This window comes from Streptomyces sp. TRM68367 (assembly GCF_014495685.1).
GTDB lineage: Bacteria > Actinomycetota > Actinomycetes > Streptomycetales > Streptomycetaceae > Streptomyces.
In genome coordinates this window covers 57,672-113,098 of record NZ_JACTVI010000017.1, presented here as the reverse complement: position 1 = coordinate 113,098, position 55,427 = coordinate 57,672, and the positions used below count along the sequence as shown (strand labels likewise).

The window sequence follows — 55,427 nt, the reverse complement described above, 5'->3', positions numbered from 1 at the left end:
GCGCGGCGAGGTCAAGGCGACGGCCGTGAAGGAGGCCAGGGAGCGGTACGGCCTGTAAAGGGGAGTGACCGACGAGAAGAGGGTGCCGACAGCCCAAGGCCGTCGGCACCCTTCGCTGCCGGCATCCGCTTCGCTGCCGCAGCCGCACCGCCCGGCGCTACTCCGCCGGAGGAACCCCCGCCTCCTCCGGCTCGGGCCCCGGGTCGGGGTGGCGGCGGAGTTGGATGATGGACAGGGCCAGACCGCCCCAGACGATGAGAATTGCGATGATCATCATAGCGATGGCGCCACCGGACATCAGCGGTCCTCCTCTCCGTGCTCGCCGCGCCCGCGATGCGCCTCGTGCTCCTCGGCCGTCGCCATGTCCAGGTCGATCAGCCCGCCCTGCGCCGCCTTCCACGGGATCAGGGACAACAGCACGCCGACCACCAGCGCGCCGATCGCCACGCTCCAGCCCGCTCCCAGCAGGAACTCGGTGGAGTAGCCCTCGTAGTTCTCGTCGAGCTCGTCCCGCAGGCTGTCGACCATCATCCAGCCCAGCACGACGGGGGTGATGAGACCGAGGCAAATGCGCCACCACAGGCGGAGGCGCACGGCGGAGGTGGCGTCGGCGTCCCGTTGGAGCTCGGGCAGTTTCCGCAGCAGCCAGGCCACCACGATCACGGCCACCAGCGCGGCCAGCGCGATGCCGTACTGGTTGACGAAGTGGTCGGAGGCGTCGAGGAGGAAGACGCCCTCGTTGGTCGGGAACAGCAGGATGGAGACGAGGGCAACGGCCCCGCCGACGCCGAAGACGGCGGGGATGCGGTGCAGGCCGGTGCGGTCCTGCACGGCGGCGACGACCACCTGCACGATGGAGATCAGCGAGGACAGCCCGGCGATCACCAGCGAAACGAAGAAGATCACTCCGAACACGCCGCCCAGCCACATCTCGGAGATGATCGTCGGGAAGGCCACGAAGGCCAGCCCGAGCCCCGCGCTCGCCACGTCCCCGACCGGCACACCCGCGGACTGCGCCATGAAGCCCAGCGTGGCGAACACGCCGATGCCGGCCAGGATCTCGAAGGAGCTGTTGGAGAGACCGGCGACCAGGGCGGAGCCGGTGAGGTCGGCACGGCGCCGCAGATAGGACGCGTAGGTGACCATGATGCCGAAGCCGATCGACAGCGAGAAGAAGATCTGGCCGTAGGCGGCCACCCAGACGCTGCCGTTGCCGAGTTCGGACCAGTCGGGCGTGAAGAAGGCGTCCAGTCCTTCCGCTGCCCCGTTCAGGGTGACGGCCCGGATCACCAGGGCGACGAAGAAGATCACGAGCAGCGGGATGAAGACCTTGTTGGCCTTCTCGATGCCGCGCCGGATACCGAACGCCAGGATGACCAGCACCACCACCCAGACGGCGATGAGCGGCCACAGCACTCCGGAGACGTACCCGGAGACGAAACCGGGCTCTTCGGAGGCGCGGAGGAAGGTGCCGAAGAGGAAGCCCTCCGGGTCGTCTCCCCACGCCTGGTCGGCGGAGAACCCGACGTAGCGGATCGCCCAGGCGATGATGACCGCGTAATAGGTGGCGATCACGAAGGAGATCGCCACCTGCCACCAGCCGATCGCTTCCGCCGGGCGGGCCATCTGCCGCAGCGCGGCGGGGGGCGAGGTCCGGTATCTGCGCCCGATCGTGTATTCCATGATGAGCAGGGGGATACCGGCCGTGAGCAGCGCGATGAGATAGGGCAGGAGGAAGGCGCCGCCGCCGTTCTCGTAGGCGACAGCGGGAAAGCGCCAGATGTTGCCGAGACCGATGGCGGAGCCGATCGCCGCCAAGAGGAATCCGGTGCGGGTGGCCCACTGTTCGCGGGGCAGTTTCTGCCCGCTGGTCTGATTCGCCATGTATAAGCCCTCGTTCAGGGACGTCTCGAGTGAACCGCTGAACCTCCGGTGAGTTGACCGTTTCCTGACGTTAACAGCGGTTCCGGGATCGCCACAGGGTGCAGGCAGCCAGGCAGGTGACCGACGCGGCAGAATGGCGGTCGTGCGTGCCGCACGGCTGATCAAGATGGTGCTGCTCCTCCAGTCCCGGCCGTCCATGACGGCCGCCGAACTGGCGCGGGAGCTCGAGGTGTCCGAGCGGACGGTGACGCGGGACGCACAGGCGCTGTCGGAGGCGGGGGTGCCGGTGTACGCGGACCGGGGGCGGGCCGGCGGGTATCGGCTGATCGGGGGCTACCGCACCCGGCTCACGGGGCTCCACCGCGGTGAGGCCGAGGCACTGTTCCTGAGCGGCGTACCGGGGGCGCTCAGGGAAATGGGGCTGGAGGACGCCGCGTCGGCGGCCCGGCTGAAGGTGTCCGCGGCGCTGCTGCCCTCCCTCCGCGACGCCTCCCGCACCGCGGCGCAGCGCTTCCACCTTGACGCGCCGAACTGGTTCAAGGACCCGAAGACCCCCGGACTGCTGCCCGCGGTGGCCGACGCCGTGTGGGACGACCGCCGGGTCACCGTGCGCTACCGGCGCGAGGACAGCGAGGTCGACCGGGACCTGGAGCCGTACGGGCTCGTGCTGAAGGCGGGGGTCTGGTACCTGTGCGCGCGAGTCGTGGGGCGCGAGTCCTTCCGGGTGTACCGGATCGACCGGTTCACCGCGGTCGACGCCGGGGACGGGCGCTTCGAGCGCGACGAGGAGTTCGATCTGCCGGCCTTCTGGGACGAGCGGGCGGAGCAGTTCGCACGGTCCATCCTGCGGGCCGAGGTCGTGGTGCGGCTGTCCGCCGACGGGGTACGGCGGCTGCCGTACGCCGTCGATCCGCAGTCGGCGCGGGAGGCCCTGTCGGACGCGGACGAGCCGGGCGACGACGGCTGGCTGACGCTGACGCTGCCGGTGGAGTCCGATGATGTCGCCCACACGCAGCTGTCGATCCTCGGACCCGAGGTCGAGGTGCTGGCCCCGGCGAGCCTGCGCGCCCGCTTCACGGACGACGCCCGCCGCCTCGCCGGGCTGTACGGCACACAGCGCCGTACAGGACACGGCGTCGGCCCCGGCGCCCTACGAGGACCGCTGTACGGGACATAACAATCCGTCTCACTCCACGTGCGTCCCACCCGTTCAGGGCCGATGCTGGACCCGTGATGGATGAGACGGAGTTCTGGGAGCTCGTGGACGCGACCCGCGAGGCCGCCGAGGGCGACCCCGAGGAGCAGGCGGAGCTGCTCGTGGAGCGGCTCGGGCAGCTCGACCCGGAGCAGGTCCTGGACTTCGCCCGTCACTTCGAGTCCCGCTACAACCGGGCGTACACCTGGGACCTGTGGGGCGCCGCCTGGCTGCTGCTCGACGGGGCGAGCGACGACGCCTTCGACTTCTTCCGGTGCTGGCTGATCGGCCAGGGCCGCGAGGTCTTCGAGGGCGCCCTGCACGACCCGGACACGCTCGCCGACCTGCTGGACGACTTCGACGAGGAGATCGACGGCGACGGCGAGGAGCTCGGCTACGCGGCGGATGAGGCCTACGAGCAGCTCACCGGGGTCGTCGCCCCCGATCTGGAGATCCCGCCCGCGCCCCCGGAGCCGGAGGGCACGCCGCTGAACTTCGAGAACGAGCGGGCCCTCGCCGAGCGGTATCCCCGGCTGTGGGAGCGCTTCAGGGGCTGACGCTCACGCGACGCCCCGGCGCCTGCTCGTGTCCGACGGGATGTACGCGTGCGTCTGGTCGGCCCGGATGACCGCCTGGTGCAGCGGTGCCGCGTCGGCCTGGTCGAGGGCGGACGCGGTGACCGCGGCCGGGCCCAGGACGACGGTCACCGCCGCGCAGAGCGCCGCCCAGGGACCGCGCATGCCCCTCCGGGTCCTCCCGGCCGTCTCGCCACGCCTGCTGTTGCCCATGTTCCCCACCTCCGGTCGACTGATGGACAGGACGGCAGGGAGCGGGGATCTGAGGACCCTGCGAGCGGGCTGTGCCGTACCTGTGAGTCTCACGGGCGGCCCTGGAGGCGGGCCGCGTGTTCCCTGATCTCCGGCAGGCGGGCGCTGAGGGCGGCACCGGGGCAGCTGGTCATGTAGCCGTCGTCGTGGCCTGCGACGGCGGGCAGTGCGGCGGTGGTGCCGGCGGCGTACCGGCTGAGACCGTTGCTGGAGACCAGGCGGACCCGCGCGCGCGGGTCGGTGTCGCTCGGGCCGAGCTTCCAGGCGGCCAGCGCCGCGATCGCGTCGGTCATCGCCCGCGGCACCGGTACGCCCGCGGTGAACGTGCCGAGGGCGGCGATGCCGGTGGTGCGGTGGTTGAAGCCCTGGGTGTGGGCGCCGGTGACGGGGCGGCCGACGCCGCCGGCACGGCCCTCGTAGACGGTGCCGCAGCGGTCGACGAGGAAGTTGTAGCCGATGTCGTCCCACTGCCTGGAGCCGGTCTGGCCCGTGTACAGGTCGCGGATGATGCGGGGCGCCTGAGCGCAGTCGTAGCCGTTGGGTGTGTCGGTGTGGTGGATGAACACGGCGACCACCTGGTCGTCGTAGCGCGGCGGGGGCTGCGGGCGGGCGGCGTCGCGCAGCCAGGCCGACCGGGGCACGATGTGCGGCCGGGCGGCGCGGTGCCGGTCGTCGGTGCGGGCCGTGGCGGACCGGTCGGGGGTGGTGGCGGCGCGTTCGGCGCCGTACGCGCACAGCAGCAGCGCGGCACCGACCGCCAGGCCCGGCAGACAGCCGAGCAGCGCCGGGGCCGCGCCCGCTATCCGTGCCGTGCGCCGGTTCCGCGCTCCGCGCGGTCTTCGGCCGGCACGCGTGCTTCTCAGGACACGCATGCTTCCACTGTCGGCCGGAAACCGTCCGCCCGCGATGTGTGCTGTGCCACCCGGTGGAACCATCGTCCAGGTCCGCGACGTTTTTCCGAGTGCACGCGCGCGTGGCTGGTTCCGGCGGGCACGCGCGCGCGTGGTTGATCATCGGGCCCGTCCCCCACGTACTAAGGGGTCTGAGAGAAAGGCGGCTCCGTGGACCTGCTCGACATCCTGCTGTTGCTGGTCATCCTGGCCTATGCGGCGTCCGGCTACCGGCGTGGGCTGGTGGCCGGCTGCGTCTCGCTGGCCGGCTTCGTGGGCGGTGCGGTGGTGGGCGTGTGGATCCTCCCCTGGGTGATGGATCTGGTCACGCCGGGGACGACAAGAGCGACGCTGACCGCGGTGTTCACGGTGCTGCTCCCGGCCGTGGTGGGCCACGAGCTGATGGGCCGGCTGGCGCTGCGGCTGCGGCGGGAGCTGGACCGCGGGCTGCTCAGGGTGGCCGACGGGATCGGCGGAGCGGTGGCCAACTCGGCGGCGGTGCTGATCGTGGCGTGGGTGGCGGCGAGCGTGCTGGCGGCCACCTCGTCGCCGATGCTGACGACGGCGATCCGGGACTCGCGGCTGCTCGGCGCCGTGCAGGGGGCGATGCCGGACACCACACCGGCGTGGTTCTCACGTGCCACGTCCGCGCTGACGGAGGCGGGTTTCCCGCAGGTCTTCAACCCGTTCGAGAACGAGTCGACCGCCGAGGTCGCCCGCCCCTCCGGCGACAGCGTCACGGCGGCGGCCACGAACGCGGCGAAGATGAGCACGGTCAAGGTCGAGGGCATCGCGGGCACGCAGGGCCGCGAGGGCAGCGGGTTCGTGTACAGCCCGCAGCACGTGATGACCAACGCCCACGTGGTGGCGGGCATCGACGAGCCGACCGTGCGGGTTGGCGGGGTGGGGCGGTCGTACGAGGCACGGGTGGTGCTCTTCGACCCGCAGCGCGACGTGGCCGTGCTGTACGTGCCGGACCTGAACGCCCCCGTGCTGCGCTTCGACGACAGTGCCGAGCGGGGCGACGCCGCGGTCGTGGCCGGTTATCCGGAGGACGGCGCCCTGAACCTGCAGGCGGCGACGGTCGCGAACCGGGTGCGGGCGACGGGCCAGAACATCTACAACGACGCGTCGGTCACCCGTGAGATCTACTCGATCCGCTCCACGGTCCGCCCCGGCAACTCCGGCGGCCCGCTGCTGACCACCGAAGGCCGGGTGTTCGGCGTGGTCTTCGCCCGCTCCACCTCGGACGCCGAGACCGGGTACGTCCTGACGGCGGACGAGGTCTCCGGCGACGCCGAGCGGGCGGCGGACGCGACGGCGCCGGTGGACACGGGGAGTCTGGTCACGTCCTGAGGTGCAGGGCGCGGAGGTCTACAGGGCGCGGCCCATGAGGACGTCGTCGACGTAGACGCCGTCGAGGTGGAACTCCTCGGGCAGGACGCCCTCCACCACGAAGCCCTCGGACTCGTACAGCTTGCGGGCCAGGGTGTTGTGCCCGAGGACGCGCAGGGTGAGGCGCCGCGCCCCCTGCCTGCGCGCCTCGTCCTGCGCGGCCCGCAGCAGTGCGCGCCCGACACCAGCGCCGCGCGCCTCCTCCGCGACGGCGAGCCCCCGGATCATCCGCACGTGCGCGTTGCACGCGAGCTCGGTCGCGAGCCCCAGCCGGAGGTAGCCGACGACGGCGCCGTCGAGTTCGGCGACGAGATGGTCCTGTGGCCCCGACTGCTCGGTGAAGAACGGCCCGTACGGCGGTTCGGGTCGGGCCTGGACGGCGTGCAGCGGCGACCAGGTGTCGCGGTCGAGGCGCGCCAGGGACTCCTCGTCCTCGCGCCGCGCGGGTCGTATGTACGGGGTCGGCATGGCGGTCACCCTACGTCGGCGGCGCGGCATGCCGACGGGGGTTTCATCAGGCCGACCGGCAGGATGGGGGCATGGAACGTTCCCGAATCGCGGTGGCCGGCGCGTCCGGTCTGATCGGCGGTGCTCTGGTGCGGTCCCTGACCGCGGACGGGCACGAGGTGGTGCGTCTGGTGCGGCGCGCGCCCCGGACGGCGGACGAGGTCCGCTGGGAGCCGGAGGCCGGGCGGGTGGATCCGGCCGGGCTCGCCGGGTGCGACGCCGTGGTCAACCTGGCCGGGGCCGGGGTGGGCGACCGCCGCTGGACCGAGGCGTACAAGACCCGGATCCGGTGCAGCCGGGTGCTGGGCACGGCCGCGCTCGCGAAGGCCGTCGCCGCACTGGAAGCCGGCGAACGGCCGCGGGTCTTCGTCAACGGCAGCGCGATCGGCTACTACGGCGGCACCGGCGAGCGGGCCGTCGACGAGAACGCGCCGGCCGGAGAGGGCTTCCTGCCGGAGCTGTGCGTGGAGTGGGAGGGGGCCACGGCGCCGGCCCGGGAGGCGGGCGTACGGACGGTGTTCCTCCGCACCGGTCTTGTGGTGGCGCGCGGGGGCGGTGCCTGGGGGAAGCTGTTCCCGCTGTTCAAGGCGGGGCTCGGCGGGCGGATGGGCGACGGCCGGCAGTACTGGTCGTACGTCGCGCTGTACGACGAGGTGGCCGCGATCCGGCACCTGCTCGACCGCGACGACCTGTCCGGGCCGTTCAACCTGACCGCCCCGCAGCCGCTGACGAACCGTGAGATCACGGCGGCGATGGGCCGTGTGCTGCGCCGGCCGACACTGTTCGCGGTGCCGGCGCCGGTGCTGCGGGCCGTGCTGGGCGAGTTGGCCGGGGATGTGCTGGGCAGTAAGCGGGTGCTGCCGACGCGGCTGCTGGAGTCCGGGTTCACGTTCGCCTTCCCGGGGATCGACGACGCGATCCGGGCGGCACTGCGACCGGAGCGGTGACCGCGCTCTGACCGGCGCGGCGATCGTGCCGTGACCGCCAGCGTGACCCCGTGTCATAACGCGACCGTATGCGACCGTTGTGCGCCCGTGCCCTGTTCATGCGCGACTCCCGTTGACCGATCACGGCCCTAACCTCGACCCGAACTCGGGCATCCCTGAGGCTCGTTGGGGGCATGACGTTCCCAGCGGCCGCACAACCGCGAGGAGGGGCACGTGCTTGAGCCCGCATACCAGGCGGACGTCGTCGTGGTCGGAGCGGGGGTCGCAGGACTCTCGGCGGCACATCGGCTGACCAGCGCAGGAGTGACGACCGCGGTCCTGGAGGCCGCCCACGGGGTGGGCGGCCGCATGGCGACGGAGCAGGTCGACGGCTTCCGGCTCGACAGAATCGGCCAGTTGCTCTCCACGGCGAATCCGGACCTACGGCGCACCCCCGGCCTCGACGGGCTGGTGCTGCGCCCGTTCGCGCCGGGCGTGCTGCTGCACAGCGGCGGACGCCTGCACCGCGCGAGTGCTCCCGCGGGCGCCGGGGGCACACGGGGTGCACTCCACGCGGTGCGCGCCCTGGCGGGCGTCCCCCGGCCGGCGCCGCTGTCCCGGACCCGCGTGAGCGCCCGAATACCGCCGTACGGCCGCCCGGCCGCCGTGCCGCGCGGCTGGGCGGGTGCCCCGCTGGGCAGCGCCGTCGACCAGGCCCGCCTCGGCGCCGCGCTGACCCGGCTCGCGGGGACGCCGGTCGAACGCCTGCTGGCCCGGCCGGAGTTGCCCGCCCTTCAGGCCCTGGCCGCGCGCGGACTGCCCGCCCGCACGGTCGATGGTTTTCTGCGCCCGCTGCTCGCCGCACTGCTGTGCGACCCGGACCTGACCACGTCGAGCAGGTGCGCGGACCTCGCGCTGCGCGCCTTCGCGGGCGGGCGGCTGTGCCTGCCGGAGGGCGGCGCCGAGGCGCTGCCGGAGCTGCTGGCGCGCACGCTGCCCCCGGGCACGGTGCACACCGAGGTCCGGGTCACCGCCGTCTCCACGACTTCGGTGACCACCGCCGAGCACGGTGAGATCCGCTGCCGGGCCGTGCTGATCGCGACCGACGCGCGGGCCGCCGCCGAGCTGCTGCCCGGCCTGCGCGTGCCGGACTTCCACCCGGTGACGGTCGTCCACCACACCGCCGACGAGCCGCCGGCGACCGGTGCTGCGCTGGTGCTCGACGCCGACCGGGGCGGGCCGGTGGCGCACACGGCGGTCGTCAGCGGCGTCGACCCGTCCCGTGCCCCGGCGGGCCGTACGCTCGTCTCCTCCACGGTCCTCGGGCCGCCGCCGTCCGACGTGGACACGGCCGTACGAATGCACCTGGCGCGCCTGTACGGCACCTCGACCGCCCGCTGGGAGACCCTCGCCGTCCACCACACCGCCGAGGCGGTCCCGGCGATGCGGCCACCGCACGATCTGCGCCGGCCGGTGCGGTTGCTGGCGGGGCTGTACGTGTGCGGGGACCACCGGGACACCAGCACGGTGCAGGGGGCGCTGCACTCCGGGCAGCGGGCCTCCTCGGCGATTCTGGCGGATCTGGGGGCCGGGGGTTCGATGCACGTGGCGGAGCCCTTGCGGAGAGTGCCGAGAGCCGCGTGAGTTGTTCCGTTACCCAAGTACAGCCACCTTGTCCCGGTAGTTCCGTACCGGTGTCGCGTCCCTGTACGGCTCCAACCTGCGTTCGAAGTCCCTGACGTACTCCACCGCCCGTACCGACCGCATCTCCGCGGCCTGGCCGGCGGCCTCCGCGGCGAGTTGGCAGGCCTGGTCGAGTTCGCCGAGGCCGAGGCGGGCGGTGGCGAGGACGACGCGGCAGAACAGGCGGCTGCGGGCGTAGGAGGGCGCGCGCAGGTGCAGTGAGCGCTCCGCGTGCTGGGCGGCGGCGCGGAACTGCTGGAGGTCCCGGTGGCAGTGGCCGAACTCGTCGGCGAGCTGCGCCTCGTCGAAGGACCGCGCCCAGTGCGGGACGTCGTCCCCGGCCCGCACGGTCTCCAGCGCGCGCTCGGCCCGCACCAGCGCCGCCGTGCAGGCCCGCACCTCGCCGAGCACCCCGTGCCCCCGCGCCTCGGCGGCGTGCAGCAGCGCCTGCACGACCGGCGGGGCGTTCGTGCCGACCCCCTGCTGAGCGACCCGCGCCAGTTGCACGGCCTCCCGCCCGTGGCCGAGATAGACGGCCTGGCGACTCATCGTGACCAGCACATACGCGCCGTACGTCCGCTCCCCGGCGGCCTGCGCGAGCCGCAGCGCCTGCACGAAGTAGCGCTGGGCGAGCCCGTGCGCGGCGATGTCGTACGACGTCCAGCCCGCGAGCCGGGTCAGGTCGGCGGCGGCGGCGAACAGCCGGCGGCCGGTCTGCTCGCCGTAGGTGCCGCGCAGCATCGGCTCGCACTCGTGCTCCAGGTAGCGCACGAGGGCCTGACGGGCGTGCCCGCCGCCGTAGGCGTCGTCGAGGGTGCGGAACAGCTCGCCGACCGAGCGGAGCGCGGCGATGTCGCCGCCGGTGACCCTCTGGCCGGGGCCGCGCTCGGCCTGGCCGCGCGGGCGCGGGATGCCCGGGCGGCCCTGCGCCGGGATGCGGACGGCGGGTTCGCTGCCGCGAGCCACCTTCTCGTCGGGGCGGCCGATCAGCCAGTCCCGGCTGGGCACGACGAGCCCCGCCGGGGTGAACGCGATCTTGCGCAGCTCGGCGTGGCTGCCGGAGTCCTTGCGCCACAGCCCGCTGACGATGTCGACGGCCTCTTCGGGCGTCGCGGCGAACTCCAGCCCCGCGTAGACGGGCGCGCAGGCGTCCAGCCCCAGGTCCTGGGCGGTGAGGCGGCGGCCGAGGCGCCGGGTGAAGACCTCGGCGATGAGCGCCGGCGTGGTACCCCTGGGCTGCTGCCCGCGCAGCCAGCGGGTGACGGATGTCTTGTCGTATCTGAGGTCGAGCCCGTGTTCGAGACCGAGCTGGTCCACGCGACGGGCGAGACCCGCGTTGGAGAACCCCGCTTCTGCGATGAGCGCGGCGAGCTGGCGGTTGGGGGTGCGCTGCGCGGGTCGTTCCGTCATCTGCGGTGCGGTCTCCTGCCTTCCGTGGCGTTGCGATCTGACCGGATTGCCGGTGAGCAGCCCTTATGGCCTCGCGGACGGCGCGAATGTAGCGGAGAGTAAGCACGTGATCGCACACTTCGACAGGCATTCATCCGATCGTGTGAGGAAAGCCCGCAGAGCTGACGTGTGACGGGCGGACGTACAGTGACTTGGGCGCGCTTCATGCCTGACACACCCGTCCGAGGAGGCTTGCCGTGAGTGAGTTGCGGTTCATCCGCATGGGGTTCGGCGCCGAGGCCGTCGAGTACCAGGAGGCCTGGGCCGAGCAGCGCCGGGTGCACGCGGCGCGGTTCGCCGACGAGACCCCCGACACCGTCCTGCTCCTGGAGCATCCCGCGGTCTACACGGCGGGCCGGCGCACGGCCGACAGCGAGCGCCCCCTCGACGGCACGCCCGTCATCGACGTCGACCGCGGCGGCAAGATCACCTGGCACGGCCCCGGCCAGCTGGTGGGCTACCCGATCCAGAAGCTGCCCCGCCCGGTGGACGTGGTGGCGCACGTACGGCGCCTTGAGGAGGCCCTGATCCGCACCTGCGCGGAGTTCGGCCTGGAGACCACGCGGGTCGAGGGGCGCAGTGGCGTATGGGTGCTGGGCGATCCGGTGGAGCGGCGCTCGGCGCTCGGCGGGCTGAGCCTGGACTTCGACCCCCGCCTCCAGGACGAGGAGTTCGACCCGCGCCTGAACGGCCCGGAGTACGCCCCGTCGAACGCGGGCCAGCGCCGCGAGGACCGCAAGATCGCACAGATCGGCATCCGCGTTGCCAAGGGCGTCACGATGCACGGCTTCTCGTTCAACGTGAGCCCGGACATGAAGTGGTTCGACCGGATCATCCCGTGCGGCATCCGGGACGCAGGCGTCGCCTCCCTCGCGAGCGAGCTCGGCCGGAACGTGACGATCGACGAGGTGCTGCCGATCGTGGAGCGGCACCTGAGGGACGTACTGGAGAACGCGGAGCTGAAGCCACGGGAGATCGAGAAGGCGGCCGTCTGACCGGGGAATGGCACCCCAACCCCTGAGGTTGGCCTGACAGAAGGGCCCATCAAACACGGGCGTACCCTGGTGTACGCCGAAGAATCGAAGCTAGGGAGCCGACGTGTCCGCAGTCGCACCCGACGGACGCAAGTTGCTGCGCCTGGAGGTCCGCAACAGCCAGACCCCCATCGAGCGCAAGCCCGAGTGGATCAAGACCCGGGCGAAGATGGGTCCCGAGTACACGAAGATGCAGAACCTCGTCAAGAGCGAGGGCCTGCACACGGTCTGCCAGGAAGCCGGCTGCCCGAACATCTACGAGTGCTGGGAGGACCGCGAGGCCACCTTCCTCATCGGCGGCGACCAGTGCACCCGGCGCTGCGACTTCTGCCAGATCGACACCGGCAAGCCCGAGGCCCTGGACCGCGACGAGCCGCGCCGAGTGGGCGAGTCCGTGGTCACCATGGACCTGAACTACGCCACGATCACCGGTGTCGCCCGCGACGACCTGGCGGACGGCGGCGCCTGGCTGTACGCCGAGACGGTCCGCCAGATCCACGCGCAGACCGCGGACCGCGAGGGCGGCCGTACGAAGGTCGAGCTGCTGGCCCCCGACTTCAACGCGGTCCCGGAGCAGCTGGCGGAGGTCTTCTCCGCGCGCCCCGAGGTCTTCGCGCACAACGTCGAGACGGTGCCGCGGATCTTCAAGCGGATCCGCCCCGGCTTCCGCTACGACCGCTCGCTGAAGGTCCTCACGGCCGCCCGCGACTACGGCCTGGTGACCAAGTCGAACCTGATCCTCGGCATGGGCGAGACCCGCGAGGAGGTCAGCGAGGCGCTGCGGCAGCTGCACGACGCCGGGTGCGAGCTGGTCACCATCACGCAGTACCTGCGCCCGTCCGTGCGGCACCACCCGGTGGAGCGCTGGGTCAAGCCGCAGGAGTTCGTGGAGCTGAAGGAGGAGGCCGAGCAGATCGGTTTCTCCGGCGTGATGTCCGGCCCGCTGGTCCGCTCCTCGTACCGCGCCGGCCGCCTCTACCGGATGGCGGTCGAACAGCGTCAGTCAGCTGCTCCGCGGCGGGGTGCCGCCGACGCCTTCGTCGCCGCGCAGGCCGTGTGACCTGCCTGACAATCCATCATCCCCCTTGCGGCACCCGGGGCGAGACAGCCGTGTGAATTCCCGCACAAGCAGCTACCCGCCGGTAGTGTCCGATGCGACGCGGTCCTGGGCGTCCTCGCAGATGAGGGCGCCGACCAGGGCCGCGTCGGCGTTTCGGCCCGCCGTATCAGAGGCTTCATGGGTGTTTGACCAGTCGGTCACGCCCTGGTAACACCATTCAGTGACCCTGGACTCACGCCACGTAGCCCCGTACCCGAAGCCGCCCCGAGGGGGGACCTCCACCATGCAGGCCGCGCCCGTCCGCGCCACCGCCATCCCGTCGTTCACCACCGCACTGCGCGCCGTCGAGTCGCTGCTGCTGAGCAGCGGTCAGCGCACCGCCCGGCGCAACGCCTGGACCTCCGTCCTGGAGGACCGCCGTCGCGCCAAGGACCGGGTCGAGACGCAGCGCGTCCTCGACCAGGTCACCGCCGCCCGCCTCTGACCGCTCCCCGCACGCGCCCTCGGACACTGCCGTCCTAGGCGCTTGTGGGGCCACGTAGACTTCCTGGCATGGCGAGGAAGGAATCCGCAGCGGACGCTGCGAACACCGGGCGACTGAAGCAGATCGCCCTGACCTACAAGATGACCCGCAGGGCCGACAAGAAGATCGGCCTTGTACTCGCGGCTGTCGGAATCGTCACCTTCGGTGTCTTCCTCGCGATCGGTTTCTTGATCGGTCACCCCATCTATCTCGGCATCCTGGGTGCTTTCCTCGGTGTCATCGCGGCGGCGATCGTGTTCGGGCGCCGGGCCGAGCGGGCGGCCTTCGGGCAGATGGAGGGCCAGGCGGGTGCCGCCGCGGCCGTCCTGGACAACGTCGGCCGGGGATGGACGACGACCCCCGCGGTGGCGATGAACCGCAACCAGGACGTGGTGCACCGCGCGGTCGGCAAGGCCGGCATCGTGCTGGTCGGCGAGGGCAACCCGAACCGGGTGAAGTCCCTGATCGCCGCGGAGAAGAAGAAGATGAACCGGATCGTGGCGGATGTGCCGGTGCACGATCTGATCGTCGGCACGGGTGAGGGGCGGGTCGAGCTGAAGAAGCTGCGTACGACCATGCTCAAGCTGCCGCGTGTGCTGACCGGTCCGCAGGTGACGGCCACGAATGACCGGCTGCGGGCGCTCGGTGACCTGATGAGCAACATGCCGTTGCCCAAGGGGCCGATGCCGAAGGGGATGCGGCTTCCCAAGGGGGGCAAGCTGCGCTGATGCCTGCGGCTGCTTGAGCTGATGCCTGCGGCTGCTTGAGTGGCTGGGCCCCGGGAACCCTGCGGTTCTGCCGGGGCCGCGGCTTCAGATCCGTACTTCGACCGTGCGGGCCAGCCTGTCGTGCAGGCCTCTGCCGTCGCGGTCCCAGATGAGGGCCGGGATGGCCAGGCAGAGGAGGACGGTGCGCAGGAGGGCGCGGAGGGGGTTGACCGTGCCGGTGTCCAGGGCGAGTACGCGGAGGCCGAAGAGGCGTTTGCCGGGGGTGAAGCCGATGGTGCCGACGGTGAGGACGCTCATCACGAAGAAGATGAGCAGCGCCCAGTTGCTGTTCGCCTGGCTGTAGCTGTGCGTGATGAGACCGTATGCGATCAAGACGCACACGGCCCAGTCCACGGCCAGCGCGCCCAGCCGCCGGCCCGGGCGGGCAATCGAACCCGGCCCCTCCTTCGGCAGACCGAGCTGCTGTCCCGGGTATCCGAAGTCGACACCGGCGTCCTCCGCGGCCGCACGGGGGCCGGAGAGCCACGATCCGACTGCTTGCCTCTTGTCCACCCGCCCACCGTACTGCGACCGTTTCGGGATGCGGACAGGTGGGGTCGAGCGCACGATGTCCGGTTAACGTGTGCGAAACAAATGGGTCACGCCCGAGAAACCACCCGTCCCTAGGGTCGAGGTCAGCGTGTGCCACCGCACTGGCCGCACGAACGAACTACCACCCCGGCGGGACGGTCGGGAGTAGGAGGAGCTGGATGTTCCAGAACGCCGACGAGGCCAAGAAGTTCATCGCGGACGAGGACGTCAAGTTCATCGATGTCCGCTTCTGCGACCTGCCCGGCATCATGCAGCACTTCACGGTGCCGGCAGAGGCGTTCGACCCGGACGACCAGCTCGCCTTCGACGGCTCGTCGATCCGCGGCTTCCAGGCCATTCACGAGTCCGACATGGCCCTGCGCGCCGACCTGTCCACCGCCCGGGTCGACCCGTTCCGCAAGGACAAGACGCTCAACATCAACTTCTTCATCCACGACCCGATCACGGGCGAGCAGTACTCCCGTGACCCGCGCAACGTGGCCAAGAAGGCCGAGGCCTACCTCGCCTCCACGGGTATCGCGGACACCGCGTACTTCGGTCCCGAGGCCGAGTTCTACGTCTTCGACAGCGTCCGCTTCGCGACCAGTGCGAACGAGTCCTTCTACCACATCGACTCCGAGGCGGGCGCCTGGAACACCGGCGCCCTGGAGGACAACCGCGGCTACAAGGTCCGCTACAAGGGCGGCTACTTCCCGGTCCCGCCGGTCGACCACTTCGCCGACCTGCGCGCCGAGATCACCCTGGAGCTGAACAGGGCCGGCCTGCAGGTCGAGCGCCAGCACCACGAGGTGGGCACCGCCGGCCAGGCCGAGATCAACTACAAGTTCAACACGCTGCTCGCCGCCGCCGACGACCTCCAGCTCTTCAAGTACATCGTGAAGAACGTCGCCTGGCGCAACGGCAAGACCGCGACCTTCATGCCGAAGCCGATCTTCGGCGACAACGGCTCGGGCATGCACGTCCACCAGTCGCTGTGGCAGGGCGGCTCGCCGCTCTTCTACGACGAGCAGGGCTACGCCGGCCTGTCGGACACCGCCCGCTACTACATCGGCGGCATCCTCAAGCACGCCCCGTCGCTGCTGGCCTTCACCAACCCGACGGTGAACTCGTACCACCGCCTGGTGCCGGGCTTCGAGGCGCCGGTCAACCTGGTGTACTCGCAGCGTAACCGCTCCGCCGCGATGCGTATCCCGATCACCGGCTCGAACCCGAAGGCCAAGCGCGTCGAGTTCCGCGCACCCGACTCGTCCGGCAACCCGTACCTGGCCTTCTCGGCGCTGATGCTGGCCGGCCTGGACGGCATCAAGAACAAGATCGAGCCGGCCGAGCCGATCGACAAGGACCTGTACGAGCTGGCTCCCGAGGAGCACGCGGGCGTCCCGCAGGTCCCGACCTCGCTCCCGGCCGTCCTCGACTCCCTCGAGGCCGACCACGAGTTCCTGCTCCAGGGCGACGTGTTCACCGCCGACCTGATCGAGACCTGGATCGACTTCAAGCGTACGAACGAGATCGCGCCGCTCCAGCTGCGCCCGCACCCGCACGAGTTCGAGCTGTACTTCGACGTGTGATCGACACCGCCGCGACGGTGCTCCGGGGCCGCCACCCAGCTGGGGTGGCGGCCCCGCCGTCGTATGTCCGGAACCCGCTTCACAAGCCGGGCACAATCGGGGGATCCTGGTACTGACACTTGTGTTCGAGAGAAGGAACGGGGATGGCCGAGCGGGACGAGCGGGACGACATCGAGCACCGGGAGTTCGACCTCCGGTGGGCGGACGACGCCGAGCACAAGGAGCCCTCGGCGCGGGCCCGCATGCTCGCCGCGCGGTGGAAGGACGACCCGCCGGGACCTGTGCCGTTCCGGCCCGAGCCGGAGCACCGCAGGTCGCCCCGCGGCCGCTCGCCGTGGCTGTCGACGGCGGTGGTGCTGGGATGCGTGGCGGCGGTGATCCTGCTGCTCGGGTACATCAACTTCCGGCCGTACTGAGCCCTGCCGAGCCCGCGCGGAGCTTTTGCCGGTCCTGGGGACGGTGGCGACCCGTTCATGGGTGGGGACGGGTGCACACTGGCAGTGGGACGAGTGCCTGAGTGCGGGGTGATGCAGATGCAGAGCCGTTTCCGGAGCGACCGGGGCCTGACCGTGCGGATGTCGGTCACGCTCTTTCTGCTCGGGCTGATGTACGTGGCGTTCGTCGCCGCGTTGGTCGTGTTGCTGAAGTCCTGGATCCTGGTCGTGGTCGTCGCGGCGGCGATCCTCGGGGCGCAGTACTGGTTCTCCGACCGGATCGCGCTGTTCGCGATGCGCGGGCGGGTCGTGGAGCGGGAGGAGTATCCCGAGCTGCACGCGGTGATCGACCGGCTGTGCGCGATCGCGGACATGCCGAAGCCGGTGGTCGCCGTGTCGGACATGGATATGCCGAACGCGTTCGCGACCGGGCGAAATCCCGACAACGCCGTGGTCTGCGTGACCACCGGGCTGCTGCGGCGCCTGGAGCCCGCGGAGCTGGAGGGTGTGCTCGCGCACGAGATGTCGCACGTGGCGCACAAGGACGTCGCCGTGATCACGATCGCGTCCTTCCTGGGCGTGATCGCGGGGCTGATCGTGCGGTTCGCCTTCTACTCGCAGCTGTTCGGCGGGGGCCGGCGGGACCAGAACACGGCGGTCGTCTTCCTGGCCGTGATGGCGGTGTCCGCGGCCGTGTACGCGCTCAGCTTCCTGCTGATCCGGGCCCTGTCCCGGTACCGGGAGCTGGCGGCGGACCGGGCGGCGGCGCTGCTCACCGGCCGGCCCTCGGCGCTGGCCTCCGCGCTCACCAAGGTCTCCGGCGACATCGCCCGCATCCCGACGAAGGACCTGCGCACGGCCCAGGCCTTCAACGCCTTCTACTTCACCCCGGCGCTGGGCCGTGAGCCGGGCGTGGCGAAGCTGTTCTCCACCCACCCCAGCCTGGAGCAGCGGCTCGACCAGCTGGGCCGGATCTCCGCGGAGCTGGGCGAGGCGACGGCTCCCGGAAAGGGCTGAGCATGGGGTTGCTGGACATCATCCTCGGCCGCACGAGGCCGGTGGCGCCCGATCTCGACCGGCTGTTCGCGCTGCCGTCGGCGGCGGTGAGTCTGGAGGCCGCGGCCTCCTTCACCCCGACCGGGCAGGGCGCGGTGTGCTTCGCCACGGTCGAGGGCGCCGCCTTCGAGCAGACGCACCGGGAGGTGCAGGCCCTGCTGGACGCGGACGCCGACCGCGACGGGCCGCCGGTGGGGCTGCGCCGGGACGAGTACGGCTACTCCTGGCTGGTCTCCGAGCGCGGCCCCGGCGAGCTGCCGCAGCTGGTCAACGATCTGCACGCGGTGAACAGCGCGATGGAGGTCAACGGCTTCGGCCCGCAGCTGCTGTGCTCCCTGGCGGGTTTCCGCGACGACCGTGACCGCCGCCTGGCCCTGGTCTATCTCTACAAGCGCGGCACGTTCTACCCGTTCGCGCCGCTGCCCGGGCCGGGACAGCGGCGCGACGGCGCACTCGAACTCCAGGTGAAGGCCGCCCTCGGCGACGATCTGCGGATCGAGGAGGATCTGGGACGCTGGTTTCCGGTGTGGGGCGCTCCCGGTCTGTGACGGCCGGGAGCCACCCGAGTGATCCGTGCGCCGGCTTATCGGCCGCGCTCCTGGCGGTGGGCCTCGTGGGGGCGCTCGCGGCGGTAGCGGCGCTCCCACTTGGCCTGCTGGTCACGGCGGGCCCGGTACGCCCGGTAGGTGGCGGGCGCGGGCCCCGCGGAGGAGCCGCCGCCCGTCGGGGTCGCCGAGGACGAGCCCTGCCCGTACCGGAGGTACAGGTAGAGCAGTGCGACGGCGGCGAGCCACCAGGCGTGGTTGCCGAAGCCCAGGACCACCAGAACCACGGTGCCGGCCAAGATGAATGTGCTCATGACTGGTCACCTCCGTGTGGTCTCGTGCCGGTGGGTGGGGTGGGTGTGCTGGGTGATGCGTCCAGCGTAGGGAGGCGGTCACGGTCCGTGCATCCGTATTTCCGGGGAGCGTCCGGGCGGGGCGTGAGTGAATGGGCGCATGAGTGAGCTGGTCTCTTTCACGCACGTCCACGACGGTGAACGACTCAGCGGGGTGTACGGCGGCGGTGGTCCGGCCGGGCTCGGGGCCACCGCGGTCGTGCTGCACGGGGCGGGCAACGGCTGCGCGGAGCGGCTGCGGCCCCTGCTCGCGGAGTTCGCCGCCCGCGGCTGCCGCGCCCTCGCCTTCGACTTCTCCGGGCACGGCGAAAGCACCGGCGCGCTGCGCGAGTTGAGCCTGCGCCGCCGCCTCGGGCAGGCCCTCTCCGTCATCGACGCGTACTCCCCCGCCGACGGGCCGCTGGTGCTGGTCGGTTTCAGCATGAGCGGCCAGACGGTGGCCGATCTCGTCCGGCACTACGGCGGCCGGGTGGCGGCACTCGGCCTGGGCGCGCCCGCCGTGTACGCGGCTCAGGCGTGGGACGTGCCGTTCGGGCAGGGCGACGGCCGGTTCAGCGCGATCATCCGCACCCCCGGCGGCTGGCGTACGGCGCCCGCGCTGGACGTGCTCCGGGCGTACGAGGGCCGGGCGGTGCTGGCGGTGCCGGGCACGGACGCGGTCATCCCGCCCGCCGTGACGGAGGCCGTGCAGGATGCGCTGGCCACGCGCGCGCAGTACACGCGCTTCGAACTGCCGGACGCCGGGCACCACCTGGGACTGTGGTTCCGCGACCACCCGCAGGACCTGGCGGAGTTCGTGACCGCCGTCCTGACCGGCCTCGGCGAGCGGGGCTGGACGGCAACCCACGCCTGGGTGGGCAAGCAGCTCCCGGAGGGCCGTACGGTCGTCGGCTCCCGTTTCCTGAGCCGGGGCTGGAGTGCCCAGATGCGGTGCCTGACCCTCGACGACGGCACCGAACTGGTGCGGCGGACGTTCGTGAAGCCCTTCTTCCGGCACCACGCCCCCGGACTGCTGGCCCGGGAGGCCTCGGTGCTCACGCTGCTCGCCGGGCAGGAGGGCGTGCCGGCTCCCCGGCTGATCGCGGTGGACGCGACCGCCGAGCACTGTGACCACCCGTCCCTGCTGATGTCCCGCCTGCCGGGCCGGGTGCGGGTCGACGAGACGGACCTGGAGCGCCGGGTGGATCTGCTGGCGGCGCAGCTGGCGCGGGTCCACACGGTCGTGCCCGAGGAGCGTCCACGCCGCTACCAGGCGTGGACGTCGCCCGACCGGGTGCGTACGGCGGGCGGTGAGCGGTGGGAACGGGCGGTGGCGGTCATCCGCCGTGATCCGCCGCCGTACGAGGGCTGCTTCCTGCACCGGGACTTCCACCCCGGGAACGTGCTGTTCACCGGGGCGGGCCCGGACCTGCGGATCACCGGCGTCGTCGACTGGGTGGAGACCTCGTGGGGCCCCGCCGACCTGGACGTCGCCCTCCCCCACTGCCTTAAGGGCGTGGGAGGTACCCCCAGCTCAACGGCCCTCGCGCTGCTGCACGGCCCGGAGTACGGCCTCGGTTTCCGCACGCGCTACGAGGCGCACGGCGGCCGCCGACTGAGCGACGGACCGGACCACCTCTACTGGCGGCTGCTCGACGCCCTGGCCTACGTCCCCGACGCGGCGAAGCTGGCGGGCCCGTGGCGTGAGCTGGGCCGGACGGATCTCACGCCGGAGGTGCTGGGCGGGCGGCTGGAGGCATACGTGGGCGGGCTGCTGGAGCGGTACGGCTGAGCGGCTCACGGACCCGATTGTCAGTGGCGTACGCCATGATGCAGTCAGATGGGGAGGCACCCCGTCCGGCGTTTGCGGACGAGGCCGTCAGGCCGACAGCGGGGTCTGGGGGCGCAGCCCCCAGGACGGCAACCCCAGCGCCGGGTGCCCCAAAAGCACAGGGCACCCGGCGCCGGTCTCACCGGCAGTAGCGCATCAGCGCTCGTACCATGTGGCACGTCGTGTCGGACGGCGGGTGTACGCCGATCATCTCCGCCGTGCTCCGGATCGTCTCGTTGCGGGCCTGGTTCGGCACGTAGACACCGGAGTCGAGCAGGGCGATCGCGAGCCGCATCGCCTTCAGACGCCGGTTGTGCGTGATGTACCACTCGCGCGGACGGCCCGGCGGCAGCGGGCGCTTCTCCACGGGCGCGTACGGCAGGTCGAGCAGGACGGGGCGCTTCGCGGTGGACTGGGTCGGCAGCGGCTTGGCGGTCGGCTTCGGCTTGAGTGCGGCAGCGGGCACAGGCATCCTCCTGTCGCGGTCAGAGCGCCCCCGGCACATCCCGGCGACTCTCTCGAACACTGCTACCAGTCTACTGCCCGCCACTGACAATCCCCGAACCCTGCGTGACCGTCAAAATCGCAGGTGGAGAAGGAAATTGTCGCCTCGTCACAGCACTCCCCCGCAACCCGTGCGCGACACCCGGAAATTCGAACAGAGCAGGCGGGGAGCAAGCGCCGCGTACCGTGTGCGGCATGGAGATCTGGATCAACCCGGCCTGTTCCAAGTGCCGCAGCGCGGTCGGGCTGCTCGACGCCGAGGGCGCCGACTACACCGTCCGCCGCTACCTGGAGGACGTCCCGAGCGAGGACGAGATCCGCGCCGTACTCGACCGGCTCGGCCTCGAACCCTGGGACATCACCCGCACCCAGGAGGCCGTCGCCAAGGAACTCGGCCTCAAGGAGTGGCCGCGGGACGAGTCCTCGCGCGACCGCTGGATCACGGCGCTCGCCGAGCACCCGAAGCTGATCCAGCGCCCGATCATCACGGCGGACGACGGCACGGCGCTGGTGGCGCGCACCGACGAGGCGGTACGCGAGGCTCTGTCCCGTTAGGCACCGCTTTGCCGGGCGGCGGGAGTTCACGCGGTTCCCGGTGTTACTCTCCGCCGCCATGACCTTCGGTGATCAAGGAATGCCCTATACGCCGCCCGACCCGTACGCCCTGTGGGCCGCGGAGCAGGAGCGCATACGCAGGCGGCGCCGGACCCGGAACGCGGTGGCGGTCACGACGGGCGTCGTGCTCCTCGCCGCCGTCGCCGCAGGCGCCCTGATGTACGCAGGCAGTGACGACCCCGCGGCGGCCCCGCCCGCGGCCACCGCCTCCGCCAAGAGGGCCGTCCCCTCCGTCGAGGCCACGCTCCCGCCCGACGCCCCCACCGCCCTGCCCTCGCTGCTCGCGCGCCCCGTCATCCGCCCGGAACAGGCGTTCCCGGAGAAGCACGTGCGCCTGAAGGACGGCTCCCGGTACGCCCGCGTCGACCTGGCCAGCACCACCGACTGCGCCCGCGGCATGTCACCGGAGCTGGCCGAGCTGATCGAACGGGGCGAGGAGTGCGCCCGGTTGACGGCGGCCCTGTTCACGGACACCGAGCGGCGCTCGCAGGTGACGGTCACCGTGCTGAGCTTCCGGCGCGTCGAGGACGCCTCGCGGGTGTTCGCGATGGCCTCGATGGACCCGGTGACGTACCAGGTCGTCTCGCTCGACCCGCCGCCGGAGGCCGGGATGCCGACGGTGCCGCCGGGGTCGGCCGGGGTGTTCCGGCGCCTGATGACCGTGCGGTCCGTGGTGTTCTCCAACGGACAGTGGAGCGACGGCGCCGAGGCCGAGGAGGCCTTGATCACGAAGCAGACCGAGGACCTTCTCCGGTACGTCAACGACAAGGTGGTGGCGTACGAGCAGGGCGGCACCGGCAGATGAGCCCTGAAACTCCCTCAACACCCCTGTGACGCACAGGATGAGGCTCAGGAGCCGAGGAAATCCCTGAGGCTGCGGCCCAGTTCGGAAGTCGCGGCGTGCGGCAGCGCGTGGTGGGAGACGTCCGGCAGGACGTGCGTCTCCACGCGCGGCAGCAGCGCCTCGGCCCGGGCCGCGACTCGGTAGGTGTCATGGGTCCTGCTGTTCCCGGCCAGGAGCAGCAGGACCGGTACGTTCAGGCCGCGCAGCGCCTCCGGCGCCGGGCGCGGTCCGGTCACCGGCCGGCCGGCGGGGAATCCGGCGGCCGTCTCCTGGAGGCGGAGGCAGTCGGGGTCGAGGTTCGCTCCCCCGGTCTCCCACTCCAGGAAGGCGCGGACCCGGCGGGGCGCGGGCCGCAGCAGCATCGGCAGGGCGTGCCGGAGATACGCCGCCTTGAACCCGGCGAAGCACTGGGTCGGGTCCAGGAGGAACAGGCGGCGGGTCCGGGCGGGCGCGCGCAGGGCGTGGTGGAGTGCGATCCAGGCGCCGTAGGAGTGGCCGCCGAGGTCGGCCTCGCCGACGCCGAGGCCGTCGAGGACCGCGTCGAGCCAGGACGTCAGGTCGGCGACCGTACGGGGGTGACGGTCGGCGGCCGGTGTGCTGCGGCCCGGCGCGCCGATCAGGTCGACGGCGAGCACCCGGCGGGTCCGTGCCAGGTCGGCGACCTGGGCGTACCAGGACGCGGAGGTCGCTCCCCCGCCGCCCGGCAGCAGCACCAGCGCAGGCCCGTCCAGCAGGCCGCAGGCGTTGACGTACGTCGTGCCGAACGGCGTGGGGACGGTCAGCGCCTCCCGTGCCGCCGGCCACTTGGCCATGACCTTGTCGTACGCCGCCCGGAAGGCGTCGGGGTCGTACACACCGCTCATCTCCGCTCCCCTATTATCTCGCTCATCGAGATACTCGCTGAGCGAGATGGTACGGGAGGCCGTCGTGCATGACCAGGGATCCGGGCCCGGCGAGGGCCCCGAGAGGGAGATCGTGCATCTGCTGCGCGCGGCGGCCGTGGAGCTGAGCCTGCACAGCGCCCGGTTCGCGGCCCGTAACGGCATGCATCCCACGGACGTCCGCGCCCTGATCGCGCTGATGGACGCCGCGCGGGCGGGCGAGGAGATGACGGCCGGACGCCTGGGCGCGGCGCTGGGGCTGAACTCGGCGGGGACCACGGCCCTGGTCGACCGCCTGGAGCGGCTGGGGCACGTGCGGCGGACGCGCGGCACGCGGGACCGGCGCAAAGTCGTCGTCGAGGTGAGCGAGCGGGCGGTCGGACTCGGCCAGGACTTCTTCGGGCCGCTGATCGAGCGGTCCGTGGAGCTGCTGCGCGGATACGACGCGCAGGAGCAGGCCGCGATCAGGGGCTTCCTCACCGGGGTGCGGGACGCGGCGGCCGAGCGGGAGTGACGCCGCGCCCCGCGCTCACCCACCTCTCCGCCGTGAGCTGCGACACAGCATCACCAGGTAACACGGGGTTCACATACGAGCAATGGACGAGAAATCGCCTGTTGACAGGCTGCCGGGCATCGACCCGCGGCGCCCCAGTGCCGCAGCGCGGCAGCACCCGCAATACGCGCCCAGACACACCCCCGAAGGATGTGGCCCGTGACCTTCAAGGCTGAGTACATCTGGATCGACGGCACCGAGCCGACGGCCAAGCTGCGATCGAAGACGAAGATCATCGCGGGCTCCCCCGCCGGTCTCGACGCGCTGCCGATCTGGGGCTTCGACGGGTCCTCCACCAACCAGGCCGAGGGCCACGCCTCGGACTGTGTGCTGAAGCCGGTCTTCACGTGCCCGGACCCGATCCGCGGCGGCGAGGACGTGCTGGTCCTGTGCGAGGTCCTGAACATCGACTTCACCCCGCACGCCAGCAACACCCGCGCCGCGCTGACCGAGGTCGCCGAGAAGTTCGCCGCGCAGGAGCCGATCTTCGGCATCGAGCAGGAGTACACCTTCTTCAAGGACGGCTACCCGCTGGGCTTCCCCAAGGGCGGCTTCCCGGCCCCGCAGGGCGGCTACTACTGCGGCGTCGGCTCCGACGAGATCTTCGGCCGTGACGTGGTCGAGGCCCACCTGGACAACTGCCTGAAGGCGGGCCTGGGCCTGTCCGGCATCAACGCCGAGGTCATGCCCGGCCAGTGGGAGTTCCAGGTCGGCCCGCTGTCCCCGCTGGAGGTCTCCGACCAGCTGTGGGTGGCCCGCTGGCTGCTCTACCGCACCGCCGAGGACTTCGGCATCGCCGCCACCCTCGACCCGAAACCGGTCAAGGGCGACTGGAACGGCGCCGGCGCGCACACCAACTTCTCCACGAAGGCGATGCGCGAAGGACCCGAGGGCTATGCCGCGATCACCACTGCGTGCGAGTCGCTCGGCGAGGGCTCCAAGCCGCTCGACCACGTCAAGAACTACGGTTCCGGCATCGACGACCGCCTGACCGGTCTGCACGAGACCGCCCCGTGGGACAAGTTCTCCTACGGCGTCTCCAACCGCGGCGCCTCGGTCCGTATCCCGTGGCAGGTCGAGAAGGACGGCAAGGGCTACATCGAGGACCGCCGTCCGAACGCCAACGTCGACCCGTACGTGGTGACCCGCCTGCTCGTCGACACCTGCTGCTCCGCGCTGGAGAAGGCCGGCCAGGTCTGATCCGTCCCACTCGTGGGAAGGGGCGTCCACCCTCGTGGTGGGCGCCCCTTCGCATGCTCGTGACCACGGCTCCCTCATCCGGGTCGACACCGTGCAGCGCACCGCCGAGGTGGGCGGGACTCGACCTGACCTACCTGGAGTTCGAGCTGCTCGCCCATCTCGTCGCGCACCCGGACCGGGTGCACACCCGCGACCAGTTGGTCGGGACGGGGTGGGGCTACGGCCATGTGGGCGACGGCCGCACCGTCGACGTCCACATCGCCCGGCTGCTCCGCAAGCTGGGCGCCGAGTACCGGGACGCGATCCAGACCGTGCGCCGGGTCGGGTACACGTACGTGGGGTGTAGGTCTTCGCCACCGGAACGGGGGGTCTCGCCACCGCCCCCGGGTGCAAGGACCCCTAACCTCGCAGCCGCCGGGGCGGAGGCCCTCGCAGCCGGGATGTACGGCTGACCGCCGACCGGCGGTGCAGGACCCCGCCGTCGCCCGAGGCGTATAGCCGCCGGGGTGTACCTGACACCACCCCCTGATCCGGGGCTTCGCCCCCGTGACCCGCGGCCCCGCCTTCGCGAGACTTGCGCCATGGACATGGTGTCGAAGAGTGACAACGGCCGTGTGAAGGGCGCCGGACTCGCGGCGCTGCGGGGGCTGGCGCTGGCGCTGGTGTCGCTGCCGGGGGCGGTGGTGTTGTTCGTGCTGTCCGTCGTGTCGATCGCGCTCATCCCGATCGGCGTCGGCATCGTCACCACGCCGTACGTACTGACCGGCGTGCGGAACTTCGCCAACTGGCGGCGGGTGCTCGCGGCCGAGTGGGCCGGGGTGCGGACCCCGCCGGCGTACCGGCCGCTGCCGAAGGACGCCACCCCGTGGGGGCGCACGTTCGGGATGCTGGGCGACGCGGCGACCTGGCGGGATCTGCGGTGGCTGCCGCTCGACATGACGCTCGGGTTCGTCACCGCGCTGCTGCCGGCCGCGCTGTTCCTGTACCCCCTGGAGGGGTTCGCGATCGCGGCCGGGCTGTGGCGGGTGCTCGCGGACAGCGGCACGTACTGGTACGGCTTCGTGCCGGTCAGCGACCCAGGGACCGCGTTCGGCGCCGGCGTCCTGGCCCTCGCACTGCTCCTGCTCGCGCACTTCGTCACCCCGCGCCTGCTGGAGGTCCACTTCCGGCTCACCAAGGCGGTCCTCGGCTCCAGCCAGGGCGAGCTGACCGAGCGGGTCCGCGTGCTGACCGAGACGCGCTGGGACGCCGTCGACGTCTCCGCCGCCGAACTGCGCCGCATCGAGCGGGACCTGCACGACGGGGCGCAGGCCCGGCTGGTCGCGGTGGGCATGGATCTCGGCACCATCGAGGCGCTGCTCGACAAGGACCCGGCCAAGGCCAGGGAGCTGGTGGCGCAGGCCCGAAAGTCCTCCGTCGAGGCCCTGACCGAGCTGCGCGCGCTGGTGCGCGGCATCCACCCGCCGGTGCTGGCCGAACGCGGGCTCGGGGACGCCGTGAAGGCGCTGGCGCTGCGGCTGCCGGTGGCCACGGAGGTGGACGTGGAACTGCCCGGGCGGGCGGAGGAACCCGTGGAGTCGGCGGCCTACTTCGCGGTCAGCGAGGTGTTCACCAACGCGGTCAAGCACGCGGACGCCGACCGGGTCTGGGTCGACGTCCACCACACCGACGGCATGCTGCGGGTGGCCGTCACGGACAACGGCAAGGGCGGCGCGGTGATCGGGGCCGGCTCGGGACTGGCCGGGGTGGAGCGGCGACTGGGTACATTCGACGGCGTTCTGGCCGTCAGCAGCCCAGCAGGCGGCCCCACCATGGTCACCATGGAGATTCCTTGCGCGTTGTCCTAGCCGAAGACCTGTTCCTGCTGCGCGACGGACTCGTCCGGCTCCTCGAGGCCCACGACGTCCAGATCGCCGCGGCCGTCGAGTCCGGGCCCGAGCTGGACCGGGCGCTGGCCGAACTGGAGCCGGACGTCGCCGTCGTGGACGTCCGGCTGCCGCCCACGCACACCGACGAGGGGCTGCAGTGCGCGCTCCGGGCCCGCCGGGACCGGCCGGGCCTTCCGGTGCTGGTGCTCTCGCAGCACGTGGAGCAGCTGTACGCGCGCGAGTTGCTCGCCGACGGCAGCGGCGGGATCGGCTATCTGCTCAAGGACCGGGTGTTCGACGCGGAGCAGTTCGTGGACGCCGTACGGCGGGTCGCGGCGGGCGGTACGGCGATGGATCCGCAGGTCATCCAGCAGCTGCTGACCCGGCGGGCAGCCGACGGCCAGCCGCCGGCGCGCCTGACGCCCCGGGAGCTGGAGGTGCTGGAGCTGATGGCGCAGGGGCGGTCCAACGCGGCGATCGCCGGGAAACTGGTCGTCACGGAACGGGCGATCGCCAAACACACCGCGAACATCTTCGCCAAACTGGGACTTGAGGTCTCGGACGACGACAACCGGCGCGTGCTGGCGGTTCTCGCCTATCTCGACCAGGGCCGGTGAAGACACCCCCGCTGCTTCACCCCCGGTGGGCGGTCGGCAACTCGCGCTATTTCAGAGGCTGTTGAAACCACAGGACACTCACGAATCTCTCAACAATTTCCGGGACGGCTGAACACCTCTGGGACGGGCTCCGTATGGAAGGGCGCCGCTTCACTCCTGTCGGGCGCCTCGATGCCCCGCAAGGGATGCCCCGCAAGGAAGTCAGAGGAGTTCCATGGGACGCAACACAAGAAAACGCCGTACGCCGCTGGCCACCAAGGCCATAGCCGCATCGGCGGCCCTAGCGCTCGGTGGGGGCGGGCTGATCTGGGCGAACTTCTATGCCTCCGCGCACGAGGAGAACTCGGCGCAGGGCCAGACCAAGGCCGCAGGCGCGCAGATGGCCACCATCCAGTGCCCGGACGTCGGTCAGCAGCTGAACTACGTGCCGGAGGGCGCGCGCGCCGGAGTCGACAAGGAGCTGGCAAACCTCGACCAGCAGATCACCGAGGCCTACTCGCGGCTCGCCTCCACGCGTCAGGCGCAGGAGGGTGACCCGGGCTTCGTCCAGAACGCGATCCTCGGCCCGCTGAAGTCCAAGCGGACCGCCGCGCTCGACCGGATCGAGATCAACATCCGGCGTGCGGGCGGGCAAGCTCCCGACCTGCAGCAGCTCGCCGAGTGCCAGGGCATGGCAGCCGACCAGGCGGAGGCCAACGACGGCAACGGCGGCGACGGCGGCGACGGCGGCAACGGCGGCGACGGCCAGAACAACGACGGTCAGGACCAGGGCCAGGACAACGGTCAGGACCAGGGGGGTGAACAGGATCAGGACAACGGTCTGGACCCGGTGCCCGAGGGCAACGGCGGCCAGGCCGGCAACGGCCCGGCGAACGAGGACTTCGTCGACATCACCCAGGTCCAGCCCAACATCGACAAGTCGAACGGGAACGGGTTCGCGGCGAACGGCGACAGCGGCTCGACGGGCTCCTTCAGCACGTCCTGCGGTGTCAACGAGAACAACGTGTTCAACACCGACAACCTGATCGTCGCCCCGGGTGTCGACAACGGCGCGCACCACACGCACGACTACGTCGGCAACCAGGCCACCGACGCCTTCGCCAGCGACGAGGACCTGGCCAACGGGGACACCACCTGCCAGAACCAGGGTGACAAGTCCACCTACTACTGGCCCGTGCTGCGTCTCCAGGACGGCACCGACGAGTTCGACGCCAACGACGCCGGCGGTGGCGCCGAGGGCAACGTCGGCAAGATCCTGCAGGCCGAGGAGGCCGACATCAAGTATGTCGGCAGCAAGCAGGGCGACGTCGTCGCGATGCCGAAGTTCCTGCGCATCATCACCGGTGACGCCAAGGCCTTCACCAACGGCGACGCGAACGCCAACGTGGCCCTGAGCTGCACCGGCTTCGAGGACAAGGTGCAGCTGACGGACAAGTACCCGGTCTGCCCCCAGGGCAGCAACCTGGTGCGGACGTCCAACTTCCAGAGCTGCTGGGACGGCCAGAACATCGACAGCGCCAACCACCGTGACCACGTCGCCTTCGTCCAGGAGGACGGCAGCTGCCCGGACGGCTTCCAAGCGATCCCGCAGCTGCAGGTCCGGCTGGTCTACGACGTGTCGGCCACGACCATCGAGAACGGGCAGGTGCAGAACCCGTACGCGGTGGACGGCTTCCCGGAGCAGCTGCACAAGCCGATCACCGACCACAACGACTTCATCAACGTCATGGACGAGAACGTGATGAACCAGGCGGTCGAGTGCATCAACAGCGGCCAGGACTGCCAGTGACGCACTAGGCGGTGACGCCACGAGAGAGGCGGCCGGTGGATTTCCCACCGGCCGCCTTTCGCATGCCCGGGCGAAAAGCCCGGCGCGGTCAGCCGTTGTGACCGGCGTGCGTGGCCGAGTGCCCCGCACCGCCGCTCGACTTGTGCCCCTCACTGCCGTCCGACGAGTGGCCGGAGTGGTCCTTGCCGATCTCCAGCGTCCCGCCGAGCGTGCCGCGCAGGTCTCCCACGACGTCCTGGTGGCCGACGGCGACCCACTTGCGGCCGACGAGGTAGTAGCCGCCGTAGTCCTTGGCGGTGTTGATCCACTCGCGCTGGCCGCGATCGGTGGAGAAGGTGGCGAGGATGTACTTCTCCTTGCCGTACTTGCAGATGGCCTGGCGGATCGTGTCGGCGTCGGTCTGCATGTCCGGCCTGCACTTCGCCTCGGCCGCCAGGTGCTCCAGGCTGCCGGTCGCCGTCTCGGGCACGGCCGCCTCGCCCTTCCCGCCGGATCCGCAGCCCGCCAGCGCCAGTACCGCCGCCGCGCCGGCCAGCGGGAGCATCGCCCGTGTCACTCTCATGTGTTCCTCCGGTCCCTTCCGGCGACATGCCGCACGGAGCCCCGGCAAGGGGCCCTCGCCTTCGATACGGCTGCGGGGCGTGCAGCACTCAATACGGCGGTGCGACGGGGGACTGGCGTGCGAAGGTATCCCGGTGAACCAGGACTGGGAAGATCGGGTGGCCGCCGCCTGGGCGACCTTCGACTGACGCCCGAGCTGGACGCGCCCCCGGACGAGCTGGACGACGCCGTACGCGCCACGCTCGCGCTGTGTCTGTCCAGCCTCGGCCGGGACCGCGAAGGACTGTCGCTCGTACTGGGCGCGCTCGCGCCGCACCTGCCCCGCTACCAGCGGTCGATGGCGAACTGCGCACGGCTGCTGGTCGAGCCGGAGCGACAGGCCGGGGCCTAAGGCGTCCTTGCACCATGCCCGCCCGGGTGGCGGTGACCAACGCACGGTTCGCTCGTTCTGCTGAACGTGCAGTCACAGGATGTCGCCCCGCACCCCGCGCCCTCCGCCACCGACCCGGTCGTCGATGTCGACCAGGCCGAGGCCGCCCTCGTCGAGCACTATCCGCGGCTCGTCCGGCTCGCCTACCTGGTGCTGCCGCCGACCCTCGGCCGGGGCCGCCGGGTGCTGACCGCGCACGCCCTCACCCAGCGCGCACTGCCCCGGGGCCGCACCGCGACGCCCGTGATCCCGGCCCAGTCGACCGGCCGCGACGGCGACCCGGGCTACGCCTTCGTCCGCCTCAGGGTCCTGCGTACGGCACTGGCAGCGGGCCTGCCGCCGTGGCGCCGGGGTTGGCCCAGGCGGGCCCAGCTGCCGCCGGTGCTGCCCCAGGTGTGGGGGCTGCGCCTGTTCCCGCGCTCGGGCGGCGCCCATGAGCTCGCCCTGGACCAGCAACTGTCGGCGCTGTCCGGCCCGGCCCGCGCCGCGTATGTGCTGCGGGGCTTGGAGAAGCTCCCGGACGGTGACGTACGCCAGGTCCTGACGGCCGCAGGCGTCTCCGACGTGGACGCGGCGCTGCGCGCGGCCGACGAGGTGCCCGCGCAGTACCGGCTCCTGGACTCCCCCGAGTTCGACGCCTGCTCTCTCCAGGCCCGGCCCACCGACCTGATGCGGCGCAGGCAGCACACCAAGGCCGCGCTGGCCGCCGGGGCGGCGCTCGTCGTGTGCGGGGCGCTGCTCGGCCTGCCCGGCGAGGGCTGGGGCCCGGACGGCGCCGCCGCGCCGGTGTACGCGCAGAACCCGGCCACCGAGGCAGCCCTCGATCCGGGCCGGCTGGTCAAGGTCTCCCCCACCGCATGGCGGACCTCGGCGCGCACCGACTTCTCCGTGTGGCCGGCCCGTGGTGACCTCACCGGCGACACGGCCCTGCTGCGCCGCGCCCTCGCTGTCTGGGCCCGCCCCGGCAAGACGGTCCAGGTCTCGGCGACCCCCGGAACCGCGTCCGGCGGCCCCTCCGGACCGCCCCAGTTGCTGTACGCCGGGACCGTCGGCAACGCCCGCCTGGTGATCTTCTACGACGGTCTGCGCATCGCCCGCTACGCCGAGCCGAAGGCCGGCACGCAGGGCGCCGCCCTCGACTTCGCGCGGGTCGACGGCGCGGGCCGGGCCGAGGCGAGCGCGATGGTGCTGGACCGGGCCGACGGCAACGTCCGCTATCTGACGGCGCCCTGGGTGACGAAAGTGGCCGCGCGGGACCTGATGAAGCCGGGCTCCGGGGCGATGGACCTGGGGCTGACCGACGGGGTCACCGCACCGCTGGCCAGCCCCGCCCTGCGCGGCGGCACGTGCACGTCGTGGAACGTGCTCCAGCTGACCGACGGCAGGGGCACGTGGCTGCTGACCGACCTCGGCGAGCTGGTCCCGGCCCGCCTCACCGCGGGCCGGCCCGGCTCCGCGAAGGACGCCTCCGGCGCGGAGGCGCAACGCACCTGGGCGCCGTATGCCTGCTCGCTGGGCGCGATGCGGTCCGCGGGGGTGCGGTCGGTGAACGCGTGGGCGTACGCCGAGCAGCCGCTGCCGGACGCGAGCGGGTCTGCGGCGTGGGTGTGCACGCGGGCGGAGACCTGGCGGGGCGGCGGAGAACGGGTGCTGGCCCAGTTCCACACGCCGGGCGGCCGGTACGGGGCGGTGGCGGCGAAGGCCGAGCACGTCACGGCGTGCGGTGCGCGGGATCCGCAGGTACTGGCCGGGGTGCTGTGGAAGTCGGCGGCGGGGTCCTGGTACCTGCTGGCGGCCGGCAGCCGCGACACGGAGTCGATCCGGACGACGGGTGGGGTCGAGGCGAGCGTTCAGGGCCATTTGCTGGCGGAGCGGGCGAAGCAGGGGGCTCAGGCCGTGCTGAAGGGGACCCTGGAGGACGGAAGGTCGATCAGTGGGCTGCGGTAGACACCGGGGTTGTTGACAGCAGCGTGGCGATGCACTCGCAGGCGCACGACGTGGTGCTGCCGCACCTGCGGGAGCTGGGGCTCGATCCGACGCCGTACACGGCCCAGGTCGACCGGCTCCTCGAGAAGCTGCTGGCCGCCCGCACCCTGCCGCCGGGCCGCCCGCGCCGGCGGCCGGGCAGTCTTCCGGGGCTTCTGTCTCCCGGGCACGCGGTGATCGACTTGCACTGGATATGTGACGTTTGATGTGAACACCGATGTCCTGTCCGGTCGTTTCGGGGCCGGATTCGATCGGTAAGGTGTTCGCATGACTACCGGGGTACGCCGCAGAATGGGAGTCGAGGAGCGGCGGCAGCAGTTGATCGGCGTCGCCCTCGAACTGTTCAGCCGCCGCTCGCCCGACGAGGTCTCCATCGACGAGATAGCGTCGGCCGCGGGCATCTCGCGCCCGCTGGTCTACCACTACTTTCCCGGCAAACTCAGCCTGTACGAGGCCGCGTTGAAACGTGCCTCGGACGATCTGGCGGCCCGGTTCGTGGAGCCGAAGGACGGTCCGCTGGGGGCGCGGCTGCTGCGCATGATGCGCCGGTTCTTCGACTTCGTGGACGAGCACGGCCCCGGTTTCGCGGCGCTGATGCGCGGCGGCCCGGCAGTTGGCTCCTCCACGACCAACGCGCTCATCGACTCCGTACGCCAGGCCGCGTATGTCCAGATTCTTTCGCATCTGGGCGTGGAGAATCCGCCCGCGCGACTGGAACTGGTCGTCCGCTCCTGGATCTCGCTCGCCGAGTCGACGGCACTGATCTGGCTGGACGGCCGACGCATCCCGCGCGCCGAGCTGGAGATGCAGCTCGTGCACGACTTCGCCGCGCTGGCCACCGTGAGCGCCGCCTACGACGAGGAGATGGGTGCGCTGCTGCGCCGCATGATCAAGGACGAGCCGGCCGACGGGCCCTTCAGCAGCCTCGCCGCCCGGCTCATGAGCCTCGCTTCCTAGGCCTCTCCGCCACGCCTCCTGTACGTTCCCTGCGTCTCATTCGTCTCCTACGCGTCGTACTTCCGGTACGAGGCGTCGAGGTCGCGCGTCTCGACGGAGGCGTGCAGCGCGAACCCCTCCGGCTTCGCGTGCTCCCGCACCGCCTCCAGTACGGCCTCGGTGAGCCGCGCCTTGGTCTCCGTGGAGCGCCCGGCGAGCAGCCCGATCATGACGTGCACGACCGCGTGCCCCTCGGCGTCGGGCCCGACCACCGTCAGCTCGGTGCGGCGGAACTGCGTCTTGCAGGCCTCCGGCTTGGCGGCCGCGATCTCCACCACGTGGGTGTGCATGGCCTTGGCGAATCCGGCCCGGTCGAAGGTGTCGGCCAGGGGGGCGGAATAGTCGACGGTGATCTGCGGCATGGGCACTCCTGTTCTACGGCAACGGGGATCACCCTAGTGCCCCGGCAGGCAACGTTCGCCCCGCTCCTTGACGGGCGAACGTTGCCTGTCGCGGCACCTAGTTCCCGAGCTCCCGGAACACCGCGACCGTACGGCCCGGCACGGAGAAGGTGCCCGTGTCCGCCGCGTAGGAGGAGGCCTTCACGACGGCGTCCGCGCCCGAGGCCTGCACCAGGCGCCTGAACATCCGTTGGCTCACGTTGGGCTGAGCAGGTCGACGGCGGCCGGCCGGCTCCGTCGTCAGGATCCGCGGGGGCGTACCGCCAGAGCCTCAACCGGCCTCGGTGACCGGCCGCTCGACGGCATCCGGGCCTGCCCCCAACCGGGCGGCAGGCCCAGCGCCGCGCGAGCCATCAGGCCGTCGTCCACCACACCGTCGTGTCGGCCGGCACCTTCACCTCGCCGTCCGCCTCGCTCACCTCACCGCTGGCGAGCAGCACCCTCCCGTACGCGGGCACGGCCACCGACTCCCCGCCGGTGTTCGCGACGCACACGAACTCCCCGCGCCGGAAGGCGAGCACGCCGTCGGGTGCCCGCAGCCACTGCACCGCGTCGCCCGCCCCCAGGTCGGGCTGCTCGCGGCGCACGGCGAGCGCGGCCCGGTACAGCTCCAGGGTCGAGCCGGACACGCCGGTCTGCGCCTCGACGCTCAGTTCCCCCCAGCCCTCCGGCTGCGGCAGCCAGCTGCCGCCGGCGCCGAAGCCGTACGACGATCCCGTGCGCGTCCACGGGATCGGCACCCGGCAGCCGTCGCGGAAGCCGTCCTGCCCGGCGCCCCGGAAGTACGCGGGGTCCTGGCGCACCTCGTCCGGCAGGTCGACCACGTCCGGCAGACCGAGCTCCTCGCCCTGGTAGACGTACGCCGAGCCGGGCAGCGCCAGCATCAGCAGGGTGGCCGCCCTGGCTCGCCTGAGGCCCACTTCGCGGTCGCCGGCCAGGCAGATCTGGGTGCCCAGGCCGGGCGGGTTGGCGAAGCGGGTGGCGTGCCGGGTGACGTCGTGGTTGGAGAGCACCCAGGTGGCGGGCGCGCCGACCGGGCGCATCGCCTCCAGTGTGCGGTCGATGACGTCGCGCATCTCCTCGGCTTCCCAGTAGGTGCTCAGGTACTGGAAGTTGAAGGCCTGGTGCAGCTCGTCGGAGCGGACGTAGTTCGCGGTGCGTTCGATGGTCGGGGTCCAGGCCTCGGCGACGAAGATCCTCTCCCCCGCGTACTCGTCGAGGACGTGGCGCCACTGCCGGTAGATCTCATGGACGCCGTCCTGGTCGAAGAACGGCATGACATCGTTGCCCAGCAGTTTCACCTGGTCGTGGGAACCCAGGTCCGGCAGCCCTTCCGCCTTGACCAGCCCATGCGCCACGTCGATACGGAAGCCGTCGACACCCATGTCGAGCCAGAAGCGGAGAATCGAGCGGAACTCGTCGCCGACGGCCGGGTGCTCCCAGTTGAAGTCGGGCTGCTCGGGGGCGAAGAGGTGGAGGTACCACTCACCGTCCGGCACGCGCGTCCATGCCGGGCCGCCGAAGATGGACTCCCAGTCGTTGGGCGGGAGTTCGCCGTTCTTCCCCTTGCCGGGCCGGAAGTGGTAGCGGTCCCGGAGCGGAGAGCCCGGACCGTCGGCCAGCGCCCGCTTGAACCATTCGTGCTGGTCCGAGGAGTGGTTGGGCACGAGGTCGACGATGATCCGCAGCCCCAGCTCGTGGGCGTCGCGGATGAGGGCGTCGGCGTCGAGCAGCGTGCCGAACATGGGGTCGACGGCCCGGTAGTCGGCCACGTCGTACCCGGCGTCGGCCTGCGGGGAGGCGTAGAAGGGGCTGAGCCACACGGCGTCCACGCCGAGGTCACGCAGGTACGGCAGGCGGGTGCGGACGCCCTCCAGGTCCCCCATGCCGTCGCCGTTGCTGTCGGCGAAGCTGCGCGGATACACCTGGTAGATCACCGCGTCCAGCCACCAGTCGCGGCGCTTGGCGACGGTGGCGAGGGCGGAGGTCGGTCCGGGGGCCGGTGCGGCGGAGTGCTGCTGGCTCATGTCGTCCTTGGTGCGATGGGGTCCCCCGCTCGAACGAAGTTGAGAGTGGGGGAAGAGTTCGGGTCATGGAGGCGTGCGTAGGGGTGGGGAGCTTGGCGGCCGCGGTGCAGCGGGTCGGATGGACACCGCGGCCGCCACCCGCGCGGCGAGGCGCGGGAACCGGTGTGCGTCGGGGGTCAGCCCTTCGTGCGCCCGCTGTGAGGCCGGTCACCAGGTTCTTCTGCACGAGGTAGAAGAACGCGGACACCGGTATCGCGATCAGGACCGCGGTGGCGGCCATGAGGTTGCGCTGCGCGTCGTGCTCGCTGATGAAGCTCTGCAGGCCGACGGCGAACGTGTACTTGGTGTCGTCGAGCATGAACGTGGTGGCAATGGCGACCTCGCCGAACGCGGTGATGAAACTGTAGAACGCGGCGACCGCCAGACCGGGTTTGGCAACTGGCAGGATCAGCCGCGCGAACGTGCCGAAGGGGGTCAGCCCGTCGACGCGTCCGGCCTCGTCGATCTCGAACGGGATGGTGTCGAAATAGCCCTTGAGCAGCCAGGCACAGTACGGCACCGCGGTCGAGCAGTAGACGAGGACGAGACCAAGGTAGCTGTCGATGAGCTGAAACTCCGACAAGATCTGGTACGTGGGCACCATGAGGACGGCCACCGGGAACATCTGGGTCACCACTGCGCGAAGTCGCGCGGCTGCTGTCCGAAGCCCAGCTGGTAGGCCCAGGTGACGAGGATCTGGGCGTCGACGGCCCACGGCAGGATCAGGATCAGCCGGTAGAGGACCCGGCGGCGGGTCGGTCACCGGTACAGTCCAGGTCTGTGACCACACGGCTTGCCGACATCGCTGCGCAGGCGGGAGTGAGCGAAGCGACCGTCAGCCGGGTCCTCAACGGGAAGCCGGGCGTCGCCGCCACCACCCGCGAGTCCGTGCCGGCCGCTCTCGACGTGCTGGGCCACGAGCGCCCGGTCCGGCTGCGGCAGCGCAGCGAGGGCCTGGTGGGCCTGATCACCCCCGAGCTGGAGAACCCGATCTTCCCGGCGCTGGCCCAGGTCATCGGGCAGGCGCTGACCCGGCAGGGCTACACGCCGGTGCTGGCCACGCAGACTCCGGGTGGCTCGACGGAGGACGAGCTGACCGAGATGCTCGTGGACCGCGCTGTGGCCGGCATCCTCTACGTCTCCGGGCTGCACGCCGACACCACGGCCGCCACGACGCGCTATGACCGGCTGCGCGCCCAGGGCGTGCCGTACGTCCTCGTGGACGGCTTCTCGCCAAAGGTGCAGGCTCCGTTCATCTCCCCCGACGACCGTGCGGCGATGACGCTCGCCGTCACTCACCTGGTGTCGCTGGGCCACACCCGCATCGGCCTTGCCCTCGGCCCCAAGCGTTTCGTGCCCGTGCAGCGCAAGATCGAGGGCTTCGTGCGCACGATGCAGGACCAGCTGGGGCTGAGCGCGGACGCCGTCGAGGAGGAACTGATCCAGCACTCGCTGTACACGCTGGAGGGCGGCCAGGCCGCGGCGACAGCGCTGATCGACCGGGGCTGCACGGCCGGTGGTGTGCGCGAGCGACATGATGGCGCTGGGCGTGATCAGGGCCGCGCGGCAGCACGGTCGAGACGTCCCCGAGGACGTCTCGGTGGTCGGCTTCGACAACTCCCCGCTGATCGCGTTCACCGACCCGCCGCTCACCACGATCCGCAAGCCGGTCCCGGCGATGGGCCAGGCCGCGGTGCGCACATTGCTGGAGGAGATCGGCGGGACTCCGGCGCCGCACAGCGAGTTCGTGTTCATGCCGGAACTGGTGGTGCGCGGCTCCACCGCGTCGGCTCCCGGAGAGCGGGCCCGCCCCTGAGGGATCCCGTCGTTCTCAGGGCGGAGAGCCGCACGTCGGGCCGTGCCCGGGGAGGAGGAGGGGCCGTTTTCGCGTCGTAGAACGTGCGTCCTGAACCAGACCGAGGGATGATCGGTGGGGGAATGCTTTTCTGGCAGACTCTGTGTCTATGGGTGAGACGACCGTGACGACACTGGAAGGCCAGGACAAGGCCGTTCCGCGCCCCGTCGCGGACGAGGACGCGGTCGGGGGCCCACTGCGCCGGCTGCGTCGCCCACGCCGGCCCCGCTTCTGGTTCGAGATCCTTCTGATCGCCGTGAGTTACTGGACGTACTCACTCATCCGCAACGCGGTGCCCGAGCAGAAGGGCGAGGCGCTGCGCAACGCCGACTGGATCTGGCAGCTGGAGCACCATCTCGGCATCGCCGTCGAGGAGTCGGTCAACCACGCGGTGAACGCGGTGACCTGGCTGATCGTCGGCATGAACTACTACTACGCGACCCTGCACTTCATCGTGACGCTGGGCGTGCTGGTGTGGCTCTTCCGCCGCCATCCCGGCCGCTACGCGGCGACCCGGCTGGTGCTGTTCGCGACCACGGGCGTGGCCCTGGTCGGTTACTACCTGTTCCCGCTGGCCCCGCCCCGCCTGATGAACGGCGGCGGCTTCATCGACACCGTCATGATCCACCAGACGTGGGGCTCGATGGCGTCCGGCGACCTGAAGCACATGTCCAACCAGTACGCCGCGATGCCGTCCATGCACATCGGCTGGTCCGTGTGGTGCGGCCTGACGATCTTCATGCTGGCCAGGGTTCCGTGGGTCCGCGTGCTGAGCCTGCTCTACCCGGCGGCCACCCTGGTCGTCATCGTCGCCACGGCCAACCACTTCTGGCTGGACGCGGTGGGCGGCATCCTGTGCCTGGCGTTCGGCTTCCTGGTGGCCCGCCTGTGGTACGGGACGCAGCCGTACGCGCTGCCGAAGCTGGTGGCGGTGCCGCAGCAGAGGCGGCCGAGGGAGGCCGTGGCTGCGGGGGCCGGGAGCCCGCAAGGGGCCGGCAGCCGCGCTCACGTCCCGTAGAACCGCTCCTCCACGACGCCGCGCGCCCGCCGTGCCGTACGCCGGTACGCGTCCAGCATGTCCCCGACGTGTCCGGGGCCGTAGCCGAGGCAGCGGCCCACCGCGGCCAGCTCACGCCCGTCGGACGGGAACGTGTCCCCGGCGCGGCCGCGCACCAGCATCACCGCGCCTCGCACCCGGGTCGCGAGCACCCAGGCCTCGTCCAGGATCGCGGCGTCCTCCTCCGTGAGCAGCCCGGCCGCGCTCGCCGCCGCGAGGGCCTGGCGGGTGCGCGTGGTGCGCAGGCCCGGCTCGGCCCCGCCGTGCCGCAGTTGCAGCAGTTGCACGGTCCACTCGACGTCGGACAGGCCGCCGGGTCCGAGCTTGGTGTGCAGCTTGGGGTCGGCGCCGCGCGGCAGGCGTTCGGTCTCCATCCGGGCCTTCAGACGGCGGATCTCGCGGACGGACTCCTCCGGCAGGCCCTGCGCGGGGTAGCGCAGCGGGTCGATCAGCTCGACGAAGCGGCGGCACAGGTCCTCGTCGCCGGCGACCGGCTCGGCGCGCAGCAGCGCGTGCGACTCCCAGACCAGGGACCAGCGCCGGTAGTACGCCGCGTACGACTTCAGGGTCCGCACGAGCGGCCCGGACTTGCCCTCGGGGCGCAGGTCGGCGTCGATCAGCAGCGGCGGGTCGGAGCTGGGGATCTGCAGCAGACGGCGCATCTCGGACACGACCCGGTTCGCCGCCTCCCCGGCCTCCCGCTCGTCGACCCCGTCGCGCGGCTCGTGCACGAACAGCACGTCCGCGTCGGAGCCGTAGCCCAGCTCGTGGCCGCCGAAGCGGCCCATGCCGATGATCGCGAACCGGGTGGGCAGGGTGTCCCCCCACCCGTCCCGTACGACCGCCCGCAGCGTGCCCGCGAGGGTCGCCGCCGTCAGGTCGGACACGGCACCGCCGACCCGGTCCACGAGCGCGCCCTGGTCGGCCTCGGCGGGCTGCTCCTCGGTGCCGTAGGAGCCGACGATGTCGGCGGCGGCCGTACGGAACAGCTCGCGGCGGCGGACGCCGCGGGCCGCGGTGACCGCCTGTGCCGCGCCGTCGGCCCGGCGGACCGCGGCGAGTATCTCCTGCTCCAGGTGGGCGCGGGAGCGCGGCTCGAGGCCACCCCCGTCGCCGTCCCCGAGCAGCGCCACCGCCTCCGGGGCCCGCATGAGCAGGTCGGGGGCGAGCCGCCCGGCGGACAGCACGCGGGCGAGGTTCTGCGCGGCGGCGCCCTCGTCGCGCAGCAGCCGCAGGTACCACGGCGTCTTGCCGAGCGCGTCGGAGACCTTGCGGAAGTTGAGCAGGCCCGCGTCGGGGTCGGCGGAGTCCGCGAACCAGCCCAGCAGCACCGGCAGCAGCGTCCGCTGGATCGCCGCCTTGCGGGTGACGCCGGACGCCAGGGCCTCCAGGTGCCGCAGGGCGGCGGCCGGGTCGCCGTAGCCGAGCGCGACGAGCCGCTCGCGCGCCGCCTCCGGGCTCAGCCGGGCCTCGCCGGGCGCCAGCTGGGCGACGGCGTCGAGCAGCGGGCGGTAGAAGAGCTTCTCGTGCAGGCGGCGTACGACGGTGGCGTGCCGCTTCCACTCGCGGTTCAGCTCGGCGACCGGGTCGGCGCGCAGGCCCAGCGAGCGCCCGATGCGGCGCAGCTCGGCCTCGTCCTGGGGCACGAGGTGGGTGCGGCGCAGCCGGAAAAGCTGGATCCGGTGCTCCATGGAGCGCAGGAACCGGTACGCCTCGTCGAGCTGGGCGCCGTCCGCGCGGCCCACGTACCCGCCGGCGGCCAGTGCCTTCAGCGCGTCCAACGTGGTGCCGCTGCGCAGGGAGGCGTCCGCCCGCCCGTGCACCAGCTGGAGCAGCTGCACCGCGAACTCGACGTCCCTGAGGCCGCCCGGGGCGAGCTTGAGCTGGCGGTCGATCTCGGCGGCGGGGATGTTCTCGACGACCCGGCGGCGCATCTTCTGCACGTCGGCGACGAAGTTCTCCCGCTCGGCGGCCTGCCACACCAGCGGCTCGACAGCGGCGACGTACTCCTCGCCCAGCTCGATGTCGCCGGCCACCGGGCGGGCCTTGAGCAGCGCCTGGAACTCCCAGGTCTTGGCCCAGCGCTGGTAGTAGGCGAGGTGGCTGGAGAGCGTGCGCACCAGCGGACCGTTTCTGCCCTCGGGCCGCAGATTGGCGTCGACGGGCCAGATGGACCCCTCGACCGTCGTCTCCGAGCAGATCCGCATCAGGTGCGAGGCGAGCTTGGTCGCGGCGCGCAGGGCCTTGCCCTCGTCGGCGCCGTCGACGGCCTCCCCGACGAAGATCACGTCGACGTCGGAGACGTAGTTGAGCTCGTGTCCGCCGCACTTGCCCATCGCGATCACCGCGAGCCGGCACAGCGCGGCGTCGTCGGGCGCGGCGGCGCGGGCGATGGCGAGGGCGGCGCGCAGCGTGGCGGTGGCCAGGTCGGCCAGCTCGGCGGCGCTCTCGGCGACGCCGGTGGTGCCGCACACGTCGCGGGCGGCGATGGACAGCAGGCAGCGCCGGTAGGCGACGCGCAGCGAGACGGGGTCGGTGGCCTCGGCGAGACCGCGTTCGAACTCCTCCACTCCGGGGTGCAGGTCGCGCGGCTCGTACATGACGAGCGCCTGCCAGTCGCTCGGGTGCCGGGCGAGGTGGTCGGCGAGCGCGGCCGAGGCGCCGAGCACGCCGAGCAGCCGGTCGCGCAGCGGCTTGGCCGCGATGACCGTGTCGAGCAGCTCGCGGCGGGCGGTGGGGCCGGGCTGTGCCTCCAGCAGCCGGACCAGCCCGTGCAGGGCGAGGTCGGGGTCGGCGGTGGCGCCGAGCGCGTCGAGCAGGACCGGGTCGTCGCGGACCGGGACGAGGTCGGTGCTGTCCAGGAGGCGCTCGGCGGCCGACGGATCGGTGAAGCCGTGCCGCAGCAGTCGCGTGAAGGTGCTGCTCCTGCGCCCCGGCGCCGCTGTCATGCCCCCGCCTCCCGTCGGACCGTCGGATCAAGGTCGTACGGCCTTGAGCCTAACCGGAGACGTTGCGGGAAGCGCCGATGAGTTCGGCGTGCGGTCCGGGTCGGTACTGGCGGACACTGGCGATGTGGAGGTACGGCGATGATGCAGCCGCATGCCGAGCTGGACCCCCGGTACAGCAGCGAGGGTGCCGCCGCGCCCGCCTGGGCCGACACCGAGGCGCTGCTCGTCGGGGCGGAGCTGTTCTGGATCTCGACGGTACGGCCGGACGGGCGCCCGCATGTCACGCCGCTGCCCGCGGTGTGGTCCGAGGGCGCGCTGCACTTCTGCACCGGTCCCGAGGAGCGCAAGGCGAAGAACCTGGCCGCGAATCCGCACGTGGTCCTGACGACCGGCACCAACCTCTGGAACAAGGGCTACGACCTGGTCGTGGAGGGCGAGGCGCGGCGCGTGGCGGACGAGGGGCGGCTGCGTGAGCTGGCCGCCGCGTGGGAGGCGAAGTACGGCGGTTTCTGGCACTTCGACGTGCGGGACGGGTATTTCCACCACGGTGCCGGGCACGCTGCCGTGTTCTCGGTGGCGCCGCGCGTGGTTCTCGGCTTCGGTAAGGGTGAGCCGTTCAGCCAGACCCGCTGGCGGTTCTCCTGATTCCGGACGTCGACGAAGGAGCCACGCGATGGAGTACACGCTCGAAGTGATCCCGCTGCCGGTGAGCGACATCGACCGGGCCCGCGACTTCTACCGGGACAAGGTCGGCTTCCACGTCGACATCGACCAGGAGGTCATGCCGGGGATGCGGATCGTCCAGCTGACGCCGCCCGGCTCCGGCTGTTCGATCGCCCTCGGCGACAGCATCTGGGAGATGGCCAAGGGCCCGAAGCCGGCTCCCGGCTCGTACCAGGCCCTGCAACTGTGCGTCGCCGACATCAAGGCCGCCCACGCGGAACTCGTCGAACGCGGCCTCGACGTCTCCGAGCCGGTCCAGTACGCCCCAGACGACGGCGCCACGTTCATGTACTTCACGGACCCCGACGGCAACGGCTGGGCGATCCAGGAGTACCGCGTCCGGGCGACGGAGCCGCTGCACCAGCTGCTGGGGGATCTGGCGGGCCAGCGTCAGCGATAACACCGCCATGGAGGGGGCGCTCAGGTGAGCGCCCTCGGGCCGTTCTCTTCCCGTGCGGCCGGGCCCGCGATGCGGGCCTGCCGACGCCGCCCAGCGACTGTCCATGAGGGGGCCGATCTCCGAGGGCACCACGCACTACGTGCGCCGTCAGACCGGCCGGTTTCCGGTGGAAGGCGTTGACGTGACGACGGTGCGGCTGGCCGCCGAGGAAGAAGCCCATCTGCTTGAGGTGGAGCGGCCCGCGGCCGTCGCCGTAATGCTGCACACGGCGTATGACCAGGAAAATCGCCCGCTGGTATGCGAGGAAGGCGTCACGCCGTCCCACGTGTTCGAGCAGATCGACAACTACCCGATGCAGTAAGGAAACTGACGCTCCGCTGGCTGGACCGGTCCACCGGTCCAGTCTCTTTTCAGTGCCGCGCATGTGCCATCGGCGGCGGGCGCGCCATGCCCGCTTCCGGCACAAGGAACCCCGGCGACCGTCCGACCGGTCCCGGGGCGCGTCCAACGCTCATAGAAGCGAAGGCCGCGGGCCTGAACGGTGAGGTCGCGCGGGTCAAGAGGCTCGCTCGGTCCGTCGTGGCTCTGTGCGACCACTACGACACGCTCTCCGGCATCGCCCTGTGCGTGCTCTGCGAGAGCGTGATCGAGGACGGCCACGTAACGGTGCCGTACCACCACGACAGCCACTCCCGAAGCCGGGGCCCGCAGCGGGTTCCACGTGCAACCCCAGCCGGGTCCCGGCTTCCCCGAAGGCCTACGCCGTCTCCCGCTCTGTCGTCGTAGCCGGCGCTGACCGGTCTGTTCGCGGTGCGCCGACCGCATCCGCGGACAACGCCCCTGCGCCTACAGCTACAGCTACAGCACCGGCAGGCTCTTGCGCAGCTCGAACGCCGTCACCTCGGAGCGGTACTCCTCCCACTCCTGCTTCTTGTTGCGCAGGAAGAAGTCGAAGACGTGCTCGCCCAGCGTCTCGGCGACCAGGTCGCTGCGCTCCATCAGGGTCAGCGCCTCGCCCAGGTTCTGCGGGAGCGGCTCGATGCCCATCGCGCGGCGCTCGGCGTCGGACAGCGCCCACACGTCGTCCTCGGCGCCCGGCGGGAGCTCGTAGCCCTCCTCGATGCCCTTCAGGCCGGCGGCCAGGAGGACGGCGTACGCCAGGTAGGGGTTCGCGCCCGAGTCCAGGGACCTGACCTCGACCCTCGCCGAGCCCGTCTTGCCGGGCTTGTACATCGGCACGCGGACCAGGGCCGAGCGGTTGTTGTGACCCCAGCAGATGTACGACGGGGCCTCGCCGCCGGCGCCCGCCGTGCGCTCGGCGCCGCCCCAGATGCGCTTGTAGGAGTTGACCCACTGGTTGGTGACCGCCGAGATCTCCGCGGCGTGCCGCAGCAGGCCCGCGATGAAGGAGCGGCCGACCTTGGAGAGCTGGTACTCCGAACCGGATTCGTAGAAGGCGTTGCGGTCGCCCTCGAAGAGCGACAGGTGCGTGTGCATGCCGCTGCCGGGATGCTCGGAGAACGGCTTCGGCATGAAGGTCGCCTGGACCCCCTGCTCCAGCGCCACCTGCTTCATGACCAGGCGGAACGTCATGATGTTGTCCGCCGTGGAGAGCGCGTCCGCGTAGCGGAGGTCGATCTCCTGCTGGCCCGGCGCGCCCTCGTGGTGGGAGAACTCGACCGAGATGCCCATCGACTCCAGCATCGTGATCGCCTGGCGGCGGAAGTCCATGCCGATGTTCTGGGGGGTGTGGTCGAAGTAGCCGGAGTTGTCGGCGGGGGTCGGGCGCGAGCCGTCGAGCGGGCGGTCCTTCAGGAGGAAGAACTCGATCTCCGGGTGCGTGTAGAAGGTGAAGCCCAGGTCGGAGGTGCGGGCCAGGGCGCGCTTGAGCACGTACCTCGGGTCGGCGAAGGACGGGGAGCCGTCCGGCATGAGGATGTCGCAGAACATGCGGGCCGTGCCGGGGGCCTCCGCACGCCACGGCAGGATCTGGAAGGTCGACGGGTCCGGCTTGGCGATCATGTCGGACTCGTACACCCGGGCGAAGCCCTCGATCGCGGAGCCGTCGAAACCGATGCCCTCGTCGAACGCCTGCTCAAGCTCGGCCGGGGCCACGGCCACGGACTTGAGGAAGCCCAGCACGTCCGTGAACCACAGGCGTACGAACCGGATGTCGCGCTCCTCCAAGGTCCGGAGCACGAACTCCTGCTGCTTGTCCATCTTCCGCTTCCCCATCCTTGCTGGTCAGACCGCGTGTCTCCCGCACCACGGGAGGCGGTCGGGCACCTGAGCATCCCACCACAACACCATTTCGTGCGCGTTGCGGACCATGATCGTCCGGCCGACGCCGGGGCGAACACGGCACCTACGGCAGGTGTACAGCTCTGCTGCCCATCTTGCCTGCTTGGACTGACATCCGTAATGGCGGGACTCCCGCGACCGTGATTGCGGGCCTCTTGCAACCTTCCGGGTCTTCCGGGCCTTCCGGGGGCCCCCGGTCGCCACAGTACGATCAAAACATCCGTTCCACAGACTCCGTCCGTCCGATCCCCCAAAGGACACAGTCGATGGCCTCCGCCAAGAAGAGCAGCAGCGCCGAGCGCAAAACGCGCATAGAGGAGATGCGGCGTGCCGAGCGCGCCCGCGAGCGCCGCAACCGGATCCTCACGATCACCGCCAGTGCCGTGATCGTCGCCTGTCTCGGCGTCGGCGGTGTGGTCCTGGTCCAGTCGCAGTCCGACTCCGGAACCACGGCGAGCGACTCGAAGGGCCCGGGCAAGTTCGTCACCGGCAAGGACGGCGTCAGGACGTGGGAGGGTGAGCTGACCCGCAACCACGTCGCGAAGAGCGTGAACTACCAGAGCGAGCCCCCGGTCGGCGGCGACCACAACCAGGTGTGGATGAACTGCAACGGCGACGTCTACACCAAGGCGATCAAGAACGAGAACGCCGTGCACTCGCTGGAGCACGGCGCGGTCTGGGTGACGTACAACAGCAAGGCGAAGAAGGCCGACGTCGACGCGCTCGCGGCGAAGGTGAAGAAGACGCCGTACACGCTGATGAGCCCGGTCGAGGACCAGAAGGACCCGGTCATGCTGACGGCGTGGGGCCACCAGCGCACGGTGACGGGCGCGAGCGACCCGAACGTCGACAAGTTCTTCGAGAAGTTCGTCCAGGGCGAGCAGACCCCCGAGCCGGGCGCCGCGTGCACGAACGGGCTGCCGCAGTGAGGCAGGCGGGACTGATCGCGGGCGCCGCGGCGGCGGCGCTCGTCGCGGCCGGCGCGATCACCTACGCCGTCGCGCAGGACGGCGACGGCTCCGGCGGCACGCCGTCCGCCGAGTCCGCGGACGCCGGGTTCGCGCGGGACATGGCGGTGCACCACCAGCAGGCCGTGGAGATGTCGTACATCGTGCGTGACCGCACCAAGGACGAGGAGGTGCGGCGCCTGGCGTACGACATCGCGCAGACGCAGGCCAACCAGCGCGGCATGATGCTGGGCTGGCTCGACCTGTGGGGGCTGCCGAAGGTGTCGTCCGAGCCGCCGATGACCTGGATGGACATGGGCGACATGGGCGACACGGCCTCCGGCAAGGACGGCGCGCTGATGCCGGGGATGGCCACCAACAGCGAGATGAAGAAGCTTCAGGGCCTGAGCGGGCGGCAGGCGGAGGTCTTCTACCTCCAGATCATGACGGACCATCACAAGGGCGGCGTGCACATGGCGCAGGGCTGTGTCGAGCAGTGTGCCGTCGGCGTGGAGAAGCGGCTCGCGCAGGGCATGGTCGAGGCGCAGGAGTCGGAGATCAAGCTGATGGCGGACATGCTCAAGGAGCGGGCCGCGGCGGCGCGTTCGTAGCCGCGGAGCTCGGGCCCGCCCCGCCCGGCAAACCTCAAATCCCCCTGTGTGCCATGCTCTTGGCGCCTTCTTGGTCCCGTTTGGGGTCATCTTGGTCCGCGCATTCCCCTGGCATGAACAGTTCATCGAAAGAGTGGCCAGCGTCGAGTGATCCACTCGCGACGAACCGCACAGGGGGTTCTCATGAGATCCACACGCGCCACTGTGCGCGCCGGGGTGAGCTTGGCGGCGACGCTGCCGATGCTCGCGGGCGCGCTGGCGCTCGGCATACCCGCGGCGCACGCCGCGGACAACCCGAGCCGGGACACGCTGGCCGGGACCAAGCCGGCGTGGGCCACGGCAGGGGCGGACCGGGGCGCGGCCTCCGACGGCGCCCCGGTCTCCGCCCGGGTCTATCTCGCCGGCCGCGACGCCGCCGGTCTCGCCGACTACGCGCGGGCCGTGTCCGACCCGCACTCGGCGTCGTACGGGAAGTACCTCACGGCCCGGCAGGCGCAGGCCCGTTTCGGCGCGACCGAGGCCCAGGTGGCGGCCGTGAAGGCCTGGCTGGCGTCCGCCGGTCTGAGCGTCACGTCCGTGACCCGGCACTACGTCGCGGTCACCGGTGACGTGGCCGCCGCCGAGCGGGCCTTCGGCACCCAGTTGCACAACTACGCCAAGGGCTCCGGTACTTACCGGGCCCCGGCGACCAGCGCCACCGTGCCTGCGGCCCTGAAGGGCACCGTCCTGACCGTGACCGGCCTGGACACCGCCCCGCACCGGGCGAGCCACGACGACCGACTCCCGCCGCCGGAGACGGTGTTCCGCAACGCCGGGCCGTTCTCGTCGTACTACGGCTCGAACACCGCGAGCACGCTGCCGGAGGCGTACGGCACGAAGATCCCGTACGCCGTCAAGGGCTACACCGGCAAGCAGCTGCGGGCGGCGTACGGCGCGGGCACCCGCACCGGCAAGGGCGTGCGGGTCGCCATCACCGACGCCTACGCCTCGCCGACCATCGCCTACGACGCGGCCACCTACGCCAAGAAGCACGGCGACGCCGCGTGGGGAAGCGGCCAGCTGCGCCAGGTGCTGCCGAAGAAGTACACGCACACCAAGGAATGCTCGGCCGCCGGCTGGTACGGCGAGGAGACCCTCGACGTCGAGGCCGTGCACGCGGTCGCGCCCGCGGCGAACGTCACGTACGTGGGCTCCGCCTCCTGCGCCGACGAGGACCTGCTCGACTCGCTCGGCAAGGTCGTGGACAACCACCTGGCCGACATCGTCTCCAACTCCTGGGGCGAGGTGGAGTCCGCCGAGACCCCGGACATCGCGGCCGCCTACGACCAGGTATTCCAGCTGGGCGCGGTGGAGGGCATCGGCTTCTACTTCTCCTCCGGCGACAACGGCGACGAGGTCGCCAACTCCGGGACGAAGCAGGTCGACTCCCCGGCGAACTCGGCCTGGGTGACCGCGGTCGGCGGCACCTCGCTCGCGGTCGGCAAAGACGACACGTACCAGTGGGAGACCGGCTGGGGCACCGAGAAGGCGATGCTGTCGGCCGACGGCAAGAGCTGGAAGGACTTCCCCGGCGCCTTCACCTCCGGGGCGGGCGGCGGCACCAGCAGGACGGTGGCCCAGCCCGACTACCAGAAGGGCGTCGTCCCGGAGGCGCTGGCCACGGCCAACGGCTCCGCCGGCAACCGTGTCGTGCCGGACATCGCGGCGATCGCCGACCCGAACACCGGGTTCCTGGTCGGCCAGACGCAGACGGTGCCGGACGGGAAGACAAACGGCAAGTCGCAGGCGTACAGCGAGTACCGCATCGGCGGCACCTCGCTCGCCGCGCCGACCATCGCCGCCATCCAGGCGCTGGCCCAGGAGGCCCGGGGCGGCACGCCGATCGGCTTCGCCAACCCGGCGATCTACGCGAAGGCCGGCTCGAAGGTCTACCACGACGTCACCGACAACCCGACGGGCTCCGGCCTCGCCGTGGCCCGCGTCGACTTCGTGAACGGCTACGACGCCACGGACGGCCTGGCCACGTCCGTGCGCAGCCTGGGCAAGGACAGCTCGCTCGCGGCCGTGAAGGGCTACGACGACGTCACCGGCGTGGGCACGCCCGCGAACGGTTACGTCGAGTCGTACCGGCGCCGCTGACCTCCGCAAGGGGATCGGGGTGGTGTGGGGTGACCCACACCACCCCATTGCGTCGCTCTGACGATTACACTGAACGCGTGCCTCAACTTCGTCTCGCCCTGAACCAGATCGACTCCAGCGTCGGCGACCTCGCCCGGAACGCCGGGACGATCGTCCGCTGGACCCGGCACTCCGCCGAGCAGGGAGCGCATCTCGTGGCGTTCCCGGAGATGGCGCTGACCGGGTATCCCGTCGAGGACCTGGCCCTCAGGTCGTCCTTCGTGGAGGCCTCCCGCGCGGCCCTGCGCTCACTCGCCTCCCGCCTCGCCGAGGAGGGCCTCGGCGACCTGCCGGTGGTGGTCGGCTACCTCGACCGCTGCGCGACCGCCCAGCCGAAGTACGGCCAGCCGGCCGGCGCCCCGCAGAACGCGGCGGCAGTCCTGCACGGCGGCGAGGTGGTGCTGACCTTCGCCAAGCACCACCTGCCGAACTACGGCGTCTTCGACGAGTTCCGCTACTTCGTGCCTGGCGACACCATGCCGGTCCTGCGCGTGCACGGCGTCGACGTGGCACTGGCCATCTGCGAGGACCTGTGGCAGGACGGCGGCCGCGTGCCCGCGGCCCGCTCGGCACAGGCCGGCCTCCTGCTGTCCATCAACGCCTCGCCGTACGAGCGCAACAAGGACGACACCCGGCTGGAACTGGTCCGCAAGCGCGCCGAGGAGTCCGGCTGCACCACGGCCTATCTGGCCATGATCGGCGGCCAGGACGAGCTGGTCTTCGACGGCGACTCGATCGTGGTCGACTCCGGCGGCGAGGTCGTCGCGCGGGCACCGCAGTTCGCGGAGGGCTGCGTGGTCCTGGACCTGGACCTGCCGGCGGCATCGCCCGACGCCCCGACGGCCCGCGACGCAGTCGCTCATGGACAGCGTGTGGACGACGGCCTGCGCATCGACCGCGTGGTCCTGTCCGAGGACCCGCTCCCCGCGTACGAGCCGGAGCTGACCGGCGGCTACGCGGACCGCCTGGACGACGACGAGGAGGTCTACTCGGCGCTGGTCGTGGGCCTCAGGGCGTACGTCGCGAAGAACGGCTTCAAGTCGGTCCTGATCGGCCTGTCGGGCGGCATCGACTCGTCCCTGGTCGCGGCGATCGCCTGCGACGCGCTGGGCGCGCAGCACGTGTACGGCGTGTCCATGCCGTCGAAGTACTCCTCGGAGCACTCCAAGGACGACGCGGCGGACCTGGCGAGGCGGACGGGCCTGAACTACCGGACCGTGGCGATCGAGCCGATGTTCGACGCGTACATGGGCTCGCTGGGCCTGACGGGCCTGGCCGAGGAGAACCTCCAGTCGCGCCTGCGCGGCACGCTGCTCATGGCCGTCTCCAACCAGGAGGGCCACATCGTGCTGGCCCCGGGCAACAAGTCGGAACTGGCGGTCGGCTACTCGACTCTCTACGGCGACTCGGTGGGCGCGTACGGCCCCATCAAGGACGTCTACAAGACCTCGATCTTCCGCCTGGCGAAGTGGCGCAACAAGGCGGCGCAGGAGCGCGGCCAGACGCCCCCCATCCCCGAGAGCTCCCTCACCAAGCCCCCGAGCGCGGAGCTGCGCCCCGACCAGGTCGACACGGACTCCCTCCCGGACTACGCCGTCCTGGACGCGATCCTGGAGCGCTACGTCGACCTGGACCAGGGCGCCGACGAGATCGTCGCGGCCGGCTTCGACCGGGAACTGGTGGCGCGGACGCTGCGGATGGTGGACACGGCCGAGTACAAGCGGCGGCAGTACCCGCCGGGCACGAAGATCTCGGCGAAGGTGTTCGGGAAGGACCGGCGGTTGCCGATCACGAACGGGTGGCGGGAGACGGTGTAAGGGCCCTGAGTCTTCGGGGTGATCATGCACGGCGCGGTCAATCCACGGACTGCGGCAGTGCCGGGAGGGCAGGGCGGCGTGAGGTTCGAACCAGTGACCGAAGGCCCCGGCCGGGACGCCGACGCTCGAAGTATGCCGGGCCCAGTAGACTCGAGGGCTGTGGCGGACACCCAGTACGAAGACCTGTTGCGGCTGGTACTCACCTCCGGGACAGCCAAAGCCGACCGGACGGGCACCGGCACCCGAAGTGTCTTCGGGCACCAACTACGCTACGACCTCTCACAGGGGTTCCCGTTGGTCACCACCAAAAAGGTGCACCTCAGGTCCATCGTGTACGAACTGTTGTGGTTCCTGCGCGGCGACTCGAACATCGGCTGGCTGCATGAGCACGGCGTCACCATCTGGGACGAATGGGCCGACGCGAACGGCGAACTCGGCCCGGTTTACGGCGCGCAGTGGCGTTCCTGGCCCACTCCGGACGGCAGGCACATCGACCAGATCAGCGACGTTCTCGACACTCTGCGCCGCGACCCGGACTCCCGCCGCATGATTGTCTCCGCGTGGAACGTCGCCGAGCTGACCAAGATGGCACTCGCGCCGTGTCACGCCTTCTTCCAGTTCTACGTCGCCGACGGCAGGCTGTCCTGCCAGCTGTACCAGCGCAGCGCGGACCTGTTCCTCGGCGTCCCGTTCAACATCGCCAGCTACGCCCTGCTCACGCACATGGTGGCGCAGCAGGTCGGCCTCAAGCCGGGTGACTTCATCTGGACCGGCGGCGACTGCCACATCTACGACAACCACGTGGAGCAGGTGACCGAGCAGCTTTCGCGCACTCCGTTCGAGTTCCCCAGGCTGCGTTTGCGTCGAGCGGACTCCCTTTTCGACTACGCCTACTCCGATGTGGAGGTGCTCGACTACCGGCACCACCCGGCCATCAAAGCCCCGGTCGCGGTGTGAACGTCGGGCTGATCTGGGCGCAGACCCTCGATGGCGTGATCGGCGCGGGCAACGCGATTCCGTGGTGGCTGCCTGAGGACATGGCGCATTTCAAGGCAACCACCCTGGGTCATCCAGTGGTGATGGGGCGCAGAACATGGGATTCGCTGCCTCCGCGATTCCGCCCGCTGTCCGGCCGGCGCAACATCGTGGTGACTCGCGATCCACAATGGGCGGCCGAAGGCGCGGAGCGTGCCGGATCCATCGCCAAGGCCCTGGAACTTGCAGCCGAGTCGTTGGAGCCGGCCGCCTCTGCTGCGGTATGGGTGATCGGCGGCGGGGAAATTTACCGTGCCGCCTTGGGACACGCCACGATGCTCTCGGTGACTGAAGTCGACTCGAAGGTGGACGGCGACACCTACGCCCCGGCACCGGACCCGAGGTGGAAAGTCGCTGAGGACAAAGGCTGGCAGTCCTCGACGTCCGGGCTGCGCTACCGCATCCGCAGATACACGCGGTGACAGTCGGTCCCCGCGACCGCCGGCGCCAGTGCCGACGGAGTTGCCTCGGGCCCCTTCACCGGCTCCACGACTACCGGTGCCGGCCGTCAGAGATGCGCGCTCGACTCCGCCCGCTGTGGCACATGCGAAGCCACCACCCGTTCGCGGACGGCCCGCGGAGCGACCCGCCGGTCCACCGCATAGGCCGTCCCCGCCACCGCCAGGCCGAGGACCGCCAGGGCCGCGCCCGCCACCGCCGGAGACGTCACCCCGAAGCCGGCTGCCAGGGTGAGGCCGCCGAGCCAGGCGCCGCCGGCGTTGGCGAGGTTGAAGGCCGCCTGGTTGGCGGAGGAGGCCAGGGACGGGGCCGCCGATGCCTTGTCCATGACCATCAGCTGGAGGGGGGAGCCCGTCGCGAAGGCCGCGGTGCCGAGGAGGGTTACGGCCAGAGCAGCGGTCCACTGGGTGGACATGAGGAGGGGGAACGCCGCGAGGACCGTCGCCAGGGCGAGCAGGCCGCCGAAGAGGGTGCCGCGCATGGAGTGGTCCGCGAGGCGGCCGCCCAGGAGGTTGCCCGCCGTCGCGCCGACGCCGAAGAGGGCCAGCAGCAGGGTCACGCTGGCGCCGGCGTACCCGGCCGCGTCCGTGAGCATCGGCGTGATGTAGCTGTACGCCGCGAAGAGGGCGCCGAAGCCGGCGACCGTCGTGCCGAGCGCCAGCCACACCGGCAGGGAGCGCAGGGCGGCCAGTTCGCCGCGCAGGCCCGTGGACTCGGCCTGGGCGGCCCGGTCGCGCGGGATCAGCAGTGCCAGCGACACGATCGCCGCCACGCCGATCGCGCTGACGCCGAGGAACGTCGACCGCCAGCCCAGGTGCTGGCCCATGAGGGTCGCCACCGGCACGCCCGCGATGTTCGCGACCGTCAGGCCCAGGAACATCAGGGAGACCGAGCGGGCCTTGCGGTCGGGGCCCACCATCGTCGTCGCGACGACCGCGCCCACGCCGAAGAAGGCGCCGTGCGGCAGGCCGCTGAGGAAACGGGCGGCCAGCAGCCAGTCATAGTCGGGCGCGAGCGCCGAGAGCGCGTTGCCCGCCACGAACAGGCCCATCAGGGCGATCAGCACCGTACGGCGGGACATGCGCGCGGTCACCGCCGCGAGCAGCGGGGCGCCGATGACGACGCCCAGCGCGTACGCCGAGACCAGATGGCCGGCGGTGGGGATCGAGACAGCGAGGTCGTCCGCGACACCGGGCAGCAGGCCCATCATCACGAACTCGGTCGTACCTATGCCGAAGGCGCCGACGGCCAGGGCGAGCAGGGCCAGGGGCATGGAGGGTCGTGCCTTTCAGGAGCGGGGTTCCGTACGTGTTCACGTCCGTATGTTCAAGTACGGAACAAAGCCGCCCAGGCTCGGTATTCCGGGAGCTGACAGCCCGGTTGCCGCAGTCCGAAGAAACGCCGCTGACCTGGTGTTTTCACGAACCTGTTGTGTCGATCCTCACACGCGCGGCGATCGGCAGATGGTCACTTCCGGTGCGCGGCAGCGTCCACGAGCTCTCCGGCTCGACCCCGCTGACCAGGATCTGGTCGATCCGCGCCATCGGGAACGACGCCGGCCAGCTGAAGCCGAATCCGCTGCCCGCCGCGCCCTGCGTGGATCGCAGCTGGGCGCTGACGCCGCCCAGCGCACGGTCGTTCAGGGTGCCGTTGAGGTCGCCGAGCAGGATCTTCCTGGGCAGCTTCTCGTGGACGATGGCCTCGCCCAGCGCGTCGGCGCTCTCGTCGCGCTGCCGGGCGGTGAAACCGGCCTCCAGCTTCACGCGCACGGACGGCAGGTGGGCGACGTACACCGCGACCGGCCCCTCCGGGGTCGCGACGGTGGCCCGCATCGCCCGCTCCCAGCCCAGGTTGATGTCGACGGGCCGCACGTCGGTCATCGGGTACTTGCTCCACAGGCCGACGGTGCCCACCACCTTGTGGTGGGGGTACGCCGACTCCAGCGCCCGCTCGTACGTCGGGACGGCCGCCGCCGTCAGCTCCTCCAGGGCGAGGATGTCCGCGCCGGACGCGGCGACGTCGCGGGCGGTGCCGGCCGGGTCGGCATTCTCGGCGTTGACGTTGTGCGTCGCCACGGTGAGGTCGCCGCCCCCGGCGGTCTTGTCCCAGATCAGGCCGCCGAAGAGGTTCAGCCACACGACCGCCGGCAGCACGACCGCGATCAGCGCGGTGGCCGACCGGCGCAGCAGGCCGATCAGCAGGAGGAACGGGACGAGCACCCCCAGCCAGGGCAGGAAGGTCTCGGTCAGGCTGCCGAGGTTGCCGTACGCGTTCGGGATGCGTGAGTGCACCAGCATGACCACGGCCAGCAGGATCGCGACCACCGCCGTGACGATGCCGCGCCGCCAGGTCCGCGGGCCCCGCCAGCCCGCGAACAGCCGGCCGACCAGGCTCCGAAGCCGGGGCCCCTGGCGCTCGGGCCCCGAGCTGCCGCTGTCCGTCTCCGTCACGTACGCCTGCTGCGCCATACCGTCGCCTCACTACCTACCGTGCACACCGTCTCCCCCGTGCCACCAGAAGACCCTAGGGGATGATCGGATCCCTTCACGCCGTCTCTCGACGGCCGTACGGGGGCGAGGACGTACGACGCCACGTCACGAGTTCCTGCCCCGATCATGGAAAGCGCACTCTGTGACGTAACGCGCACATAGGGACTGCCGAGCGCCGGAACAAGTCTGACAGATGGTCAACTGGCCGGCTCGGGCAGGCAGCGGCTCCTGGTGGGCGCGGGCAGGCAGACGCCCCCGGAGCCGGCGAAGACGCGCGCGATAGCATCGCGATCATGGGGGACTGGGAACTCCGGCCGGCTTCGGCGGCGGACGTCGAGGCGGTGGCCGAGCTGCGGGCCGTCGCGCTGAGAGCGGATCTGGAGCGTCTCGGGCGGTACGACGAGCGGAGAGTCCGGCAGCGGCTGCGGGACGGGTTCGCCCCGGCGCACACCTGGTTGATCGAGGTGGCAGGCGCCCTGGCGGGCTGCGTGGCACTGCGGCCGTCGCAGGTTGTCCACGGCACCTGTTGGCTGGAGCACTTCTACCTGGAACCGGGCCTGCAGGGCAGGGGCATCGGCTCGGCGGTGCTGGACCTGCTGCTGGAGCGGTGCGACCACGAGGGCGTCCCGGTCCGGCTGAACGTGCTCCGCGGCAGCCCGGCCCGACGGCTGTACGAGCGGCACGGGTTCCGGGCCGAGACCGAGGACCCGGTGGACGTGTTCATGGTCCGCGAGCCCGCGGCCAGGGCCTAGCGCTCCCCGGGCGGTTGGCTGACGGGCCGTAGGCCTTCGAGGAGGGTGTCGACGATCTGTTCGGCGAGGCCCTCGGGGAGTCCGGC

Annotated in this window: 53 protein-coding genes and 6 pseudogenes (2 of these 59 cut by a window edge); 39 read left to right on the top strand and 20 right to left on the bottom strand. The window is 71.3% G+C overall.

All coding sequences use genetic code 11. From position 1 onward, the window contains the following. A protein-coding gene (gene aceE / locus H8R17_RS14660; protein WP_187823617.1) for a pyruvate dehydrogenase (acetyl-transferring), homodimeric type crosses the window boundary here: on the top strand, positions 1-58 show its final stretch. The gene continues 2,654 nt to the left of window position 1, outside the view; the window shows 58 of its 2,712 coding nt (coding positions 2,655-2,712); its start codon lies beyond the left edge, outside the window; it ends in the stop codon at positions 56-58. A gap of 99 nt (positions 59-157) precedes the next feature. On the opposite strand, the gene H8R17_RS14655 is transcribed toward aceE, so the two are convergent. Together H8R17_RS14655 and H8R17_RS14650 are read right to left on the bottom strand one after the other, a co-directional pair. Continuing rightward, positions 158-298 (bottom strand): methionine/alanine import family NSS transporter small subunit, encoded by a 141-nt coding sequence (locus H8R17_RS14655; RefSeq protein ID WP_187823616.1) that lies wholly within the window; start codon positions 296-298, stop codon positions 158-160. After that, a complete protein-coding gene (locus H8R17_RS14650; RefSeq protein ID WP_187823615.1) occupies positions 298-1,884 on the bottom strand; it encodes a sodium-dependent transporter in 1,587 nt (528 codons plus the stop codon). The genes H8R17_RS14655 and H8R17_RS14650 overlap by 1 nt, the downstream gene beginning before the upstream one ends. A gap of 142 nt (positions 1,885-2,026) precedes the next feature. On the opposite strand from H8R17_RS14650, the gene H8R17_RS14645 reads away from it, so the two are divergent. Then, positions 2,027-3,061, top strand: coding sequence for a YafY family protein (locus H8R17_RS14645; RefSeq protein WP_187823614.1), 1,035 nt, complete (start codon positions 2,027-2,029; stop codon positions 3,059-3,061). A 56-nt stretch (positions 3,062-3,117) separates the two neighbouring features. Further along, positions 3,118-3,636, top strand: a complete 519-nt coding sequence (locus H8R17_RS14640; RefSeq protein ID WP_187823622.1) for a DUF4240 domain-containing protein — start codon at positions 3,118-3,120, stop codon at positions 3,634-3,636. A gap of 3 nt (positions 3,637-3,639) precedes the next feature. On the opposite strand, the gene H8R17_RS14635 is transcribed toward H8R17_RS14640, so the two are convergent. Continuing rightward, positions 3,640-3,819 carry a hypothetical protein gene (locus H8R17_RS14635; protein ID WP_399476719.1) on the bottom strand — a complete coding sequence of 60 codons (180 nt, stop codon included), beginning with the start codon at positions 3,817-3,819 and terminating at the stop codon, positions 3,640-3,642. Positions 3,820-3,956: 137 nt separating this feature from the next. Beyond that, the gene (locus H8R17_RS14630; protein WP_187823612.1) at positions 3,957-4,778 is read right to left on the bottom strand and encodes a peptidoglycan recognition protein; all 822 of its coding nucleotides are present in this window, start codon (positions 4,776-4,778) and stop codon (positions 3,957-3,959) included. A gap of 189 nt (positions 4,779-4,967) precedes the next feature. Here H8R17_RS14630 and H8R17_RS14625 point away from each other — a divergent pair, with 189 nt between their 5' ends. Further along, positions 4,968-6,152: a MarP family serine protease gene (locus H8R17_RS14625; protein ID WP_187823611.1), complete on the top strand. Its 1,185-nt coding sequence runs from the start codon at positions 4,968-4,970 to the stop codon at positions 6,150-6,152. Between the two features lie 18 nt (positions 6,153-6,170). On the opposite strand, the gene H8R17_RS14620 is transcribed toward H8R17_RS14625, so the two are convergent. Further along, complete coding sequence (locus H8R17_RS14620) at positions 6,171-6,659, bottom strand: GNAT family N-acetyltransferase (RefSeq protein ID WP_187823610.1); 489 nt, start codon at positions 6,657-6,659, stop codon at positions 6,171-6,173. Positions 6,660-6,730: 71 nt separating this feature from the next. On the opposite strand from H8R17_RS14620, the gene H8R17_RS14615 reads away from it, so the two are divergent. Together H8R17_RS14615 and H8R17_RS14610 are read left to right on the top strand one after the other, a co-directional pair. After that, a complete protein-coding gene (locus H8R17_RS14615; RefSeq protein WP_187823609.1) occupies positions 6,731-7,645 on the top strand; it encodes a TIGR01777 family oxidoreductase in 915 nt (304 codons plus the stop codon). Positions 7,646-7,858: 213 nt separating this feature from the next. Beyond that, positions 7,859-9,268 carry an NAD(P)/FAD-dependent oxidoreductase gene (locus tag H8R17_RS14610; RefSeq protein ID WP_187823608.1) on the top strand — a complete coding sequence of 470 codons (1,410 nt, stop codon included), beginning with the start codon at positions 7,859-7,861 and terminating at the stop codon, positions 9,266-9,268. Positions 9,269-9,277: 9 nt separating this feature from the next. Here H8R17_RS14610 and H8R17_RS14605 read toward each other — a convergent pair whose 3' ends face one another. Further along, complete coding sequence (locus tag H8R17_RS14605; protein ID WP_187823607.1) at positions 9,278-10,717, bottom strand: regulator; 1,440 nt, start codon at positions 10,715-10,717, stop codon at positions 9,278-9,280. Between the two features lie 236 nt (positions 10,718-10,953). Between H8R17_RS14605 and lipB the strand changes: the two genes are divergently transcribed. The 4 genes from lipB (at position 10,954) to H8R17_RS14585 (ending at position 14,101) form a co-directional block, all read left to right on the top strand. Further along, positions 10,954-11,751: a lipoyl(octanoyl) transferase LipB gene (gene lipB, locus H8R17_RS14600; protein WP_187823606.1), complete on the top strand. Its 798-nt coding sequence runs from the start codon at positions 10,954-10,956 to the stop codon at positions 11,749-11,751. Positions 11,752-11,854: 103 nt separating this feature from the next. Continuing rightward, entirely contained in the window at positions 11,855-12,850 is a 996-nt protein-coding gene (gene lipA / locus H8R17_RS14595; RefSeq protein WP_187823605.1) for a lipoyl synthase, read from the top strand. A gap of 283 nt (positions 12,851-13,133) precedes the next feature. Next, complete coding sequence (locus tag H8R17_RS14590; RefSeq protein WP_187823604.1) at positions 13,134-13,334, top strand: hypothetical protein; 201 nt, start codon at positions 13,134-13,136, stop codon at positions 13,332-13,334. Positions 13,335-13,402: 68 nt separating this feature from the next. Then, positions 13,403-14,101, top strand: coding sequence for a DUF4191 domain-containing protein (locus H8R17_RS14585; RefSeq protein WP_187823603.1), 699 nt, complete (start codon positions 13,403-13,405; stop codon positions 14,099-14,101). An 84-nt stretch (positions 14,102-14,185) separates the two neighbouring features. On the opposite strand, the gene H8R17_RS14580 is transcribed toward H8R17_RS14585, so the two are convergent. Continuing rightward, complete coding sequence (locus H8R17_RS14580) at positions 14,186-14,653, bottom strand: RDD family protein (RefSeq protein WP_187823602.1); 468 nt, start codon at positions 14,651-14,653, stop codon at positions 14,186-14,188. A 197-nt stretch (positions 14,654-14,850) separates the two neighbouring features. Here H8R17_RS14580 and glnA (H8R17_RS14575) point away from each other — a divergent pair, with 197 nt between their 5' ends. The 4 genes from glnA (H8R17_RS14575) (at position 14,851) to H8R17_RS14560 (ending at position 18,298) form a co-directional block, all read left to right on the top strand. Continuing rightward, positions 14,851-16,260, top strand: coding sequence for a type I glutamate--ammonia ligase (gene glnA, locus H8R17_RS14575; protein ID WP_187823601.1), 1,410 nt, complete (start codon positions 14,851-14,853; stop codon positions 16,258-16,260). 143 nt (positions 16,261-16,403) lie between these two features. Further along, entirely contained in the window at positions 16,404-16,676 is a 273-nt protein-coding gene (locus H8R17_RS14570) for a hypothetical protein (RefSeq protein WP_187823600.1), read from the top strand. A 117-nt stretch (positions 16,677-16,793) separates the two neighbouring features. After that, on the top strand, positions 16,794-17,711 hold the full coding sequence (gene htpX, locus H8R17_RS14565) for a zinc metalloprotease HtpX (protein WP_187823599.1): 918 nt from the start codon (positions 16,794-16,796) through the stop codon (positions 17,709-17,711). Positions 17,712-17,713: 2 nt separating this feature from the next. Next, positions 17,714-18,298, top strand: a complete 585-nt coding sequence (locus tag H8R17_RS14560; protein WP_187823598.1) for a PspA-associated protein PspAB — start codon at positions 17,714-17,716, stop codon at positions 18,296-18,298. 35 nt (positions 18,299-18,333) lie between these two features. On the opposite strand, the gene H8R17_RS14555 is transcribed toward H8R17_RS14560, so the two are convergent. Beyond that, positions 18,334-18,609, bottom strand: a complete 276-nt coding sequence (locus H8R17_RS14555) for a hypothetical protein (protein ID WP_187823597.1) — start codon at positions 18,607-18,609, stop codon at positions 18,334-18,336. 139 nt (positions 18,610-18,748) lie between these two features. Between H8R17_RS14555 and H8R17_RS14550 the strand changes: the two genes are divergently transcribed. After that, the gene (locus H8R17_RS14550) at positions 18,749-20,419 is read left to right on the top strand and encodes an alpha/beta fold hydrolase (protein ID WP_187823596.1); all 1,671 of its coding nucleotides are present in this window, start codon (positions 18,749-18,751) and stop codon (positions 20,417-20,419) included. 178 nt (positions 20,420-20,597) lie between these two features. On the opposite strand, the gene H8R17_RS14545 is transcribed toward H8R17_RS14550, so the two are convergent. Beyond that, positions 20,598-20,924: a hypothetical protein gene (locus H8R17_RS14545; protein ID WP_187823595.1), complete on the bottom strand. Its 327-nt coding sequence runs from the start codon at positions 20,922-20,924 to the stop codon at positions 20,598-20,600. Between the two features lie 233 nt (positions 20,925-21,157). On the opposite strand from H8R17_RS14545, the gene H8R17_RS14540 reads away from it, so the two are divergent. Then, complete coding sequence (locus H8R17_RS14540) at positions 21,158-21,517, top strand: arsenate reductase family protein (protein ID WP_187823594.1); 360 nt, start codon at positions 21,158-21,160, stop codon at positions 21,515-21,517. Between the two features lie 58 nt (positions 21,518-21,575). Continuing rightward, the gene (locus H8R17_RS14535) at positions 21,576-22,382 is read left to right on the top strand and encodes a hypothetical protein (protein ID WP_262505247.1); all 807 of its coding nucleotides are present in this window, start codon (positions 21,576-21,578) and stop codon (positions 22,380-22,382) included. Between the two features lie 44 nt (positions 22,383-22,426). Here the strand turns inward: H8R17_RS14535 and H8R17_RS14530 are convergent, their stop codons facing one another. Next, positions 22,427-23,284, bottom strand: a complete 858-nt coding sequence (locus tag H8R17_RS14530) for an alpha/beta fold hydrolase (protein WP_187823593.1) — start codon at positions 23,282-23,284, stop codon at positions 22,427-22,429. 46 nt (positions 23,285-23,330) lie between these two features. Between H8R17_RS14530 and H8R17_RS14525 the strand changes: the two genes are divergently transcribed. From H8R17_RS14525 to H8R17_RS14500, 6 genes and pseudogenes are all read left to right on the top strand, one after another. Beyond that, complete coding sequence (locus H8R17_RS14525) at positions 23,331-23,816, top strand: helix-turn-helix domain-containing protein (protein ID WP_187823592.1); 486 nt, start codon at positions 23,331-23,333, stop codon at positions 23,814-23,816. A 198-nt stretch (positions 23,817-24,014) separates the two neighbouring features. Continuing rightward, positions 24,015-25,055, top strand: a complete 1,041-nt coding sequence (glnII, locus tag H8R17_RS14520) for a glutamine synthetase (protein ID WP_187823591.1) — start codon at positions 24,015-24,017, stop codon at positions 25,053-25,055. Between the two features lie 76 nt (positions 25,056-25,131). Beyond that, positions 25,132-25,390, top strand: a pseudogene (locus tag H8R17_RS14515) (winged helix-turn-helix domain-containing protein); the annotation flags it as partial. Between the two features lie 246 nt (positions 25,391-25,636). Beyond that, on the top strand, positions 25,637-26,902 hold the full coding sequence (locus H8R17_RS14510; RefSeq protein ID WP_187823590.1) for a sensor domain-containing protein: 1,266 nt from the start codon (positions 25,637-25,639) through the stop codon (positions 26,900-26,902). Next, positions 26,887-27,540: a response regulator transcription factor gene (locus H8R17_RS14505; protein WP_187823589.1), complete on the top strand. Its 654-nt coding sequence runs from the start codon at positions 26,887-26,889 to the stop codon at positions 27,538-27,540. Before H8R17_RS14510 ends, H8R17_RS14505 begins: the two co-directional genes overlap by 16 nt. 214 nt (positions 27,541-27,754) lie before the next feature. Continuing rightward, positions 27,755-29,329 carry a DUF1996 domain-containing protein gene (locus tag H8R17_RS14500; RefSeq protein WP_187823588.1) on the top strand — a complete coding sequence of 525 codons (1,575 nt, stop codon included), beginning with the start codon at positions 27,755-27,757 and terminating at the stop codon, positions 29,327-29,329. A gap of 88 nt (positions 29,330-29,417) precedes the next feature. Here the strand turns inward: H8R17_RS14500 and H8R17_RS14495 are convergent, their stop codons facing one another. Beyond that, positions 29,418-29,891: a hypothetical protein gene (locus tag H8R17_RS14495; RefSeq protein ID WP_187823587.1), complete on the bottom strand. Its 474-nt coding sequence runs from the start codon at positions 29,889-29,891 to the stop codon at positions 29,418-29,420. Between the two features lie 180 nt (positions 29,892-30,071). Here H8R17_RS14495 and H8R17_RS14490 point away from each other — a divergent pair. From H8R17_RS14490 to H8R17_RS14475, 4 genes and pseudogenes are all read left to right on the top strand, one after another. After that, positions 30,072-30,281: pseudogene (locus H8R17_RS14490) on the top strand (tetratricopeptide repeat protein); the annotation flags it as partial. A 66-nt stretch (positions 30,282-30,347) separates the two neighbouring features. Continuing rightward, positions 30,348-32,267 carry a hypothetical protein gene (locus H8R17_RS14485; protein ID WP_187823586.1) on the top strand — a complete coding sequence of 640 codons (1,920 nt, stop codon included), beginning with the start codon at positions 30,348-30,350 and terminating at the stop codon, positions 32,265-32,267. Between the two features lie 26 nt (positions 32,268-32,293). Then, positions 32,294-32,437, top strand: a pseudogene (locus tag H8R17_RS14480) (metal-dependent hydrolase); the annotation flags it as partial. Between the two features lie 136 nt (positions 32,438-32,573). After that, positions 32,574-33,263, top strand: coding sequence for a TetR/AcrR family transcriptional regulator (locus tag H8R17_RS14475; RefSeq protein ID WP_187823585.1), 690 nt, complete (start codon positions 32,574-32,576; stop codon positions 33,261-33,263). Between the two features lie 47 nt (positions 33,264-33,310). On the opposite strand, the gene H8R17_RS14470 is transcribed toward H8R17_RS14475, so the two are convergent. The 4 genes and pseudogenes from H8R17_RS14470 to H8R17_RS14455 form a co-directional block, all read right to left on the bottom strand. Beyond that, positions 33,311-33,664, bottom strand: a complete 354-nt coding sequence (locus H8R17_RS14470) for a 5-carboxymethyl-2-hydroxymuconate Delta-isomerase (RefSeq protein WP_187823584.1) — start codon at positions 33,662-33,664, stop codon at positions 33,311-33,313. Between the two features lie 97 nt (positions 33,665-33,761). Continuing rightward, entirely contained in the window at positions 33,762-33,890 is a 129-nt protein-coding gene (locus H8R17_RS14465; RefSeq protein WP_187823583.1) for an alpha-1,6-glucosidase domain-containing protein, read from the bottom strand. 166 nt (positions 33,891-34,056) lie between these two features. Further along, on the bottom strand, positions 34,057-35,730 hold the full coding sequence (locus H8R17_RS14460; RefSeq protein ID WP_187823582.1) for a glycoside hydrolase family 13 protein: 1,674 nt from the start codon (positions 35,728-35,730) through the stop codon (positions 34,057-34,059). A gap of 181 nt (positions 35,731-35,911) precedes the next feature. Then, a pseudogene (locus tag H8R17_RS14455) lies at positions 35,912-36,406 on the bottom strand (ABC transporter permease subunit); the annotation flags it as partial. 143 nt (positions 36,407-36,549) lie between these two features. Between H8R17_RS14455 and H8R17_RS14450 the strand changes: the two are divergent. Beyond that, positions 36,550-37,585: pseudogene (locus H8R17_RS14450) on the top strand (LacI family DNA-binding transcriptional regulator). Between the two features lie 148 nt (positions 37,586-37,733). Then, positions 37,734-38,642: a phosphatase PAP2 family protein gene (locus H8R17_RS14445; protein WP_187823581.1), complete on the top strand. Its 909-nt coding sequence runs from the start codon at positions 37,734-37,736 to the stop codon at positions 38,640-38,642. Here H8R17_RS14445 and H8R17_RS14440 read toward each other — a convergent pair. Further along, a complete protein-coding gene (locus H8R17_RS14440; protein WP_187823580.1) occupies positions 38,630-41,629 on the bottom strand; it encodes a bifunctional [glutamine synthetase] adenylyltransferase/[glutamine synthetase]-adenylyl-L-tyrosine phosphorylase in 3,000 nt (999 codons plus the stop codon). The genes H8R17_RS14445 and H8R17_RS14440 overlap by 13 nt on opposite strands. 138 nt (positions 41,630-41,767) lie before the next feature. Here H8R17_RS14440 and H8R17_RS14435 point away from each other — a divergent pair, with 138 nt between their 5' ends. The 3 genes and pseudogenes from H8R17_RS14435 to H8R17_RS14425 form a co-directional block, all read left to right on the top strand. Beyond that, the gene (locus H8R17_RS14435) at positions 41,768-42,274 is read left to right on the top strand and encodes a pyridoxamine 5'-phosphate oxidase family protein (protein WP_187823579.1); all 507 of its coding nucleotides are present in this window, start codon (positions 41,768-41,770) and stop codon (positions 42,272-42,274) included. Between the two features lie 28 nt (positions 42,275-42,302). Next, positions 42,303-42,752, top strand: coding sequence for a VOC family protein (locus H8R17_RS14430; protein WP_187823578.1), 450 nt, complete (start codon positions 42,303-42,305; stop codon positions 42,750-42,752). A gap of 79 nt (positions 42,753-42,831) precedes the next feature. Next, positions 42,832-43,113 (top strand): annotated as a pseudogene (locus tag H8R17_RS14425) (UTRA domain-containing protein); the annotation flags it as partial. Positions 43,114-43,610: 497 nt separating this feature from the next. Here H8R17_RS14425 and glnA (H8R17_RS14420) read toward each other — a convergent pair. Then, a complete protein-coding gene (glnA, locus tag H8R17_RS14420) occupies positions 43,611-44,972 on the bottom strand; it encodes a type I glutamate--ammonia ligase (protein ID WP_187823576.1) in 1,362 nt (453 codons plus the stop codon). 347 nt (positions 44,973-45,319) lie between these two features. Here glnA (H8R17_RS14420) and H8R17_RS14415 point away from each other — a divergent pair, with 347 nt between their 5' ends. The 6 genes from H8R17_RS14415 to H8R17_RS14390 all read left to right on the top strand — a co-directional run bounded on the left by H8R17_RS14415 (position 45,320) and on the right by H8R17_RS14390 (position 52,063). Continuing rightward, complete coding sequence (locus H8R17_RS14415; protein ID WP_187823575.1) at positions 45,320-45,982, top strand: DUF3105 domain-containing protein; 663 nt, start codon at positions 45,320-45,322, stop codon at positions 45,980-45,982. Continuing rightward, complete coding sequence (locus H8R17_RS14410) at positions 45,979-46,611, top strand: DUF305 domain-containing protein (protein WP_187823574.1); 633 nt, start codon at positions 45,979-45,981, stop codon at positions 46,609-46,611. Before H8R17_RS14415 ends, H8R17_RS14410 begins: the two co-directional genes overlap by 4 nt. A 183-nt stretch (positions 46,612-46,794) precedes the next feature. Beyond that, a complete protein-coding gene (locus H8R17_RS14405) occupies positions 46,795-48,750 on the top strand; it encodes a protease pro-enzyme activation domain-containing protein (RefSeq protein ID WP_187823573.1) in 1,956 nt (651 codons plus the stop codon). Positions 48,751-48,827: 77 nt separating this feature from the next. After that, positions 48,828-50,606: an NAD+ synthase gene (locus H8R17_RS14400; RefSeq protein ID WP_187823572.1), complete on the top strand. Its 1,779-nt coding sequence runs from the start codon at positions 48,828-48,830 to the stop codon at positions 50,604-50,606. A 159-nt stretch (positions 50,607-50,765) separates the two neighbouring features. Then, the gene (locus H8R17_RS14395) at positions 50,766-51,563 is read left to right on the top strand and encodes a thymidylate synthase (RefSeq protein ID WP_316959401.1); all 798 of its coding nucleotides are present in this window, start codon (positions 50,766-50,768) and stop codon (positions 51,561-51,563) included. Beyond that, positions 51,560-52,063 (top strand): dihydrofolate reductase, encoded by a 504-nt coding sequence (locus H8R17_RS14390; RefSeq protein WP_187823570.1) that lies wholly within the window; start codon positions 51,560-51,562, stop codon positions 52,061-52,063. Before H8R17_RS14395 ends, H8R17_RS14390 begins: the two co-directional genes overlap by 4 nt. Before the next feature lie 86 nt (positions 52,064-52,149). On the opposite strand, the gene H8R17_RS14385 is transcribed toward H8R17_RS14390, so the two are convergent. Both H8R17_RS14385 and H8R17_RS14380 read right to left on the bottom strand, forming a co-directional pair. Further along, positions 52,150-53,373 (bottom strand): MFS transporter, encoded by a 1,224-nt coding sequence (locus tag H8R17_RS14385; protein WP_187823569.1) that lies wholly within the window; start codon positions 53,371-53,373, stop codon positions 52,150-52,152. 145 nt (positions 53,374-53,518) lie between these two features. Continuing rightward, the gene (locus H8R17_RS14380) at positions 53,519-54,568 is read right to left on the bottom strand and encodes an endonuclease/exonuclease/phosphatase family protein (protein WP_187823568.1); all 1,050 of its coding nucleotides are present in this window, start codon (positions 54,566-54,568) and stop codon (positions 53,519-53,521) included. A 314-nt stretch (positions 54,569-54,882) separates the two neighbouring features. On the opposite strand from H8R17_RS14380, the gene H8R17_RS14375 reads away from it, so the two are divergent. Further along, positions 54,883-55,341 carry a GNAT family N-acetyltransferase gene (locus tag H8R17_RS14375; protein ID WP_187823567.1) on the top strand — a complete coding sequence of 153 codons (459 nt, stop codon included), beginning with the start codon at positions 54,883-54,885 and terminating at the stop codon, positions 55,339-55,341. On the opposite strand, the gene H8R17_RS14370 is transcribed toward H8R17_RS14375, so the two are convergent. After that, positions 55,338-55,427: the final stretch of a TetR/AcrR family transcriptional regulator gene (locus H8R17_RS14370; protein WP_187823566.1), read on the bottom strand. The gene runs 552 nt beyond the window's last position; 90 of the gene's 642 nt are visible here — the last part of the coding sequence; its start codon lies off the right edge, out of view; the stop codon is at positions 55,338-55,340. The genes H8R17_RS14375 and H8R17_RS14370 overlap by 4 nt on opposite strands.

Excerpts from the sequence above, each read along its gene's own strand:
- H8R17_RS14655 (WP_187823616.1), bottom strand. The coding sequence starts at position 298 with ATGTCCGGTGGCGCCATCGCTATGATGATCATCGCAATTCTCATCGTC.
- H8R17_RS14650 (WP_187823615.1), bottom strand. The coding sequence starts at position 1,884 with ATGGCGAATCAGACCAGCGGGCAGAAACTGCCCCGCGAACAGTGGGCC.
- H8R17_RS14640 (WP_187823622.1), top strand. The coding sequence starts at position 3,118 with ATGGATGAGACGGAGTTCTGGGAGCTCGTGGACGCGACCCGCGAGGCC.
- H8R17_RS14635 (WP_399476719.1), bottom strand. The coding sequence starts at position 3,819 with ATGCGCGGTCCCTGGGCGGCGCTCTGCGCGGCGGTGACCGTCGTCCTG.
- H8R17_RS14630 (WP_187823612.1), bottom strand. The coding sequence starts at position 4,778 with ATGCGTGTCCTGAGAAGCACGCGTGCCGGCCGAAGACCGCGCGGAGCG.
- H8R17_RS14620 (WP_187823610.1), bottom strand. The coding sequence starts at position 6,659 with ATGCCGACCCCGTACATACGACCCGCGCGGCGCGAGGACGAGGAGTCC.
- H8R17_RS14615 (WP_187823609.1), top strand. The coding sequence starts at position 6,731 with ATGGAACGTTCCCGAATCGCGGTGGCCGGCGCGTCCGGTCTGATCGGC.
- H8R17_RS14605 (WP_187823607.1), bottom strand. The coding sequence starts at position 10,717 with ATGACGGAACGACCCGCGCAGCGCACCCCCAACCGCCAGCTCGCCGCG.
- H8R17_RS14590 (WP_187823604.1), top strand. The coding sequence starts at position 13,134 with ATGCAGGCCGCGCCCGTCCGCGCCACCGCCATCCCGTCGTTCACCACC.
- H8R17_RS14585 (WP_187823603.1), top strand. The coding sequence starts at position 13,403 with ATGGCGAGGAAGGAATCCGCAGCGGACGCTGCGAACACCGGGCGACTG.
- glnA (WP_187823601.1), top strand. The coding sequence starts at position 14,851 with ATGTTCCAGAACGCCGACGAGGCCAAGAAGTTCATCGCGGACGAGGAC.
- H8R17_RS14570 (WP_187823600.1), top strand. The coding sequence starts at position 16,404 with ATGGCCGAGCGGGACGAGCGGGACGACATCGAGCACCGGGAGTTCGAC.
- htpX (WP_187823599.1), top strand. The coding sequence starts at position 16,794 with ATGCAGAGCCGTTTCCGGAGCGACCGGGGCCTGACCGTGCGGATGTCG.
- H8R17_RS14560 (WP_187823598.1), top strand. The coding sequence starts at position 17,714 with ATGGGGTTGCTGGACATCATCCTCGGCCGCACGAGGCCGGTGGCGCCC.
- H8R17_RS14555 (WP_187823597.1), bottom strand. The coding sequence starts at position 18,609 with ATGAGCACATTCATCTTGGCCGGCACCGTGGTTCTGGTGGTCCTGGGC.
- H8R17_RS14550 (WP_187823596.1), top strand. The coding sequence starts at position 18,749 with ATGAGTGAGCTGGTCTCTTTCACGCACGTCCACGACGGTGAACGACTC.
- H8R17_RS14540 (WP_187823594.1), top strand. The coding sequence starts at position 21,158 with ATGGAGATCTGGATCAACCCGGCCTGTTCCAAGTGCCGCAGCGCGGTC.
- H8R17_RS14535 (WP_262505247.1), top strand. The coding sequence starts at position 21,576 with ATGACCTTCGGTGATCAAGGAATGCCCTATACGCCGCCCGACCCGTAC.
- H8R17_RS14530 (WP_187823593.1), bottom strand. The coding sequence starts at position 23,284 with ATGAGCGGTGTGTACGACCCCGACGCCTTCCGGGCGGCGTACGACAAG.
- H8R17_RS14525 (WP_187823592.1), top strand. The coding sequence starts at position 23,331 with ATGGTACGGGAGGCCGTCGTGCATGACCAGGGATCCGGGCCCGGCGAG.
- H8R17_RS14510 (WP_187823590.1), top strand. The coding sequence starts at position 25,637 with ATGGACATGGTGTCGAAGAGTGACAACGGCCGTGTGAAGGGCGCCGGA.
- H8R17_RS14500 (WP_187823588.1), top strand. The coding sequence starts at position 27,755 with ATGGGACGCAACACAAGAAAACGCCGTACGCCGCTGGCCACCAAGGCC.
- H8R17_RS14495 (WP_187823587.1), bottom strand. The coding sequence starts at position 29,891 with ATGAGAGTGACACGGGCGATGCTCCCGCTGGCCGGCGCGGCGGCGGTA.
- H8R17_RS14475 (WP_187823585.1), top strand. The coding sequence starts at position 32,574 with ATGACTACCGGGGTACGCCGCAGAATGGGAGTCGAGGAGCGGCGGCAG.
- H8R17_RS14470 (WP_187823584.1), bottom strand. The coding sequence starts at position 33,664 with ATGCCGCAGATCACCGTCGACTATTCCGCCCCCCTGGCCGACACCTTC.
- H8R17_RS14465 (WP_187823583.1), bottom strand. The coding sequence starts at position 33,890 with ATGTTCAGGCGCCTGGTGCAGGCCTCGGGCGCGGACGCCGTCGTGAAG.
- H8R17_RS14460 (WP_187823582.1), bottom strand. The coding sequence starts at position 35,730 with ATGAGCCAGCAGCACTCCGCCGCACCGGCCCCCGGACCGACCTCCGCC.
- H8R17_RS14445 (WP_187823581.1), top strand. The coding sequence starts at position 37,734 with ATGGGTGAGACGACCGTGACGACACTGGAAGGCCAGGACAAGGCCGTT.
- H8R17_RS14440 (WP_187823580.1), bottom strand. The coding sequence starts at position 41,629 with ATGACAGCGGCGCCGGGGCGCAGGAGCAGCACCTTCACGCGACTGCTG.
- H8R17_RS14435 (WP_187823579.1), top strand. The coding sequence starts at position 41,768 with ATGATGCAGCCGCATGCCGAGCTGGACCCCCGGTACAGCAGCGAGGGT.
- H8R17_RS14430 (WP_187823578.1), top strand. The coding sequence starts at position 42,303 with ATGGAGTACACGCTCGAAGTGATCCCGCTGCCGGTGAGCGACATCGAC.
- glnA (WP_187823576.1), bottom strand. The coding sequence starts at position 44,972 with ATGGACAAGCAGCAGGAGTTCGTGCTCCGGACCTTGGAGGAGCGCGAC.
- H8R17_RS14415 (WP_187823575.1), top strand. The coding sequence starts at position 45,320 with ATGGCCTCCGCCAAGAAGAGCAGCAGCGCCGAGCGCAAAACGCGCATA.
- H8R17_RS14405 (WP_187823573.1), top strand. The coding sequence starts at position 46,795 with ATGAGATCCACACGCGCCACTGTGCGCGCCGGGGTGAGCTTGGCGGCG.
- H8R17_RS14385 (WP_187823569.1), bottom strand. The coding sequence starts at position 53,373 with ATGCCCCTGGCCCTGCTCGCCCTGGCCGTCGGCGCCTTCGGCATAGGT.
- H8R17_RS14380 (WP_187823568.1), bottom strand. The coding sequence starts at position 54,568 with ATGGCGCAGCAGGCGTACGTGACGGAGACGGACAGCGGCAGCTCGGGG.
- H8R17_RS14375 (WP_187823567.1), top strand. The coding sequence starts at position 54,883 with ATGGGGGACTGGGAACTCCGGCCGGCTTCGGCGGCGGACGTCGAGGCG.